Raw genomic sequence first — 57671 nt, 5'->3', positions numbered from 1 at the left:
ATATCCCGCTAGATGACATCATCAAGCAGCTGGGAGCTGATGGTCTACGACTGTATGTTGCTTCAAGCGACTACCGCTATGAAATTGCAGCAAGTAAAGAAGTCTTTAACCGTGTTAGCGACAGTTATCGCCGTATCCGTAATACTCTACGCTTCCTGCTGGCCAATCTAAATGGCTTTAAGCCAAGTACTGATGCACTGCCAGTAGACCAGCTGATTGCATTGGATCAGTATATCTTGCAACGTGCGCATGAGGTTCAGCAGAGCATCCTTACTGCTTATGATGAAATGAGCTTTCATGTCGTCTGTAGCGCACTAACCAATTTCTGTATTAATGATCTGGGCGGTTTTTATCTGGACATTATTAAAGACCGTCAGTACACCACCAAAACCGACTCTCAGGCACGTCGCTCTGCGCAGACTGCGTTATATCATATCGTACAGGCCTTTATCCGCTGGATGAGCCCAATCCTGAGCTTTACTGCACAAGAGGCTTGGCCACTGATTCCTGAGCAGTCAGAAAAATATGTATTTATGAGCGAGTGGTATCAGATTCCGGTGGCCTCAACAGCCAATCTGATTTCTGAAGAAAACTGGCAAACATTAATTACAGTAAAATCTGCAGTAAATAAACAGATTGAAGCAGCACGTAACGCTAAACTGGTCGGCTCTAACCTCTCTGCCAAGGTTGAACTCTGGGCCCAACCAGCGTTAAAAAGTATTCTGGACCAACTGGGCAATGAGCTGCGCTTTGTCCTGATCACCTCTCAGGTTATTGTTCATGACTTTGAGGAAGCAGGTGAAAGTACCGAGCTCGAAGGTCTGCGTGTCAAGGTTTCAGCGGCAGAAGGTGAAAAATGCGCTCGCTGCTGGCATGTACTGCCTGATGTTAATACACATGCAGGTCATCCAAGTATTTGCGGACGCTGCCTAATTAACCTTCCTTCTGGTCAGGGCGAAGAGAGAAAATATGCCTAATACACCGCAAAGAAAAGGCTGGTTCCAGTTCTATCCACATAATCTGGTGTGGATCGGGCTGGCAATTGTTGCCATTATTTTGGATCAATGGACCAAATGGATTGCAACAAACCATCTGAACTATGCCGATCCGGTAGCCGTACTGCCCTTTTTAAACTGGACGCTGCTACATAATTATGGTGCAGCATTCAGTTTTCTGTCTGATGCCGGTGGCTGGCAGCGTTATTTATTTACCGGACTGGCGGCTGGAGTTTCCTTGCTGTTTGTTTTCTGGCTAATGCGTATGCCAAAACATCTGGTCATTTTACCAATGGCTATTGCCCTGATTCTAGGGGGCGCCATCGGTAACCTGATAGACCGGGTCAGTCTGGGGTATGTAGTAGATTTTATTCATGTCTACTATCAGAATAGTCACTTTCCTGCATTTAATATTGCTGATAGTGCCATCACTCTTGGAACAATCCTGTTATTAATCGATACTTTCTTTCTGGAAAAACACCGGATTCAACGTGCAGAGGCAACAAAATGACAGAGTTACTCAACCCGAATGAAGATACCCGAATTGAAGAAGGTTCTCAGGTAGAGCTGCACTTTTCAGTTGCCATTGAAGATGGTGTTGAAATAGATAATACCCGCAGCCGTGAAGAGCCGGTGAGTCTGGTGATTGGTGACGGTAATTTACTGCCAGGCTTTGAACAGGCTCTTTTTGGTTTAAGGGCAGGTGACCGCCGTACTGTACATTTACCGGCAGAAGATGCCTTTGGACCGTGGAATCCGGAAAATATTCAACGCTTTGATACGGTCAAATTTGAACAACGCCCTGTGGTTGGCCAAATGATCGAGTTTGAAGACAAAGCTAAAAGCAGCCTGTACGGTGTGGTCAGATCAGTGAATGATGACATGACCGAGATAGACTTTAACCATCCGCTGGCAGGTAAAAATATCAGTTTTGAGGTTGAAATCTTCAAGGTTACACCAGCAGGTCAGCAAGGTATTAAACTCATCTAGACGCTGCCTAAAATCAATCATTCTAAAGCCGGTCTGTGTATGTCCGGCTTTTTTTATTATAAGTAAAATATAAACTAAATATTTAAATGTCTAGCCAGTTTACTGATCATTTAAATGATCAGCAGATGGTTTTTCTAAAGGTCTATATAATAAAAAGCGATGAATGCAGCTTCACGCTTGGCTATATATTAGGCTAGAATTCAATCAGCCATAAAGACTGGCAGATATCTAAAAATACACTTTATCCCAGTTTTAATTATAAAAATTATTACTCAGCTTAAGTGCTGTATGATTAAAAACAATGAGTTGTTATGCTGACACTAACTGTTTTATTACGTTGTCTTTCTAGCGCAATACGCGAAGCATTATTACAAACCCTGAATGAATGTGCCCAGCACCAGATTACCCAAGTCCAAGTATCTCATCTTTTTTTACAGCTCTTAAAGCAACCCGAACCAAATGAATTAATCTTTTTATTAGACCGTTATGATATTTCTGTCTTGGAGCTCAGGCGGCAGCTGAATATAGCTTTACTTTCAGCACATATTCAAAGCCACAGTACATTGGTGTTAAGTGAGGCTTTAATTATTTTATTGCAACAGGCCTGGCAGTTTTCCCAAACAGAGCAATGTCCGCAGATTAATATATTTCACCTTCTACAGGCATTAATGGATACAGATATTTTATTATGTCAAAAAGCTTGTTCTCCAGTCATAGATCTGGTCGAACGATCTGAAATATTGAATAGCCATCTAACGATTATACCTGCTTAAAAATTAAACTGGTTCATAACTTTTGATGTTTTAAAATAGAGATACAAATTCTGTCTAGGCGCTTTCCAAAAAAATAATTAGTTTAATAAAGATCATGCCCAACCGGAAAATATTATGAAAATCTATATTATTGTAGGCAGCATACGTGAAGGTCGTACTGCTATTAAGGTGGCCAAATGGGTTCTCGAGGCTATTGAGAGTTTTGACTATAACACCCTGGAAACTGAAATCGTTGATTTAAAAGAATGGGATTTGCCTGTTTTTGCCGGAAGCCATCCGCCCATTACAGGTATCTATGACCAGCCAAAACAACAGCAATGGGCAGAAAAAATTTCCGAAGGTGATGGCTTTATTTTTATTAGTCCTGAATATAATCATGGTTATAGTCCAGCCCTGAAAAATGCTCTAGATTACTTAGGTAAAGAATGGCAAGGCAAACCTGCTGCCTATGTGGGTTATGGGGCAACCAATGGTTCACGTTCAATTGACCAGTTACGCCAGGTCGGGACCTATCTGGGTTTAATCGACTCTAACGCTACTCTAGAAATTCGTGATATTTTCAAGCGTAATCAAACTGAGCAGTTTGAAGGTAATGAAGCCGAGATTAAGATCCTAAGATCAGTGATAGAAAAACTGATAAATCACGCTATTTAGCAATATATCCTATAGTTCAGATGATTCTGTCAAATAAAAGTGATAAAAAAGCAGGTCCAGAGACCTGCTTTTTTATTCATCTATTTAGTCAGTAAAGGTAACTTTAGCAATCGCCTTTTTGCCTGCCTGAATAATATAAGTTTTATTTTCTTTTACTGAAAAGTCTGCATCTACTACTTCCCAGTCAACTTTAACGGCGCCCCGCGCTACAGCATCCTTAGCCTGCGCTGCATTTTTAGTTAAACCCGCAGTACGCAAAATGGACGCAATAAAGATTTCACCACCAAATTCGGCACGAGAAATAGTTACTTCAGGTGTGCCTTCTGGCAATTCACCTTCAGTAATAATATTTCCTGCACCTTTATGCGCATTGGCCGCTGCTTCACTGCCATGGAAACGCTCAACCAGTTCCAGTGCCAGAATACGCTTGATTTCCTGCGGATTACGGCCTTCTACCATCTCTTTGAGCAGATCTTGAATTTCAGGCATCGATTTAAAGCTGAGCAGTTCAAAGTAACGTTCGATTAGGCTGTCTGGCATCGACAGTACCTTTTGGTACATTGCACCTGGTGCATCAAATACACCGATGTAATTGCCCAGAGACTTCGACATTTTCTGTACACCATCCAAGCCTTCTAGAATTGGTACGGTAATACAGACTTGAGGCTCTTGATGATAGCGGCCTTGCAAGGTACGGCCCATTAATAGATTAAATGTCTGGTCCGTACCACCAAGCTCAACATCCGCTTCCAGAGCAATTGAGTCATAACCCTGCACCAGCGGGTATAAAAATTCATGAATCGCAATCGGCTGCTGACTGCTATAGCGCTTGGTGAAATCATCACGTTCCAGCATACGTGCAACGGTCTGCTGGGAAGCCAGTTGAATCAGATCAGCCGCAGTCTTGCTGGCAAACCATTCTGAGTTGAACACTACCTTGGTTTTATTCGGGTCAAGAATTTTAAAGACCTGTTCCTGATAGGTTTTGGCATTTTCCAGAACCTGTTCACGCGATAATGGCGGACGTGTTGCACTCTTGCCAGTCGGATCACCGATCATGGCAGTATAGTCACCTATCAGGAAATATACATCGTGGCCTAAATCCTGAAATACTTTAAGCTTATTAATTAAAACCGTATGACCCAGATGCAGGTCAGGTGCAGTTGGATCAAAACCCGCTTTAACTTTAAGGGGACGGTTTTCTTTTAATTTCTTCAGAAGATCTTCTTCAGAGATAATTTCATGAGTGCCTCGTTGAATGAGGGCAAGTTGTTCTTCAGCCGGCAGGAAATTTGACATCACAAAACCCAAACACATCAGTTATACAATTTGTGAGATATACTAACACTTTTTCAGCACATTGCAGGCTTAAGAATCATCATGACAGCGATCTATATCGGGGTAATGACCGGCACCAGCATGGATGGTGTCGATATCGTTGCTGCTTCTTTTGATCCTCTCCGGCTCCACGCTACCCTGACATTACCATTCGATCCGGAATTACGTGACGAGCTGATGGCATTAACCCTGCCAGATGATAATGAAATTGACCGGATGGGAGCTGCTGATGTTGCTCTGGGCCAAATGATCGGTCATGGTATTAACCAGATGATTGAAAAAAATGCTCTGGACCGTAGCCAGATCAGGGCCATCGGTTCACATGGCCAAACTATTCGTCATCGTCCTGAACATCATTTTACCCTACAGATTGGTGACCCTCATATTATTGCCGAACTGACCGGTATTGCAGTGGTATCTGATTTTCGTCGTCGTGATATGGCAGCTGGTGGCCAAGGTGCACCACTCGTTCCGGCTTTTCATCAGGCCCTATTTCAGCATCCTGAAATTCATCGGGTGATTTTAAATCTGGGAGGTATTGCCAATGTCAGTCTGTTACCCGCTGGTCAGCCCGAGAAAGTCTATGGGTTTGATACCGGTCCGGCCAATATCCTGATGGATGGCTGGTGTCAGCGTTATACAGGTCATCCTTATGATGAAAATGGCAGTTGGGCTGCCTATGGCCAGCCAATTCGTGCTTTACTGGAACGCTTACAGGCGCATGAGTATTTTTCAAAAGAATCTCCAAAAAGTACCGGACGTGAAGACTTTAATCTGGACTGGCTGGATGAGCAGATACAGGACTGGCGTAATGACGATCTGGGGTATGATGAGCTGGAAGATACACCCGAAAATGTACAGGCTACTTTATTAAAGCTGACCACAAGGGCAATTAAAAAAGCCATTTACCGTTCAGGACTGGATACAGGTGAAGTATATGTATGTGGCGGCGGTGCTTACAATGCACATTTATTAGACCAGTTACGCTGGCGCCTGCGCAAGCATCAGTGGAGTGTGCAGACTACTGACAGTCTGGGCCTTAGTCCAACCTGGGTAGAAGCAACAGCATTTGCTTGGCTTGCTATGCGGTTTGTACAACAGCAAAGTGGTAACCTGCCTGCTGTTACCGGTGCACAAGGCTTTCGCATTTTAGGCAGTATGACTGCAGCCTGATTAGACGGGCTATAAGTGAGCTACAGCATACTTTCTGGTGAAGATACACCGCAGTAATTTTTACTAAAATATATGACTAAACAAAAATTCAAAGTAACAATAAGAGAAAAAAGATGATTGATTTAAGTAAACAGCGCCTTGAGCGTTATCATCGTGGTGAACTGAGCTTTGACCTGATCGATAGCGGTCCGCTAGAAGGTGAAGCTGTGGTACTACTCCATGGCTTTCCCGAAACGGCACAGTGCTGGGATCAGGTCCGGGTTCAGCTCAATGCAGCAGGTTTTCGTACCTTTGCACCGAACCAGCGTGGCTATAGCCTTGATGCACGCCCTGAAGGACGTCAGGCTTATCGGATGCAGGAGTTACTTCAAGATCTGGATCTGCTGATTGACCAGATTAACCAGCCAGTCCATTTGGTTGGCCATGACTGGGGAGCAATTGTGGCATGGGAATACGCTATGCATTACCCTAAAAAATTAAAAAATCTGGTGGTGTTATCTGTACCTCATCCGGGTGCTTTCCTGCGTGCCCTGCTTGCCTCGAACCAGCTATTTAAATCTTATTATATCGGGTTATTTCAGCTGCCTAAATTGCCAGAACTATTATTTGAAAAATTTCCAAAAATAGGACTGGGTTTACTTAAAAATTCAGGGATGACCAAGCAGCAACTGGAAATTTTCAAAACAGAAATGCTGGAACAGGGCCGTTTAAGTTATAGCCTGAACTGGTATCGGGCACTACCTTTCAATGCCCGTTTCCAGCGATTCGATCCGGTCACTGTCCCTACTCTGTTTATCGGCGGTACCCAGGATGTGGCTATTAGTGATGCTGGCGTTAAACTAAACCAGCGTTATGTACAGGCGCCGTACCGTGAAGTCATGTTAGAGGCCAACCACTGGCTTCCTGTGCAGCAAGCTGCTGTAGTCAGCCAGCTTATCCTGGAGCAGATTCAGGCTTAACTACAATGATAAAAAAACCCATCTCAGGATGGGTTTTTTAAACAGTTATCTTCTAGATTGAAAATGAAGATCCGCAACCGCAGGTCGTAGTAGCATTCGGATTCTCAACGATAAAACGTGATCCTTCCAGTCCCTGAATATAATCAACCACTGAACCTACCAAATACTGGTAACTTAGTGAATCTACCAGCATGGTCACATCGCCATTGGTAAATTCAGCATCATCTTCATTCATGCTTTCAGCAAAGTTAAAACCGTAAGAGAATCCTGAGCAGCCGCCTCCTGTTACATAGACACGTAACATTAAATCCTGATTCCCTTCGCTTTCACGGAGTTGGCGCACTTTATTTGCAGCATTATCTGACAACACAAGAGCTGGGGCATTCATACTGGGCGTTCCTCAACAAATTCATCTGCCTTAAAAGGCAAAGGCCATATATTTAAAGTATAACATACTCAATATATGGCCAGCGCCTGAACTTTAAAGTTTATCCTGAGTTATTTTATCAGGTTTATTTATAGTTCTCATCCTGTAGGCTGCATTCAAAATTACTGCGGTCTTCTTTACAGCGGAATTGCCATAACAGTTTCATCATGCGCCTGTCATAAACACCACGTCTGGTCAGGTCGATCCGTGATTCACGCATCAGTTTCTGGTAACCCGGCTTATCTGCCGCTGGTATATTCATCCAGTATTTCTGTGGAATATCCGCTTTCATTTTTCCAAGAATACCAAACGCACGTGGTAACTGGGTTTTAACCCATTCCCGCGATTTTTGTCCATAGCCTGCAGGGAACTTGTCTGGACGAATAATCAGGTTTCCTGTTACCTGCAGAATCGGATAATTAACAATAGCGCCTTTGGTACCGAGACCTTTATGTAATTCCAGCGGTTTAAACACGGCTGCCGGCGCACCGATAATATCGACCTGGCGGTTATTGAACTTGCTGCCAAAATTAGTTACATCGGCACTAACTGCCTGCGCCCCGATTTGCTGAACCATAATCTTCTGGGCTTCATCATAATCAAGAACTGCAATTTTTTTGCCAGCTGCTTTAGCAACTGTATTAATACTACGGTCATTTACCATCAAGAATGCATCGCCGACCGGAATCACTCCTGCAACTTCATATTTACTATTGGTCATATATTTGCCAAAAGTCGGGCTGGCTAAGCCCTGCATGACCTTAACAGCCAACTTAAGGTCCGGAATAGCTCCAATTGCATCCAGGGAACCGGTAAATTTATTAAACTGTCGGCCACGCATACCGGTGACACTAATACCGTCACATTTCCCGGCTTTAAAATCTTCAGCAATCACTGCCTCATTCTGGCCTACACGCAGTTCGATATCTGCTCCCCAGTTTTTAGCAGCAAGCTGATAGTCTTTCATCAAAGCATATACATCGCCATTTTTACCGACCAGATCAAAAACACAAAAAACCTGTTTTGCCTGAGCTGCTTCTGCTGCCATTAATATTCCTGCACCCAGCACAAGTGCTTTAGTCCATTGCATAATTTTATCCTTTTAATTTTATTTTTTCTTATTTTCTGTTTTCTATCCGGCAGCTGAGTACTGACCTTACATGCCTATAAAAATACAGACAAAAAAGCCCGGTTTATAGCCAGGCTTTTTAACTTCCATAATTTATTCGCCTGCCATAGAGCATTCGAAGTTGGCTTTATCGACTGCACAGCGAGCTTTCTTCAATACTGCCATCATATTTTTGTCATAAATACCCTGTCTGGTTAAATCCATACGGCCATCACGTAACATCTTCTGGTATTTAAGCTTGTCTTCAGCACTTAGATTCATTTTATATTTGCCCGGAATACCGGCTTCTAAACGCTGAATCATTGAAAAGCTTTTTGGCAGCTGTTTGGCAAACCAGGTACGTGATTGCTGACCAAAACCAGCCGGGAATTTATCGGCTCGCAAGACCAAGTCAGCGGTTACCTGTAATACCGGGAAATTCATCATTGCGCCACTACTGCCCAGACCTTTATAAATTTCCAAAGGTTTATAGGCATAAGCCGGCGCACCGACCATATCGACCTGGCCATTATTAAATTTGGCCACAAAGTTAGATACATCAGACAGGACTGCCTGTGCTCCAATACGCTGTACCATAATTTTCTGGGCATTGTCATAGCCCAGTACTGCAAACTTCTTACCTGCTGCTTTCTCAACGGAATTAATATTTTTATCACGTACAAAGATATAAGCTGAACCTAAAGGTGATACACCGGCAACTTCATATTTATTGCCACCCAGAGTTGTAGTCATTTTGCCGGCATTACGGGCATCCAGTACATAAGAGATTGCACGTTGGGCCACAGCATTACTTGGCACAGCACCCAAGGCATCAATAGAACCCACGAATTTGTTATACGGACGGGCGCGCATTGAAGTCATAAAAACTGCATCACATTTACCTGCCTTGAAATCACTGTCCGCTACAGCTTCATCCTGACGTGGAACCAGGTTAATATCTGCTTTCCAGGATTTTGCAGCCAATGCCCACTCTTCCATCATTTTGTAGGATTCACCAGATTTACCCAGTAAATCGAAGACACAAACATCTACTTTAGCCTGAGCAGTGCCTGCCAGACCTAAAAGTGCAGTGGTAACAGCAGTCAGTACTATTCTTTTCATTGTTTTCTTCCTTTTTTGAGATTTTATTCTCGAACTTCCCTTACATTGCAAGATATTACCCAGCTTTATTTAAAAAAAATAGAGTATTTGCTCCATTTTTTTAAATTCTGATCTATCTTTGCATTTTTTAAGTAATTAAAATTTTCTATCTACACTTATATTCAGGAAATCAATAGCTAGAAAACTGTCATTTTGTATTATTCGCCCGAAAGTGAACATTCAAAGTTAGTCCGTTCTACTGTGCAGCGCGCCCTTTTTAACACACGCATCATGGTTTCATCATAAATGCCCTGACGGGTCAAATCGATGCGGCCTTCACGTAATAAACGTTGATAAGCAGTACGGTCTTCACTGGACAGCTGAATTCGTAATTTTGCAGGAATGCCTGCTTCAAGGCGTTGTACCATAGCCATGCTGCGAGGCAACTGTTTTAAGAACCATTGACGTGACTTGGCAGCAAAGTCCTGTGGAAATTTATCTGGCCGGATAATTAGGTCTGCAGTAACATTGACTACCGGGAAATTGATCATGGCGCCATTTGGGCCCATACCTTTATAAATTTCCAGAGGCCGGTAAGCATACGCAGGCGCTGCAACAATATCCGCCTGTCCATTATTGAATTTACTGACAAAATTCGAAATTTCCGAGGCCACGGGCTTGGCATTAATACGCTGTACCATGATCCGTTGAGCAGCATCATGCCCAAGAACTGCAAATTTTTTCTTGGCGATTTTTTCAACTGTATTAATATTACGGTCTTTTACAAAAATATAAGCTGCGCCGAGCTGACCGATTCCAGCAACTTCATATACCTGTCCCTCCAGTCTGCCCACCAGACGTTTACTGTTACGCTGATCTAATGCATAGCTGATGGCCTTTTGGGCTATTGCATTACTAGGTACCCCACCTAGGGCATCAATTGAACCGGCAAATTTGTTGAAAGCACGAGCACGAATAGAAGTCATATACACACCATCACAATTTCCAGCTCGAAACTCACGCTCTGCCTGTGCCTCATCTGCTACAATTTTTAGTCCGACATCAGCATTCCAGTTCTTGGAAGCCAGCAGCCAGTCTTCCATCAATTTATAGGACTCGCCAGCTTTGCCCAGCAAATCAAAAATACAGATATCTACTTTGGCCTGGGCTGAATGAGCAAATAAAAAAAGTGAAGCAGCTAACAGAATTTTTCCCTTATTCATCTTATTCATCTTATTCATCCTGAGTCTTATTGTTTAAATGAGGGCTTTATCACTATAAACAGCTTAACTGTACAAAAATAGAGCATTCACTCTAATTTCCGATAAAGTGTTTTTGTGTGGAGTCAAATTATTGGATGAAATTCATATTCTTTTGCAGAGACAGGTGATTTTTTGTTTTTCTTGGCAGATATCCTTTAAAATGGCCTACCTCTGATAATAGATTTGCGTATTCATGATTCAGCTTGACCAACTTTCGATTCGCCGCGGTGGCCGTATACTCTTTAAAAAAGCGAGCATGCAACTGCATCCAGGCTGGAAGATTGGTCTAACCGGAGTTAACGGCGCCGGTAAATCTACTCTGTTTTCGGCATTGCTTGGCAATATGTCGGCCGATGAAGGTTCTCTAAGCCGTCCTGCGGTATGGACAGTTGCTCATATGGCACAGGAAGTCGAAGCACTGGATATGGCAGCACTGGATTTTGTATTATCAGGTGATGAAGAATATTGGGAAATTCAGGCAAAACTGGAACAGTCCGACCAGCTATCTGATCATGATATTGCCCATTTACATGGCCGCTTTGACGAGATTAATGGTTATTCGGCTCCTGCCAAGGCAGCACAGCTTATGGCAGGTCTGGGCTTTTTCGAATATCAGCTAAAACTGGCAGTATCCAGTTTTTCTGGAGGATGGCGTATGCGTCTGAATCTGGCCCGTACCCTGATGAGTCGCTCAGACCTGCTTTTGCTGGATGAACCGACTAACCACTTGGACCTTGATGCCATTTTATGGCTGGAAGACTGGTTAAATGCCTATGAAGGTACTTTGGTCCTAATCTCACACGACCGTGATTTTCTTGATGCTGTCACTGATCATATCCTGCATATTGAAAATCAGGAGCTTACTTTATATACCGGAAATTATTCCACTTTTGAACGGACCCGTAGTGAACGTCTGGCCCAGCAGCAACAGGCTTATGAAAAACAGCTGGAAACCCGCGCACACCTGCAAAAATATATTGACCGTTTTAAGGCACAGGCCACCAAAGCACGTCAGGCACAGAGTCGAATCAAGCAACTGGAGCGAATGCAGGAACTTTCGGCTGCCCATGTCGATACGCCCTTTACGTTCAGTTTTCGTGAACCTAGCAAAATGAGTTCACCCTTACTGACATTAGAACATGCGGATATTGGTTATGGGGAAAAACTGATTACCACTAATATCCAGATTCAGATTACGCCTTCAAGCCGTATTGGTCTGCTGGGAATGAACGGAGCAGGTAAATCTACTCTGATTAAATCACTCGTAGGTGATCTGCCCCTGCTTAAAGGTTTACGTCATCCTTCAGAACTGCTCAATATTGGCTATTTTGCCCAGCACCAGATGGATGCCCTAGATGGTCAGGCCAGCCCTATGCTGCAACTGGCACGAATTGCCGACAAGAAAATCAGTGAGGCCAGCCTGCGCTCTTTTTTAGGTAGCTTTGGTTTTAGTGGCGAACGTATGGATACACCCAGTGAAAGTTTTTCGGGTGGAGAACGGGCCCGCTTGGCTCTGGCCCTGATTGTCTGGCAGCGTCCAAATGTCCTGATCCTTGACGAACCAACCAACCATCTAGACCTGGATATGCGTCACGCATTAACTATGGCTTTACAGGACTTTCAGGGTGCGGTAGTTCTGGTATCACATGAGCGACAGCTGATTGCCAGTGTTTGTGACGAGTTATTACTGGTACATGACGGTCGTATGACCGAGTTTGAAGGAGACCTTCAGGATTATGCTAACTGGCTACGTCAGGCCCGTACACAAATCATGAAACAGGGCCAGCAGCCTGCTGCGCCAATCCAATCTGTAGTTGTTGATGTACCTGCCATTTCCAAAGTTGATAAAGAAGCACAGCGTAAAGAAGCTGCACGCCGTCGTGATATAACTCGCCCGGTCCGCAAGAAAATCGAACAATGCGAAGCCCGTATTGAAAAATTACAGCCGCGTCTTGAGACACTTGAAACCGAACTAGGTGATTCATCGCTCTATGATAATGACCGCAAGAATGACCTGCTTAAACTGATGAATGAACAGACAGAACTCAAGCTCGCCTTAGCCGAGGCAGAAGAACAGCTTCTGGAATTAATGATGGAGCTTGAAGAGCTGGAACAATCATTTCAGTAATCTAATTCTATATAACCTGATTTTAAATAAAATCAGGTTATATTCTTAAAAAATTAATTTTAAAATCATTTTTGCTACAGTTTTATAATAACTTTATATTTTATTAATAAACCTTACATAAGTATTACCTAAAAAGATTTCTTTATTATTTTTAATCCTGTAAATTATTTAAATTAATTATTCATATTTGAATAATACTAGAGATAGAGATTATTCATAAATGTTTTTTATTTTTGAATAATCTAAATGACTTAAACTATATAAGTAAAGGAGAAAGAAGCATGGCAACAGGTATCGATCTCAGTCAAATTACTCAACATGCAGAAGTTTTAGGTTCAGATAACGAACATGTAGGCCGTGTTGACCACCTAGAAGGTGAAGATCAACTAAAACTTATTAAGAATGATGAAGACAGTGATGGAAAACATCATTTAATTCCTCTGACTTGGGTACAGGAAGTCAGCAATAATCAGGTAATTTTAAACCTGACAGCCAATGAAGCAAAACAGCAATGGCAAGTTGTATAATATAATTTAACATTATATTAATAAAAGGATTACCCTATTTAAAGGTAATCCTTTTATTTTATTTAAAAATAATTAATTTTAAAATGTAAAGAATCATTTCGGTTAATTGCTACTTTAAATCAACATTATTTTACCTAAGCCTTGTATATGTACATTTTTTCAACAGGCTAAATTGTTTTTTTATACATAAGCTTACCTCATGACGCTGCATTATGAATGACAGGTCAGTTTTCTTACTCAACAAAATTTTTACATGATTCTGCTGACTCTAAAAATAAACCAGAGAGGAAATAAGAATGCGCGCTCTTACATATCATGGTGCTCGGGATGTCCGGGTAGAATCTGTTCCTGATCCGATCATTCAAGAACCGGATGACGTTATTTTGCGAGTTACTGCAACTGCAATTTGTGGTTCTGACCTGCATTTATATCGAGGTAAAATTCCGGCCACTAAAGATGGTGACATCTTTGGCCACGAATTTATGGGTGTAGTAGAGGAAGTTGGTCCGGCAGTCACTGAAGTAAAAAAAGGCGACCGGGTAATTATTCCTTTTGTGATTGCCTGTGGTAGCTGCTTCTTTTGTGAACATGATCTGACTGCGGCCTGTGAAAATACAAATACGGGTCGGGGTGCTATCTTAAATAAAAAGCAGATTCCGCCAGGTGCTGCGCTGTTCGGCTATAGCCATTTATATGGTGGAGTTCCAGGTGGGCAAGCTGAATATGTACGTATTCCTAAAGGAAACGTAGGGCCATTTAAAGTACCAGGTTCTTTATCGGATGAAAAAGTTTTATTTTTGACTGATATTTTGCCTACTGCCTGGCAAGCAGTCACCAATGCCAAAATTGGTAAGGGATCAAGTGTTGCAATTTATGGTGCAGGACCGGTAGGCCTGCTCTCGGCCGCCTGTGCACGTATGCTGGGTGCCGAACTTATCTTTATGGTAGACCACCATAATTACCGTCTACAATATGCAAGGGACACCTATGGTGCCATTCCGGTTAATTTTGATGAAGTCGATGCAGCTGAATTTATTATTAGCAATACGCCGGGCTACCGTGGTGTAGATGGGGTAATTGATGCTATCGGTTTTGAAGCCAAGGGCAGCATGCTAGAAACCGTCATGACCAACTTGAAGCTTGAAGGTTCGAGTGGCGCTGCATTACGTCAATGTATTGCAGCTGTACGTCGTGGCGGCGTAGTAAGCGTACCGGGTGTTTATGCAGGACCAATTCATGGCTTCCTGTTCGGTGATGCATTCGATAAAGGCTTAACCTTTAAGATGGGACAAACCCATGTACATAAGTTCCTGCCACAATTACTGGAATTTATTGAAAATGGTGACCTTTCCCCAGAAGTAATTATTACCCACCGTATGAACCTGTCTGAAGCCGCTGAAGGCTATCGTATATTTGATAAACGTGAAGAAGACTGTCGTAAGGTAATCCTTACTCCTTAATAATAAGATATAAAAAAGCGCCTTCTGGCGCTTTTTTATTGAGCAGTGATGAGATTAAGCATCAATATCGGCATTCAATGCATTTTCTTCAATAAATGCACGACGTGGCTCGACATCGTCTCCCATCAGGCAAGAGAACATACGGTCTGCTTCAATTGCATCATCAATAGTCACTTGCAGCATATTACGATTTTCCGGGTCCATCGTGGTTTCCCAGAGCTGCTCGGCATTCATCTCACCCAGACCTTTATAACGCTGAATCATCATGCCACGGCGTGAGTCCTGCAAGATGAACTGCCAGACCTGATGGAAATTACTGACCTGTACACGACGCTCACCTTTTTCAAGATAAGCACCCTCTTCAATCAGGCTGAACCAGCTTCTTGAATTCTTGAGCAGTCGGGCATATTCGGCAGAGCCCAGCAATCCGGCATCAAGCAGATAATGATGTGGCAAGTTATGCACATAAACAGTGATCCGTGGCCAGTAAAGCGCCGAGGACTGACCATCTGCATCAATACGTTCAAATTTTTCAAGACTCAATTCAGGACGTAAGCTAGACTGCATGTCTGCAATACGTGAACGTAACTGTTCACCCCATTGCTGGACATAACTTTCATCATGGTTCTGGTCCATTTTAAAAGCTTCTAGCGCCAAGAGACCATCAAGCAAGGTCGCAGGATAACGCAAGGTTAATCGGTGCAGACTCTTTTGTGAAACCTGGTAATCCTGAATCACCTGAGCCAATGCCTGTCCATTAATTGCTGGCGCATCGACACTGACATGCAGAGACAGATCATCAATTGCATTGGAAATCAGATAGGTTTCCAGAGCATCATTATCTTTAATATACTGTTCCTGCTTGCCTTTTTTCAGTTTATATAAAGGCGGCTGAGCAATATAAATATGACCCCGTTCTACCAGTTCAGGCATTTGACGGAAGAAGAATGTCAACAGTAACGTACGAATATGTGAACCGTCGACATCAGCATCTGTCATGATCACAATCTTATGATAACGCAGCTTGTCCGGATTATATTCCTCACGTCCAATACCACAGCCTAATGCCGTAATCAGTGTACCGACCTCAGCAGAAGAAATCATCCGGTCAAAACGGGCACGCTCTACATTTAGAATTTTACCCTTTAACGGTAAAATCGCCTGCATTTTACGGTTACGGCCCTGCTTGGCAGAACCGCCTGCCGAATCACCCTCGACTAGAAACAGCTCAGACAAGGCGGGATCTTTTTCCTGACAATCAGCCAGTTTTCCAGGTAAGCCGGCAATATCCAGTGCACTTTTACGGCGTGTCATTTCACGGGCTTTACGTGCTGCATCACGGGCACGTGCTGCATCAATAATTTTACCTGCAATAGACTTGGCTGCTGCCGGGTTCTCAAGCAAATATTCAGAGAACGCCTTATTCATCGCCTGTTCGACTGCCGGTTTAACTTCACTGGACACCAATTTTTCTTTGGTTTGCGAAGAAAACTTAGGATCTGGAACTTTAACTGACACAATAGCAGTCAGTCCCTCACGTGCATCATCCCCTGTTACTGCAACTTTTTCTTTCTTAAGAATATTCTCATTCTCAAGATAGCTGTTCAGGCCACGGGTTAGTGCTGCGCGGAAACCAGCCAGATGGGTACCACCATCTTTTTGCGGAATATTATTGGTAAAGCAGCGTACATTTTCCTGATAAGAATCATTCCACTGCAACGCCACTTCAACACCAATTCCATTTTCAGCCTGAGTGGTGAAATGGAAAATTTCATTCAGGTGATTTTTACCTTCATTGATATATTTAACAAATTCGGACAGACCACCTTCATAGTCAAATACATGTTCAAGGTTAATGCGTTCATCGCGCAGAACAATACGGACACCGGCATTTAGAAAGGACAGCTCACGCAGACGGCGTGCCAGAATATCGACATTAAAAATAGTCTGGCTAAAGGTTTCAGCACTCGGCCAGAAACGGACTTTAGTACCTGTACGTTCAGTTTGTCCCACGACACGTAACGGATACTGAGGTACACCGTGCTGGTATTCCTGCTCATGTATCTGTCCTGCACGCTGTACAGTCAGCTCAAGCTTGCTCGACAAAGCATTAACAACCGATACACCTACACCGTGCAGGCCACCAGAGACTTTATAACTGTTATCATCAAACTTGCCGCCCGCATGCAAAATTGTCAGGATTACCTCTGCAGCAGAGACACCCTCTTCCGGATGGATATCGGTTGGAATACCCCGGCCATTGTCAGATACGCTCACAGATTCATCTTCATGAATGGTCACCAGAATTTCATCACAGTGTCCAGCCAGTGCTTCATCAATCGAGTTATCGACCACCTCGAATACCATATGGTGCAGCCCTGTCCCATCGTCTGTATCACCAATATACATACCAGGACGTTTACGCACTGCGTCTAGGCCACGTAATACCTTGATACTAGAGGAATCATAAGCCTTTTCTTGGGTGTGTTCTGTTGGAGAGGCAGATTGAGATTCTGAACTCATGGTTTCTCCCTAGTGTAAAATGGATCAATCCAAAGATGGGTTAAATCGTTGCTGAACGACACTGACTTGACCGTGTTCAACATGGAATAATTGATAGGAAATAGACAGATCATGCAAATGCTGCTGTACCGATTTATGCTCTAGAGTGGTAATAAAAACTTGACTACCAAGTTGGCTCAATCGCTCAATTAAACGTTGTTGTGCGGTTAAATCTAATTCTGCCGTCAGATCATCTAATAATACCACAGTTTCCTTATTGCTCGCATGCAACATTGCAATCTGAGAGAGTTTTAAGGCCATAATTAATAGTTTTTTTTGTCCTCTTGAAAGAATGTTATCCGCATCTCCAAGTGGTGTTTTCAAGCGCAGGTCTGCCCGGTGTGGTCCATACTCGGTATAGCGTCTATCCAGGTCTTTCTGATGATATAACGTCAGGTCCTGATAAAGCCCCTGCTCACTATGAAAACCGGATACATAGTCTAGCTCAATCTCCAGATCAGGTAAAAGCTGGCTTAAATCCTGTTTAAAATAAATCTTCCATTGCTCCATCACCTGTGAACGTTGAGCATGGAGCAATTCACCATAACTGGCCAACATCTTGTTCCATGGATCAAGCTCATCCACACTTAGAGTTTGGCGGGATTTAAGCAGACTGTTACGCTGCTTGAGTGCGCGAGAATAATATTGCCATGTCTGATAAAATTCAGGTTCCACGTGGAACATCAGCCAGTCCAGTAACTGTCGCCGCGGTTTGGCTCCATGGTCAATGATATCCGTACTGAGTGGGTCGATATATTGTAATGCCAGCATTTTAGCAAGCTGACCCTGAGTTGCGACCGTATCGCCATTCACTTTAATTATCTGCTCACCCGAGAGCATTTTTTGCATGCCAATTTTCTCGGTAGCAGACTGTGCAAATACAATCGTGTCTGAAGCACCACTCTGAATGTAGTGTTTGGGAATATAAGTTCGAAAAGAGCGGCCTGTGGCCAGCAAATGAATCGCCTCAAGAATCGAGGTTTTGCCTGAACCATTGGCCCCGTAAAAAACATTAAACGGCTGCAACTCAGAGAGTGCAACCGCTGAAAGGTTCCGGACACGTTCGATATTTAAACGCGTAATATACATAAAATAGCTTTAAGTCTAGACACGCATTGGCATGACAACATAAGTCTGGTCCTGCTGGGCAGGGTCTTGCACCAGCACAGACTGATTGGCTTCAGTCATGGTCATAACAACATCATCGCCATCTAGTACGTTCAGCACTTCAAGCAGATATTGTGCATTAAAAGACATTTCTAGCGGAGAGTTATTATATTGAATAGCCAGATCCTCAATCGCTTCATCCTGCTCCGGGTTGTTGGCTCGAAGCTGTAATGAATCTGCATTAAAATTGAGGAATACACCACGCAATTTTTCATTACTAAGAATCGCCACCCGTTGCAATGACTGTTTAAATACGTCATGCGCGATCTGGACAGTTTTATCACCACCACGTGGAATAACGCGACGATAATCAGGGAATTTCCCGTCAATCAGTTTAGTCGTGAAACGTACTGTAATCTCGCCCTGTTCCTTGTCACGGCTTGGGGTTTGAATTGTAACATTTAACAGTTCACGGCCAATCAGTAACGTAAGCTGTTCATCTTCAATGCTGAGCAGGCGTTGCAGTTCTGCTACTGCCTTACGTGGAACAATTGCCTGCACTGGCTGGGAAGCGGTAGAAGATGCCAAGGTTTCACACAATGCGAGACGGTGACCATCGGTAGTTACAGCACGCAATTGAGTTTCATCAATTTCCAGTAATGTGCCGGTTAGGTAAAAACGGACATCCTGCACTGCCATTGCAAAAGCAGTTTTTTCAAACAGACGCTTGAGTTCACGCTGGGTGACTTGAACCTGAGTACCCTGACTATTGTCATGATTAAGTAAAGGATAATCTTCAGCAGGTAAGGTTCCCAGTACAAAACGGCTATTTCCAGACTTTAAAATGCAGCGCTGGTCTTCAGTAATTTGTAAATCGATTAAAGCAGCACTTGGTAGTGACTTACAGATATCCATGAGTTTACGCGCCGGCACAGTAGTTTCACCCGGCTGTAAACAGGCTCCCTCACTTAAGCCGGTACTGGCCACCAGCTCAACTTCCAGGTCAGACCCGGTGATTGTCAGAGCCTGCGGACTCGCCTGAATTTTAACGTTTGAAAGAATGTTCAGGGTATGACGACGTTCGACCGCCCCTACCACATGTGATAGAACATTGAGTAAGCTCTCTTTAGCGATTTTCAAACGCACGATTCATTCCTCTAACAACTGAAGACAGATAAAAAAATAATTTTTAGCAGTGTACTATGCGGCAGTTTCAAGCACTTTGCAAGAATCCGGATTGATCAACTCTGCAACAGGCGCAGCAGGTTTTTATAATCCTCATTAAAGATCGGATCTTCAGCACGGAGGCTCTGGACTTTTTCGCAGGCATGCATGACTGTACTATGATCTCGCCCGCCAAAAGCCATGCCAATTTCTGGAAAACTGTCACCAGTTAATTCACGTGCCAAACCCATTGCTAATTGACGAGGGCGTGCATAAATTCGGGTTCTTTTAGGCCCGACCAGCTCTTTGAGGGGAATACGAAAATACTCACTCACCACACGCTGAATATTTTCTACACTAATAGTTCGGGCCCGGATCGCCAAAACATCTTTTAAGGATTCTCGTACCACGTCCAGATCAATTGCGGTTCCCTTAAACCGAGAAATAGCGACGACCTTGTTTAAGGCGCCTTCAAGTTCACGAACATTGGCAACCACCTGCTGTGCAATAAATAAAGCACAGTTACGGGGTAAGTCAATCTCATTGCTTTCAGCTTTTTTCAGCAGGATTTCTATCCGTGTTTCAATATCTGGCGGCTCGACTCCAACAGATAAGCCCCAGGAAAAACGGGAAACCAAACGTGGATCCAGTTCAGTCAATTCTTTCGGATAGCGGTCTGAAGTTAAAATAATCTGCTTGGATTCATCCAATAAAGCATTAAAGGTATAGAAAAACTCGACCAGACTTGCCTCTTTACCCGCTAAAAGATGAATGTCATCGACCAATAATAAATCCAAGGAACGACAGTTCTTTTTGAATTCTTCCACCTTGCCACGCTGTAAAGAACTGACAAAATCCTGTACAAAACTTTCTGCAGTCATATACATGACACGTGCATTGGGTTTGGCCTGTAATAGCGCATTACCGACAGCCTGCATCAGGTGTGTTTTACCCAAACCGGTAGGTCCATACAAAAACAAGGGATTATGCTGGGATGCACCAAGCTGTGTTAGTACTTTGCGGCACGTTTCTGCTGCCATCTGGTTAGAGCGCCCTTCTACAAAAAGTGCGAAAGTGAAAAGTGGATTTAAAAGACGCTTCTTATTCTGTTTGGCCGGTTCAGCTTCTTTTTCCTTTTTAGGACGCGATACCGGCATAGAAGCCGGGTGCTCTAATGCAGCCGTAGTGGTGGCTGGCTGCTCTGCTGCTGATAAAATAGCGCCGGGCCGGGAATCTACTAAAATCTCAACCTTACGTACACGGCCTTCCGACATTTGTTCAGCTAGAATTGTGATTAATTCCAGATGATGCTCTTGAATATATCGGGTCCAATAAGGATTAGGCGCATATAAACGTAAAGTATCCTCCAGTTCTTCAGCCACCAGAGGACGAATCCACATCGCAAAGATATTATCAGAGAGCTCTTGTCGCAAGCGAGTTAAGCAGTCCGTCCAAAGCATGTGAATCCCCTATCTTCATGTTTTAAATTTAAATTGAACTACAGCACCCCTTGCGAGGGGTGGCCATTCTAACCAAGTTATCCACATCTGTCATGGGTCATTTCTAAAGTTTTGGCCAAAAAAGAAACTTTCTGTTTTAAATTTGAATTTAAACCACATGTGGATAAAGTTTTCCATAACCTGTGGATAAAATATATCACAAAGTTATCCACAATTCATATAAATTATAAAAACATAGTTATCCACAATATAATCATCTGATATTAGAATATAAAAGTATCATTTCCACAGAAAAAAGCCGCTCTAATAATAATAAATTTAAATTTTAAAATTTGAATTTAATAATAACGATGCAATCTGGTGTGGATAACTTAACTTACAATGAATTTAAATTCAAAACCAGCAGCCTAACTCAGAAATACAAAATATTGTTTATAAAACTGTGGATATTTTTAGTTTTTAAATAAATGTATTTTAAAATAAATGGTTTATATTGTGTATAAGTTTTAAATTTTATCTCTCTCATTTTTATATTTGTATATTTCTCTATTCTTGGAATTACAATCAAAATTGAACAAAAGACGGGTTTTCATTGACAGCGTAAAGATTGCACAATACAATCGCGAACCTTTATAGAAAGATCATTTTGGAGTTTCGACATGAAACGTACATTCCAACCATCTGAATTAAAGCGTAAGCGCGTTCATGGTTTCCGTGCTCGTATGGCTACTAAAGCTGGTCGTCAAGTATTAGCTCGCCGTCGTGCCAAAGGTCGTCACAGCTTAACTGTTTAATTTCAGTTTAAGTTTAAACGACTTGGGTGTCATGACACTTTATAGCTTCAGCACAGCTGTACGTATCCGCTGTGCTGCAGATTACAAAAGTGTGTTTGATGGTGCGCTTTTTAAAGTGCATCAACCCCACTTCTTATTTCTTGCCAGACCGACCGAATTGCATTATAGCCGTTTGGGTATTGTTGTGGCCAAGAAAAAAGTGCGTCGTGCACATGAAAGAAATCGGATAAAACGACTTGCTCGCGAAAGTTTTCGCCTGCATCAGCAGCAACTGGAATTATTAGATATCGTAGTAATGCCTAAATTAGGTATAGAAGATATTTCTAATGCCGAGTTGCACCAGCAATTACAGATAGCTTGGCAAAAGTTACAACGCCAGGTTAAAAAACACCGAAAAATAGCTGTTTCTTCCTCACAAAACTAGAGATACCAATGAGACGTTTATTGCATTGGTTGATACGTTTCTATCAAATTGCGATTAGTCCGCTGCTTGGACCTCGTTGTCGTTATATTCCAACTTGTTCTCAATATTCGTTAGAAGCCATTCATGCGCATGGCGCGATGCGTGGTGTGTGGTTGGCCGGTAAACGTATCTGTCGCTGTCATCCGTGGGGTGGTTCTGGCTATGATCCTGTTCCCCCAAAAGCAATTCGTTTTATTTCATTTCAGCAAATAGATTCTCAAACCTTTCACGTTGCTGTACCCTTTCGTGATCGTTTTTTGAATCAAAATCACTCTAACCACTTGGGGTAATAGATATGCAACAATGGGCCAGGTTTGCAATTCTCGGGGCCATGTTTGTCGTCGCATATTTGCTCATTTTGGCGTGGCAAAAAGATTATGGTCATGCAGAGACAGCGCCGCAGCAACAGGCAGTCGTTTCGCATGAAGTATCTGCAGATTTGCCAAATAGCCAAGCGGCATCAGCTTCTTCTGATGTACCGCAAGCAAATATTGCAACGCCACAAGCAACAGATGTAACTGCACCTGTAAATCAGCAGCTGATTTCAGTACAGACTGACCTCTATCATCTTTTGATCAATCCAAAAGGTGGGGATATTGTACGAATTGAATTACTGAATCATGACAAGAATAAAGACAGCGATCAGCCGTTTGTCATGCTGGAAAGTGATGCCAAGCGTACCTATGTCGCACAATCTGGTCTGATTGGACTCAATGGTCCAGACAGTAACCGTAGCGGCCGCCCGGTATATGAGGTTGAAAAAACTTCTTATGACTTGCTTAAAGATGCTCAGACTGTCAGTAAAGATAATGGTAAAGCAGTAAAAGTACTGACTATACCAATGGTCTACAAGACTGCTGATGGTGTAGAGATCATTAAGACCTTTACCTTTAAGCAGGGCGAGTACCCGATCGTGGTCAACCATAAAGTGGTGAACCGTAGTCAGCAAAACTGGCAGGGTCAGATGTTTGGCCAGATCAAACGTGATAATTCTGAAGATCCTGGTAAGTCTGATCAAGGGATCTTTACGCTTGGTACCTTCCTGGGCGGTGCCTGGGGCACACCAGAAGAGCATTACAACAAGCTCAAGTTTGATAATTTTAATGATGAAAAGCTGAATGTTGATGCAAAGGGTGGCTGGATTGCTGTAGTACAGCATTACTTTGTGAGTGCCTGGATTCCGGGTCAGCTTAAACTGACTCAAGCCAATGGACAGCCATATGCTGCCAAGCTCGAATCACGCAAATCAGCTGATGATATGAATATCATTAGTTTTACTTCGCCAACTATCAATGTGCCAGCCGGTACGGTTGCTGAAGTAGATGCAACCTTCTACTCAGGTCCAAAGATTCAGTCCGAGCTCAAAGATCTGGCAGTAGGTTTGAACCAGACTGTAGATTATGGCTGGTTATGGCCAATTGCTAAATTATTGTTCCTGGGTCTGCAGTTCTTCCATAACATTGTCGGTAACTGGGGTTGGTCAATTATCCTGCTGACTATACTGGTTAAACTTATTCTTTGGCCACTGTCATCCAAGAGCTATCGCTCTATGGCGAAAATGCGGGTAATTGCACCAGAAATGCAGCGCATGAAAGAAGAGTTCGGTGAAGACCGTATGCGTTTCTCTCAGGAAATGATGGCGCTCTACAAGCGCGAGCAGGTTAATCCTCTCTCAGGCTGTTTACCGCTCTTGCTGCAAATGCCGATTTTCCTTGCCCTATACTGGGTATTGATGGAAAGTGTAGAACTGCGTCATGCGCCATGGTTTGGCTGGATTCAGGATTTGTCGGCGATGGATCCGTGGTTTATCTTGCCGTTAGTCATGGGTCTGACCATGTTTACTCAGCAATCACTGAATCCGCAGCCAGCTGATCCAATGCAAGCAAAAGTCTTTAAGATCATGCCGATCATTTTTACTGTATTTATGCTGTTCTTCCCAGCAGGACTAGTACTGTACTGGATTGTCAACAACAGTATCACTATCTTGCAGCAATGGTTTATTAACCGGAGCGTGAAGAAAGAACGCGAAAATGGTGTTGAAGTGATTTAATAATCCATTCAGCTCACTTGATCGATGCTGAATAAATCCGTCCAAGATGATAATCTTGGACGGATTTTCTTTTGCTGTTTTTAAAATTTTTAGGTGATCAATATGCTCAACTCCACCACAATTGCTGCGATAGCGACTCCACCTGGCCGTGGTGGTGTTGGGGTAATTCGCCTCTCAGGTCCGAAAGCCTATATGATTGCCGAACAGTTAACCCAGCGGTCTCTACCAAAAGCCCGCATGGCAGCTTTTCGGCAGTTTTATGATGCAGAGCAGCTGGTAATGGATGAGGGATTGGTGATCTGTTTTCCAAATCCCTATTCATTTACGGGAGAAGATGTTGTTGAGCTACAGGGTCATGGTGGACCGGTAATTCAAAATGCCCTGCTCTCCCGACTATTCGAGCTGGGTGCCATAGCGGCCAAGGCTGGCGAGTTTTCCATGCGTGCCTTTGAAAATGGCAAACTTGATCTGGTACAGGCCGAAGCCATTGCTGATCTGATTGATGCCACGTCACAGGCAGCTGCACGCTCGGCAGTACGTTCTTTACAAGGTGCTTTTTCTGTTAAGGTGAATTCTGTATTAGAGAAGCTTATTCATTTACGTTTACATGTAGAAGCGGCGATTGATTTTCCTGAAGAAGAAATTGATTTTCTCGCTGACGGAAAAATTCTCAAGCTGCTGGATGATGTTGCCAGTTCAGTCACGCTGGTACAGCAATCTGCACGTCAGGGCCAGTTACTGCGAGAAGGATTACAGGTGGTCATTGCCGGAAAACCAAATGCCGGTAAGTCTTCGCTCTTAAATGCATTGGCAGGCAATGACCGCGCTATTGTTACTGATATTGCCGGAACAACCCGTGATGTACTGCATGAAAAGATTAGTCTGAACGGGCTACCCATTACGCTCACAGATACAGCAGGTTTACGTGAAACCGGTGATATTGTAGAACAAGAAGGGATACGTCGCGCAATTAAGGAAATTGAACAGGCTGACTTACTGTTACTGGTCTATGATTTGAGCCAAGGTGAAGATCCTTTAAAATTAGCCCAGAATTATTTTGCTGAACATCTGGAGCCTAAGCGGCTTATACTAATTGGAAATAAGTGTGACCTCATTGGGGTCCAGCCAGAAGCAGGACAATATCAGGGTTTTCGTCATATCAGTGTATCTGCAAAAATGGAAACCGGCGTCCAGACACTCATAGAAGCGATTACAGACCATGCCGGCTTCCAGCCAGAAGAAGATACCTTTATTGCCCGAACACGGCATCTGGACGCAATGAAGCGTACACAGGCATATCTGGCTGAGGCACGTGAGCAGCTTACAGATTTTCATGCAGGTGAGCTGGTAGCCGAATCATTACGGCTGGCCCAAAATGCTTTAAGTGAAATTACTGGTGAATTTAGCGCCGATGACCTGCTTGGGAAAATTTTCGGGTCTTTCTGTATCGGGAAATAGTTCAAAATCAAGTGAACTCATTATCAATAAATTGATAAGTTATTTAAGCCGGTCTTAGGACTCTCTATAGAGAATTAAAACCCTACCTTTATCAGAGTTGGCCGGCTTTTAATTTCTATTAATAATTTGCCAGAATTTTTATAAAAAGCATAAGCAATGAGCTAAATTTTAATATTAGTAACTCCAAGACTTGATAGAAAATTTTACCTGAATCAGGTTTAGATAAAATTTATGGAATTCCAAATATCTAAATAATATTTTCAGTGAAAATGATTAAAATATAATAAATTAAGCTGATTTAGGATTTGATGACTGCTCCATTCTGCTAAGCCATAAAGTTCAGGTAATTATGATGAAACTATTTTTTTAGGCCAGAGTAATAAGGCCAGACAGAGCAGCGCTATGCTCGCACAGAAACTCAGTACCCCGAATGTCAGTCCAAAATGATCAGCCAGATAGCCTACGGCAATAATTGGTACAATTGTGCCCAGATAACCGATAAAAAGATAAGTTGACATAACCGCAGCACGATTACGTTCATGAGTCATGCTGTGAATCAGACCAAATGCACCCATTAACCCTAACCCATGCCCTGCGCCGACCAGAAGGTCACTGATGAAGAATAGCGGGCTCCATTGCGAAATCATACACAAGGCCAGTAAGATCAGACTGAACATTAATGTACCCACACCCAGATTCAGGCTTTTAATGGGTGACAGTGAGCGTGCAAAAAACTGTACAACAGCAGAGGTAAGTAAAATACTGGCAATTGCACTGCCACTTACCAGCGGGCCATGCCATGGAATTAAATCTTTCACAAAAGAAGGTGACAGTGAAGCAAACAGACTGAAAGCACCAAAAGCACTAAAGGCAGTCAGACCGGCAATAAAAAACAGGGTCTTGTAATGTGACTCAGGAATTTCCAGATGTGGCGCTATAGAAAAATTTTGCCGTTCGAATTGAGGTGATTCAAGGCGGGCCAAACCTAACAGGCAAAGGAAAGCTACCACAATCACCGGCAAATAAGGACTTATAAGAGGCTGATCAGAAAACTGGGCAATCAGTCCTCCAATAAAGGGTCCAAGCCCGAAACCAATCACAGTAATCACTGAACTGAGTTGCGGTGCATAAAGTTTATGTTGATCAGGAATCGTCGTAATCAGGCCAAGCATGGCTGAGGTACTAATCAGTCCAGAAGCAATCCCGATCACAAATCGTCCTGCCATCAACCAGTAAATATCAATGGCAACTGCAGAAAGTGTCAATCCACAAATCACGATGACTAAACCGATTTGCAGTGTACGGAGAAAACCCAAACTATTACTGGTACGACCAAAGAACAGTAAAGTGGCAAGACAGCCAAACATATAGGCGACGAAAATATAAGTAATGTGACTTGGCAGTAAATGCCATAATTGCTGGTAAATCGGATAGAGCGGGCTAGCGAGCGCTGTTCCGATGGTACCAGTACATAAGGCAAGGCTTACCATAAGAAATGGATGCCAAGATTGTTGTTTCATAAATGAAAAGATCAGGTCGTAAATAGGAATGAACCTAATAGTAGTCTGAAGCCTTTGAAAAATCGAAAGTAAATAAGTAACCTGGATTAGTGCCTGTCATAAATCTGGAACCTTACTATTTAGATAACCAGGATCTATGGCCAGATCAGGTATAACGCTTAAGCAACCTGAGAAACTCGGCCAGTTCCTTTTCATTATCATCATTTTGTTTGATTACGTGTTCACGCAGATGAGATTCAATCAGCTCGTTCATCAGGCCATTTACTGCACCTTTTATAGCTGCCACCTGCTGTAATACTTCAATGCAGCTTTTATCTTCTTGCTGCAACGCAGTTTCTACAGCTTGAAGCTGCCCTTGAAGCCGCTTGACCCGATTTAAAATTTTCTTGTCCTGATGTAAATGACCCATGCATGACCTCTAAAAATAATTATACTAGGGGGGAGTATATAGAATAAACTGTTATGCAAAATTTTAACCTATCCCGACACCATAAACACCAGTTTGATCAGGGGAATCCGCTCGCCCAGAAACGAATCCTGTGGGCTACACTGTTAACCGGTTTCATGATGCTACTCGAAATAAGTGGTGGCTGGCTATTTAACTCTATGGCTTTACTGGCTGATGGCTGGCATATGAGTTCACATATGTTGGCTTTGGGGCTCGCTTATCTGGCTTACCGCGCGGCGCGCCACTATGCAAATGACCAGCGTTTCAGTTTTGGAACCTGGAAAATCGAAATTCTGGCAGGCTACAGTAGCGCCATTTTATTGATTGTTGTAGCTTTATATATGGCGGTTCATTCAGTTGAACGTCTGATTTTTCCGGTTGCTATTCACTATAATGAAGCAATTCCGATCGCAGTACTCGGCCTATTGGTAAATCTGCTTTGTGCCTGGCTCTTGCATGATCATACTGACCATCACCATCACCATCACCATCACCATCACCATCACCATCACCATCACCATCATGAACATGAACATGAACATGAACATGAACATCGTAAGCATAGTCATGATTTAAATCAAAAAGCTGCTTTCTTGCATGTGGTTGCTGATGCGGTGACATCGGTTTTCGCTATTATTGCGCTTCTGGCTGGAAAATATTTCGGCTGGGCCTTTCTGGATGCCGTCTTGGGAGTTGCTGGTGCTGTATTGGTAGCGCGCTGGGCCTGGGGACTTATAAGAGATACAGGCCGAACCTTGCTGGATGCAGAAATGGATCATCCGGTAGTCGCTGAGATTCGTGAGGTTATTGTCGGTTTACCAGTACAAGTAGAAATTACTGATCTGCATGTGTGGAAAGTAGGCCGTGGAAAATTTGCCTGTATTTTGGCTTTGGAAACCCAAGATGACTTGAATGCTGATCAGGTTCGTGATGCATTAAGTATTCATGAGGAAGTGGTGCATATTTCGGTTGAAATCAATATGCCATTGTAGATGTTCCACGTGAAACCTTCCTTAGTTAGTTAAAATATTTTGTTAAAAATATGTTTAAAAAGAGCCAAAAGATTAGAATCAGGCAGGATTAACCTAAAATGAGCCATCCACGCATGAAAAAATTATTAATGCTAGCGCTAGCTGGAATACTCAGTAGTAGCTGCTTTGCCAATGTAGAGTCAGTACAGAATAATTTAAAGCAGCATTATCCTAACCTGAAATTTGAGCAGATTCAGTCTACTGAGATGAATGGAATCTATAGTGCAGTGCTAGATGGCCAAGTAGTTTACGTGGGTGAAGAAGCCAATCATATTCTGGTTGGTTCCATGATACGTCTTAAGGATCAGCAGAATCTAACCAAAGATCTGGTGCTTAAGCAAAATAGTATTGACTGGAAACAGCTGCCTTTACAGGATGCGATTAAAATAGTGCGAGGCAGCGGCAAGCGTCAACTTGCTGTTTTTTCTGACCCAAATTGTCCATATTGCAAAAAGCTTGAGACTGAGCTTGCCAAACTTAATAATGTGACGATTTATAGTTTTATTTATCCGATCAAACCACAGTCGGTAAAACCGGCTAAACAGGTATGGTGTTCGGATAGCCGTACAGTGGCTTGGCAAAACCTGTTAGTTAAAGGAATACAGCCCACTGCCAATACCAATTGCACTAATCCGATTGAGCGGAATTTGAGTCTGGGAAAATCACTGGGCTTGCAAGGTACTCCGGCAATCATTTTCTCAAACGGTTTTAAACTGATGGGGGCTTATCCGGCGGAACAGATTGAACAGGCTTGGCAGGAATTTGGCTTATAAGCTATAGCCATAAAAAAGCACCGGAAACGGTGCTTTTTTATTTTAATTTTTAAATTATTTAAGGATGATGATTTACACGTGAACGCTTGGTAATCATGTTATAAATAAACAGGATGATCAATGCACCCACGACTGATGCAATAAAGCCTGCAGCCGAGTTTTCATCATAAAGGCCGAGCATACGGCCACCATAGGTAGCCACCAGTGCACCAGCGATCCCTAATAAAGTGGTAACGATAAAGCCTGCCTTGTCATTACCTGGGTGAATTGCCCGTGCAATTAGCCCTGCAATGAAACCGACGATAATAGCAACAATAAGTGACCACATACGCGTTCTCCTTCTTATCTTTTCTGATGTGATGTCTGGAACATGTACGCTTATTATCATTGAGCACGTATCAAATTTTAAAAAGTGCCATAATGCTACTTCCTGTTGAGTTTTTGTGCCGCTAGGGCATCAATACGATAAAACTGCTAAAGAACGTATAAAAAAAGTGGCCATAGGCCACTTTTAAGTATCAGGAATTTAGAAAACTAAAGACCAATTTCCCCAATAAAAGGAATGTGTCGATACTTCTGGTCATAATCCAGACCATAGCCAACAATAAATTTATCTTCTACTTCAAAGCCTAAAAATTTGACTTCAAGTTCAATTTCACGGCGTGACGGTTTGCTTACCAAGGTGCAGAGTTCGATTGAATTAGGATTACGGGTTTGCAGAATTTCCAGAACTTTACTCAGGGTATTGCCTGAGTCGATGATATCCTCGACTACCAGAACATCTTTACCCCGGATTTCCCCGTCCAGATCTTTCAGGATTTTTACATCACGACTTGAAGTAGTGCCTCCCCCATAACTGGAGACGGTCATAAAGTCCAGTTCATGTGGTTTATGAATGGCACGGCATAAATCTGCCATGAAAATGACCGAGCCACGTAACAGTCCGATCAGAACCAGTTCCCGGTCACTTTGTGCATAGTGAGCATCAATTTTTGCACCAAGCTCTTTGACTTTTGCCTGAATCTCTTCAGCAGAAATCAATACGCTCATTTCAATGGTCATGGGCAGATCCCTAAAAACGAGTAAAATGGAAAAATAAAAAAGGTGTTGACCTGCAACACCTCGAATAGGGAAATTTTAATGCAATTTTTCATTCTGTGCATCCTTTTCAGAAGCCAGAATGTGAATTATCTGTTAGTTGAGGGCTGATCAGACTTGAGCAGAACTGCACAGGCTAAAGCCAATACTCCCCATTTAAAAAGACTACTACCAGGAACTCTAGACTGGTTCTGCTTTGCTGTAGGCCTTTTGTCCATAGATATAGGTTGCTTCAACATTACGATCATCTCCTAATGTAAACAGGGCAAATAGGCTGTCTTCTAGTCCCTTGCTATGTTCCTGACGCAGTTTCTGTAAAGCTGTTGCCTTCAGGTCGAGTACTATAAAGTCAGCTTCTTTACCTAAATCGAAATTGCCCAGCTTGTCCTCTAGGTTCAATGCACGTGCGCCCCCCAGTGTAGCGTGGTAGAAAGCTTCAAGCGCAGAGAGCTTGTTGCCCTGTAACTGCTGGACTTTATATGCTTCATTGGCTGTCTGTAACAGGCTGAATGATGTACCTGCACCAATATCAGTCCCGAGGCCAACCTTTACCTGTTTTTGCCAGGTTTTAGACAATGGAAACAGCCCGCTTCCTAAAAACAGGTTTGATGTTGGGCAGAATGCGATTGCAGATTTACTCTGGTGCAGACAGTCCCATTCCTGCTCCTGCAGATGAACACAATGTGCAAATACACTGCGTTCTCCAGTCAGGCCGTAATGGTGATAAACCCCCAGGTAACCCTGCTGCTCAGGGAACAATTCTTTTACCCAAGCAATTTCATCCAGATTTTCACTCAAATGGGTATGTATATAGACATCCGGAAATTCTGTTTTTAATTTTCCCGCCAGCTGCAATTGTTCCGGTGTAGAGGTAGGCGCAAAACGTGGTGTAATAGCATAGAGTGCCCGGCCCTTGCCATGCCATTTTTCAATCAGTGCCCTGCTATCTTCATAGCTGCTCTGGGCCGTGTCACAAAGTGCCTCGGGCGCATTACGGTCCATCATGACCTTACCTGCAATGAGCCGCATCTGGTACTGTGCTGCCTGCTCAAATAATGCATCTACTGATTGTGGATGCACCGTACAGAAAACCAATGCAGTGGTGGTTCCATTTCTAAGCAGTTCTTCTACAAAAAAATGGGCAATCTTGCTGGCATGTTCAGGATTTTCAAACTGCATTTCAGCCGGAAACGTATAAGTATTAAGCCAGCTCAGCAGTTGCTCGCCATATGCACCAACCATTTCACTTTGCGGATAATGTATATGCGTGTCAATAAAGCCAGGAACAATCAACTGTTCAGGATAATGTTCTACCAGAATACCGGCAGGTAATTGGGTCTGGCCCTCCTGCCACGGGCCAAACCAGACTATTTTCCCCTGTTCTGTAATCAGCAGGCCATCTTCTAAATAGCGGACCTGATGAGCCAGATCGGTAGGCTGGGCTACAATCTGCCGAATATCTAGAAAACGCCCGCGAATGGCTGTGGAAATGGGAAGTGAAGACATGGTTAAAACCTGCAAGTTATACTTTTTTCAACCGATTTTAACCGTAACTCTCAGCGACTGTATACCGTTATAATGCGTAAAACGGTTAAGTCAGAGTCTTAACCGTTTAAGCTATCTGTGGACTATTGTGGTAGCTGCTTTTGGTTATAACGGTATGACATCCAGCCGGTAATGGTGAGCACAACTGCAATAAAGCCTAGAGAAATCCAGATTGGCATATGGAATACGTCAAGCAGAAGCATTTTTGCGCCAATAAACAGCAGGATTACACCTAAACCATAAGGAAGGTAATGCATTTTTACTGCAGCACCAGATAGCAGAAAGAACATGGCACGTAAACCGAGAATCGCCATCAGGTTTGCTGTAAGAACAATAAACGGATCACTGGTGACTGCGAAGATTGCCGGAATAGAATCTACTGCAAAAATTACATCAGAGAATTCAACCAGAATCAGTACTACAAAGAGCGGCGTCAACCATAACTGGCCCTGTTTACGTACCCAGAATTTATGACCTTCGAGCTGCGGGGTAATACGAAAATGCTTACGCAGCCATTTCAGTAAGGCCATCTCTTCAATATTGGGGTCATCATCTTGCCCTTTCAGGAATTTATAGCCGGTATATACCAGGAAGGCACCGAAGATATAAAGTACCCAGGAAAACTCCTGTACCATCCATGCGCCAATAAAGATAAAAATGGTCCGCAGGATAATTGCACCCAGAACCCCGTAAAGCAGAACCTGTTTCTGCAAAGCAGGTGGAATGGCAAATGCCGAGAAAATCATCAGCCAGACAAACACATTATCAATAGCCAGCGATTTTTCCAGTAGATAACCGGTAAAGTATTCCATGGTTTTCTGGTTGGCAATTTCAATTCCGCTGTTCTGTTGCAGATAAAACCAGAGACCTGCACCAAAAATCACTGAAACGGTTACCCAGGCTGCACTCCACCACGCAGCCTGCTTCATAGGAACAGGCTGATCCTGATGCTGTCTGAAACCTAAAAAATCTACCAAAAGCATGACTGCAATTATGGCAAAAAATACCAGATACAATCCCATACTGCCGATTGATTCCATCACTATCTCCTCATCCGGCATACGGGCACAAAAAAACCTTGACCTGCTGCCAGATGTTTTTATTCATCTGTGTCAACATGATCAAGGTCTTGCCTACACCAGGGTTAGAACATCCTGATGCTCAGATACCGACTTTTTGCAAAGTGTATTGACGATATCTGACACGCAACCGAACGTTATAAAAAACTATCGGCTACGCTTGGAGGAGGCTACTCCCCTTGTCAAACTAAAATTCTGTCTCAAATAGAATGCTCTATTTGAATATGTGTAGAGTTGCACATTTTTTAACAAAGTGCAATTTAAAAAAATAACTCAAATCAACGGTAATTGTTGTCTGGATGTGGCATGTTAAAACAAATTGACAAGATTCATGAAGGAGAAAAGTATGGAAGTTCAGCATCATGAAAATGACCAGCGCGGTGCCTTTATTATTCCTGAAAATGGCGAACGCTTGGGCGAGCTGACTTATGTGTGGCAGGGTGAGGACAAATTTGCTATTGATCATACCTGGGTCAGTCCGGCAGCACGTGGCCGAGGCGTGGCACGCGAACTGCTTGATGCTGCAGTTGCTTATGCACGTGAGAAACAGGTCAAGATTATTCCAGTCTGCTCTTACGTAGCTACCATGTTTCAGCGTGAGAAAAGTTTTGCTGATGTAGCTGTCTGAGTCTTGTATCTGAACAGGTACTGCTGCTACAAGCAGTACCTGAGAGACTTTAAAGGATTATACAGTCGTGACCAATGGCAGTTTTAACTGAACACGACGGCGTAACCATGCACTCGGACGATAACGTGGATCACGGCTAATTGCAGACATACGGTCCAGAATAAGCAGAATTTTATCTGCTCCCAACTTGTCACCCCATTCAATCGGGCCATAAGGATAGCCCAGACCCAGACGTACTGCAGCGTTAATATCCTCAACACTGGCCACACCCTGCTGGGCAATGTCACAGCCCAGATTAACGATCATGGCCAGTACACGCTGTGCTACGAAGCCGGTACTTTCCTGAATCATGCTAAGTGAAGTGCCATCCAGATTAAAAATGGAATGTGCTGCTGTCTTATGTTTTGAGTCAGTGATGAGGGTTGGCATAAGAGTACGATGTTTATTAAAACCGTATAGCAGGTCAATACACACTACCTGTTTCGGATTTACCTGATAGCGTAAGGCCGCAGTCGTTGCGTCTTCACCATAGCTGGCAATGAGCACTAAAGCCTGTTCAGAAGGCTCTGGATCTGTTTCTAGCGTTATGCCTTGCTGTTCCAGATAATCTTCTAAAATACTCTGGTCTTTTTCAAGGTCTGCTGCAATCCAAACGGTTGGATAATGATCCAGCTTTTCTACAAAAACTGCCGGGTCTTCACCCTGCTTTTCACCAGTCGTATAGTCATAAAAACCTTTACCGGTCTTTCTGCCCAGCTGTTTGGCTATATATCGCTGCCGGGTAATAACACTTGGACGATAACGGGCTTCTTCATAGTACTGATGATAAATTGATTCGCTCACCGGATGGGAGACATCCATCCCGGTCAGGTCTACCAGTTCAAATGGACCCATTTTAAAACCGATACCATCACGGTAAATCCGGTCAAGCTCAGACACTGAAGCCACATTTTCAATCAGCATGGCATAGGCTTCACTGCCAAAAGCTCGGCCCGCATGATTAATGATAAAACCCGGGGTATCCTGTGCTTTAACCGGATGATGACCCATTTTGACAGAAAGCTGCATGAGTGCATCTACAATATCCTCACGGGTATTGAAGCCCTGAATGACTTCGACAACTTTCATCAGCGGTACAGGGTTGAAGAAATGGTAACCCACGATCTGTTCAGGACGCTTGCAGCCAGCAGCAATTGCAGTAATAGATAAAGAAGAGGTGTTAGAAGCCAGAATGGTTTGTGTACCCACCAGGCTTTCTAGCTGCTGCATGAGCTGCTGCTTGACCTCAAGATTTTCAACAATTGCTTCAACAATCAGGTCACAGTTTTTGAGCTGTTCCAATTCGGTCGCTATACTAAGATGGCTCAAATCCTGATTGGCTTTTTCCTGACTGAATTTTCCTTTACTGGCCAGCGTATTTAAAGTCTTGCCGAGTTTTTCTCTGGCTTGCTCTGCAGCCCCTGCCTTGGCATCAAACAGTATTACATCGTGGCCAGATTGGATTGCAATCTGGGCAATACCTGCGCCCATAGTACCTGTGCCAATAATTCCGATCTGCTGAATTTGAATACTCATGTTTCTATCCCTGAATTATTTACCCTGATAATTTGGTTTTCGTTTTTCAATAAAAGCCTGCATGCCTTCTTTCTGGTCTTCGGTATCAAAGAGTAACTGGAAGGATTTACGCTCTAGCGCCAGGCCCGCATGAAGAGGTACATCTTCGGCCATCAGCGCAACTTCTTTAATCTGTTCCAGCGCGACAGGAGGCAATTTAGCTATGGATTCAGCCATTTTGAGGGCAGCTGGAATCGCATTGTCTTCTTCAACTAACTGGGACACTAAGCCCATTTGTAAGGCTTCTTGAGCTGGAACCAGACAGCCAGTCAATATCATGCGCATGGCCTGGAATTTGCCTACCGCACGGAACAGACGCTGGGTACCACCTGCCCCTGGCATTACACCAACTTTTACCTCTGGTTGTCCAAATACCGCTGTCTGGCTGGCAATAATAATATCTGCATGCATGGCCAGCTCACAGCCTCCACCCAAGGCATAGCCATTGACTGCAGCAATGACCGGTTTTGGACAGCTGGCAATTGCCTGCCAGTAACGCTCACTGCGACGTTGCATCATCTGAACTGCATGAGCATTTGCCAACTCTTTTAAATCTGCGCCTGCTGCAAAGTCCTGTTCTCCGCCTGTCAATACAATGGCACGAATTTCCGGGTCATCGCTGAGTTGATTAAAGATTTGTGCCAGCTGAATCCTCACTTGGGTATTTAAGGCATTTTTTGCTTCTGGACGGTGAATTTTAACTACAGCTACATAGGATTTTAAATATTCAACCTGAACGACCTGTTCCATTTTATCTCCATTGTTTCGTTATGCGGAAATATGTTTTATTAAAAATAAGTTTATTCTATAGCCAATGCAATGCTTTTTTAATAAAAACTTAGCTTAATAGGCATTCTTGGCTTCTTTGTAGTGTTTTAGGAAAAACACTTGAGCAGTTTATGGGAATATGATTTTATATTTCGTATTATGAAATAAAATTTTGGATTCATCTGAAGCTGGTTTATTTCATTAATATCCGACTCATATAAAAACTTAATTCAAGACAAAAGCTGCTGCAGTGACGCAATAGCAGAAACCATAAAGATAAGCCTCTACAGCCCAGGAGGAAAACTAGAAAAAATATTAGGAATTTGATGAGCCTGTTCTATCACCGGTATATCTAACTATATGACATCACTTCTAATCGCTGTTTAATAACCAAAACAATAATTTGCTGTAAGCAATAAAGATAATAAGGAAAATTTAATATGGAAAAGGTTTCACCTTTAATAATAGAAGAGGTTTCAGTACCACCTGCTAAAAAGGTCTGGATGACCGCATTTATATTTTCATTTCTGGTTTTACTGGTCGATGGCGCTGATATTGCATTTTTAGCCTATAGCCTGACCAGTCTTAAAGCCGAATTCGGATTGACCTCGATTCAGGTAGGTGCCTTGGGCAGCTGGTCATTGATTGGCAGTGCAGTAGGTGGCCTGATTGGCGGCTGGGCCTGTGACCGTTTTGGCCGGGTACGTATTATTGTGATTTATCTGGTAATTTCATCTGTTCTATCCTGTGCATTAGGTTTTGCAGACTCCTATTATCAGTTTGTTATTTTAAGAACGCTGGCTGCGGTCGGACTGGGTTCATTATACATTGCCTGTAATACCTTAATGTCAGAATATGTGCCTACCAAATACCGGACTACGGTACTTGCGGCGCTAATGACCGGTTTCACTATGGGATCTCTGGTGGCCACACTGTTAGCCGGCTGGATTATTCCGGCTTATGGCTGGCGAATGCTGTACTGGATTACTATCGTTCCCATCTTTCTCTCGGTTCTGATTCATTTTATGGTACCAGAGCCGGAATCCTGGAAAAAATCCATTGCCTTAAAGCTGAAGAAAGCCGAACAGCTGGCACAAACTATAAAAACCACCAATCCATATAAAGATATATTTAAAGAGAGAAAACACCGCAAGATGTTTTTACTCTGGTCATTAAGCGCGGGTGCATTACAGTTTGGTTATTACGGTATGAGTAACTGGTTACCATCTTATCTTGAGGCCGAAGTCGGCATCAAGTTTAAAGAGATGACCATGTATATGATCGGTACATTCCTGATCATGATCTTTGCCAAGGTTGTAGCAGGGATGGTCGCCGACCGTTGGGGACGCCGTGTAGTTTTTGCTTTTGGAACCATGGGTACGGCGCTGTTTATTCCTGTTCTGGTCTACCTTAATACACCTGCCAATATTTTATGGCTGATGTTGCTGTTCGGTTTTCTGTACGGTATGCCATTTGCTATTAATGCTACTTACATGACCGAAAGTTTTCCAACATCTATTCGTGGAACAGCGGTTGGCGGTGCATTTAATGTCGGGCGAATTGGAGCAATTTTTGCGCCTGTTACAATTGGTATTTTTGCTCAGAATGGCTCTATTGGAACCGGCCTTCTGGTAATGGGGGCTGCTTATTTACTATGTGGCCTGATTCCGTTGTTATTTATTAAAGACCGCTTATATGATCCGCAAAAAGCTGATTAAAAAAGAATTCACAAAGCAAAAATCTACTTTTAATTAGATTTTTTATTAAAAATGCAAGACAAATTAACAGATTAAGAAGAATTTTTATAAATAAAAAACCATGATCAATAACCGATCAGATTCCATATAAGAAAAGGATCACAAGAATGAGAAAGACAGTAATCGCTACAGTAATTGGAACATTATTTAGCCCAACACTTCATGCGGCAGCATTTGACCGTACTGGCCAATCAATCTCCAGTTTTTTACAGCCGGGCAATTACTTTGAAGCCACTTTAACGGTCAGTGATACTACACTCAAGGGCCAAGAGGCTGGCACGACAAATACTGACCGTATGATTGATGATATTGCCAATACTGATTATCGACCGGCGGCTGCATTCAAATTGCAGCTTGCACCACAATTTTCATTTGGCCTGATTTATGATCAGCCTTTTGCTTCAGACAGTGAATACTCAGGAAATAACAGTTTCACTGCTACTCCGCAGGATCAGGTGGTACTGCCAGGAATTACAACTGGCAGTCTGGCTGAGGCTACAGATGGTCAGATACCTGAGGGACAAACCCTGTCACAGGTAAATACACAAAATTTGAGCTGGATCATGGGCTATCAGCCCAATAAAAACTGGAATATTTATGCAGGGCCGGTTTATCAGACCTTCAAAAGTGATATTCAACTGCGGGGGGCCACTTACAGCTTATATAACGGTTATAACTTTCAAGCCGAGGAAACAGGAGATTGGGGCTGGATTGCCGGCTTCGCCTACCAGATTCCTGAAAAGGCTATCAGGACTTCCTTAACTTACCGCTCTGCAATCACCCACAAGATTAATGCCATCGAAGAAGCACCACTGATTGATATGCTGAGTACCCGGTCCGGACGAGATTATGTGGGCAATTATCTGCAACAGCTGGTAGCTCTTGGCCAGATTTCTCCGGAGCAGCAGGCTGCCATTAATAGTATCGTTGCCCGTTTACCTTCTGCAGGGGAGTCTGGAACCACCAAATTTGAATCACCGGCTTCGCTTAATTTTGAGTTCCAGACTGGTTTACGGCCGGGCACTCTTCTGTTTGGTAATGTGCGCTGGGTAAACTGGGATGACTTCGCATTTCAACCTTACCGCTTTGGCGCAATATCTGAAATAGTCGGTGTGCTTTCTACGCCCAGCCGGCCGGAGGGATTTAATCTGGTGCGCTATTTTCATGACCAGTGGTCAGCGAATTTAGGTATTGGACAGCGTTTTAGCTCCAAATGGAATGGTTCTGCTTCTATAGGATGGGATTCCGGTGCTGGAGAATATGTATCTACGGGCGGTCCAATAAAAGGTTATTACAATATTGGACTGGGCTTTCAATATAGCCCTGTCACGTCATATTTTATTTCTGGAGGAATGAAATATACCTGGCTTGGAGACGCCAAGGGGCAAGTCGGTGCACAGGCAGGAAGTCAATACTATGTCAGCGAATTTAAAGATAACCATTCTATCGGCTATGGATTAAAGATTGGTTATCGTTTCTAGTCAGCTAATGGCACAGCCTGTCTCATCCAATAGAACCAATAAGAAGTGCAGCTTATTTAAAGTAAATCCTAAGCCACTTGATTAGTAAAAATAAGATGACTGCTTTTCTGAGTATATTTAAAAATTTTAGCTAAAATTTAATTTCTTGATATGAAATTTTTTGTAATAGCTATTCTTATGCTTCACTGGATTTTCAAGATTTCTTAAATTATGATGGAATAAAACATAACTGAATTTCACAGTGCGAAATATTATTTACAAATAGCTTGAGCCGTACAGATAGAAATTCAGACTACAAACCCGATAAGGATATGGCCGATGCCGAATTATATTGCACCGCTACGCGACATGAAATTTGTTCTCAATGATTTTTTAAACTTTGAACAGAGCTATCAACAATATCCGGCTGCCCAAGATAACTTTAGTGCAGAGATATTAGAGCAGTACTTGGAAGCTGCAGCAGATTTTTGCCAGAACGAACTTTTACCACTTAACCGTATTGGTGACCAGCAGGGCTGCAAGCTGGAAAATGGTGTAGTAACCACGCCAGACGGTTTTAAAGATGCCTATAAAAAATATGTCGAGCTGGGTTTTACTTCACTCACTGGCGATGAGCAGTATGGTGGGCAGGGCTTTCCTACCCTATTCCGTATTGCAATTTCAGAAATCATTACTTCAACCAACTGGGCTTGGGGCATGTACCCTGGACTCTCCCATGGAGCCATGCGAACTATTGAACATCATGGTTCCGAACAGCAGAAGCAGCACTACCTTACCCGGCTGATTTCGGGGGAATGGACAGGTACTATGTGCCTGACCGAATCCCATGCGGGCTCTGATCTGGGTCTGATCCGGACCAAAGCAGTGCCCAATGCGGATGGCAGTTATGCTATCAGTGGTGAAAAAATCTTTATTTCTGCTGGGGAACATGACCTGGCTGAAAATATTATTCATATTGTACTGGCACGTTTACCAGATGCTCCTGCGGGTACCAAAGGAATCTCCCTGTTTATCGTACCTAAGTTTAATTTGGATTCGGACGGGAATATTGCCGAACGTAATGGCGTGGTGTGTAGTGCACTTGAACATAAAATGGGTATTCATGGAAATGCGACTTGTGTACTGAATTTTGATCAGGCTAAAGGCTTTCTGATTGGGCCGGAAAACCGGGGCCTAAACTGCATGTTTACCTTTATGAATTCGGCACGGATCGGCACTGCAATTCAGGGACTGGCTGCTTCTGAAGCTTCTTATCAGGGCGCACTGGCATATGCCAGAGAACGCCTGGCAATGCGCTCTCTGGCTGGACCCCAGCACCCAGAACTGCCGGCTGACCCGATAATTGTGCACCCGGCAGTACGCCAAATGCTATTAACTCAAAAAGTCTTTGCAGAAGGCTCGCGTGCCCTTGCCTATTACTTATCTACTTATGTCGATATGGCCGAGTTTTCAAATGATGAAGATGAAAAGAAACAGGCAGAAAACAAACTTGCCCTTTTAACCCCAATCGCCAAAGCATTCATGACCGAAACGGGGGTAGAGTCGGCCAAGCATGGGATGCAGATTTTTGGCGGACATGGTTATATCGCTGAACATGGAATGGAACAAATTGCTCGTGATGCACGGATCGCCTGTCTTTATGAAGGAACAACCGAAATTCAGGCAATTGACCTGCTGGCACGTAAGGTAATTGGTTCTAAAGGTAACTTGCTCAAAGCCCTGACCGATGAAATTCAGGAGTTTACTGCGCAGCATCAGCAGCACGATAAGTTCTCTGCTCAGGTGCAGCAGCTTGAGCAGCTAGTCAAGGAATGGTTAGAACTGACCAGAGACGTGGTGGATAAAATGCAGCAGAGACCAGAAGAAATTGGTGCCGCAGCAGTCGATTATCTTTATTTCTCCGGATACACCGTATTTGCCTATTTGTGGGCAAAAATGGCAATTGTAGCGGAAGATAAAATTGCTCAGGGCGATACAGATCCTTACTATCCGGCCAAGGTAGCTACGGCGCAGTTTTATTATAGCCGCATTCTAAACCGTACCTTAACCCATGCGGCAATGATCCGTTCTGGAATGGATACCCTATTTGAACTTAATCCGGAACAGTTCAAGTTTGATTAATGACTTTGACTCGACAGGTGTGTAATTCACACCTGTTTTTTAAAATTCAAATATAAAGATCATTTTGAAGCTGCTCGCAATGAGCAGTAACTAGCTCCATGATAAGAGACTGATTTAAAAATAATAATTCTGAATAGAAAACTGCTTTGATCTAAAGCGCACAATAAAGGATAGAGCAATGACAGAGAATGTCTGGTCAAATGAATACAAACAATGGAATATTGCCCCAACTATTCAACTACCTGCACGACATGTGACTTTACTGGATTTCTGGGAACATAGTTTTCAGAAATTTAGCTCGCGTACTGCATTTATTTTTAAAGATAAAAAATTCTCTTTCGACGAGATTGAGCAATATAGCCGTAAATTTGCCAGCTTTTTACAACATCTTCAACTACCTCAAGGTAGCCGCATAGCAGTGATGATGCCGAATATCATTCAGTATCCGATTGTGTCACTGGCTGTCATCCGGGCCGGTTATATACTGGTCAATATCAATCCACTTTATACCGCACGTGAATTACAGCATCAGCTTCATGACGCAGGTGCCTCTGTACTGGTACTGCTCGACCAGTTTATGCCTGTCTACCAGCAGGTCAAAGATCAGCTTGCTATACAGTATGTGGTGATTACAGCTGCGCCAGATTTGCTGGTTGATCCTGCTGAAAAACCTGAAAGCCAGCAGGAAGCACAAATATTCAGTTTAAAAGATATTCTCTCTGAAACTTTACCGGAGACCTATCTTCGTCCCAAGCTTGATCAAGAGGATACTGTAGTACTGCAATATACAGGTGGAACGACTGGAGTTTCTAAAGGTGCAGAGCTGACACATCGTAATATTATTGCCAATCTGCTGCAAAATAATGCAGTATTTTGCAGTTATTTCGGTGACCGGGATGCCTATGCAGATGAAGTCACGATCTGTGCCCTTCCGCTGTATCATATTTTTGCCTTTACCGTGTGTTTATTGCACAGTACATTAAATAAAGGCTATGCCACGGTGCTGGTAGCCAATCCGCGCGATCTGTCTGATCTGGTGCATTGTTTTAAAACATATCAGCCTGCAGTTTTTCCAGCAGTAAATACCCTGTTCAATGCGCTTATTAATCATCAGGAGTTTAAAACACTCGACCATAGCCAGCTGCGCATCACTACAGGCGGCGGCATGACTGTACTCAAATCTACTGCGGATGCCTGGCAGAGAATTACCGGCTGCATGATCCGTGAAGGCTATGGTCTGTCTGAAACATCACCAGTGGCTACATTTAACCCTCCAGCATCCACTACATTCAGTGGTTCAATTGGCATTCCACTCCCGGCAACAGAAATCAAAATTCTGGATGATACAGGCCAAGAAGTGGTACAAGGTGAAAAAGGCGAGATCGCTATACGGGGACCGCAAGTAATGAAAGGTTACTGGAATCTACCTGAAGAAACAGCAAAAGTTATGACAGTAGACGGGTTTTTCCGCAGTGGCGATATTGGCGTCATGGATGCAAAAGGCTATGTACGAATTATTGACCGTAAAAAAGATATGATTCTGGTTTCAGGTTTTAATGTCTTTCCCAATGAAATCGAGGCTGTATTATCACAGCATCCCAAAGTGCTGGAAGTTGCAGTGATTGGGGTAGCAGATGAAAAATCTGGGGAAGTACCAAAAGCTTTTATTGTCAAAAAAGAACAGTCTTTAACAGCAGAGGAAATCCAGTCTTATGCCCGAGAAAATTTAACCGGCTACAAACAGCCACGCTATATCGAATTTCTGCATGAACTGCCTAAATCAACGGTGGGCAAAATTCTGCGTAAGGCACTCAGGCAGGATACATCACTACAGTAAAGAGTCATAAAAAAGCGGGTGTTAACCCGCTCTTTCAGTTTAGCTTTGTAATGCTGCCAGCAGTTTTTGATGCAGTCCGCCAAACCCGCCATTTGACATAATCACCACAGCATCACCCTCACCTGCTTCCTGAACTATACGCTGGATAATTTCATCCAAAGAACGGCTCACCTGTGACTTATTCGGAGCGGCCTCGACTACAGGTTGCAGATCCCAGTCCAGGCCTTCTGGCTGATACCAGATTACCTCATCTGCCAGGCGGGTCGAGTGGGCCAGTCCGTCTTTATGGCTACCCATACGCATAGTATTTGAACGCGGTTCAATAACTGCCCAAAGGCGCCGTTCACCCAGACGTTTACGGGCACCATCCAGTGTCGTTTCAATTGCAGTGGGATGATGTGCAAAGTCATCATAAACTTCGATACCCCTGAGCGTACCCAGCAGTTCCATACGGCGTTTGACACCCCCAAAACTGGACAGTGCTTCACATGCCTGAACAATACTGACACCCACATGCTGTGCAGCAGCAATGGTAGCCAAAGCATTGGCAACACTATGCTGGCCTGTCATGGACCATTGAACTTCAGCAATAACCTTACCCTGCTCCAGCACCTTAAAATGGCTGCCATCTGCTTGAATTAGTTCTGCATAGAGTTCGGCTTGGGTATCGGTATCCAAACCGGTACGTATAACAGGTGTCCAGCAGCCCATTTCCAGTACTTCATCAATATGGGTTTCAGTAATAGGCGCAATAATCCGGCCAGTGCTTGGAATGGTGCGCACCAGATGATGAAACTGTTTTTGAATGGCAGCCAGATCATCAAAAATATCGGCATGGTCAAATTCGAGGTTATTCAGGATTGCTGTTTTAGGATGATAATGAACGAACTTGGAGCGTTTATCGAAGAAAGCTGAATCATATTCATCTGCCTCGACTACAAAGTACTTGCCCCCGCCCAGCCGTGCGCTCTGGCTAAACCCAAGGGGCACACCACCAATTAGAAAACCGGGATTTAAACCGGCCTGATCCAGTACCCAGGCCAGCATGGTGGTGGTGGTGGTTTTACCATGAGTACCCGCGACACCGAGTACATGTTTACCCTGTAATACATGATCAGCCAGAAACTGTGGTCCCGAAATATAAGGCAGACCGGCATCTAGCATATATTCAATGGCATCAATTCCACGCTTCATGGCGTTGCCCACAATGACCAGATCAGGATGTGGCTGTAAATGGTTGCGATCATAGCCCTGCATTAAGGTAATGCCCGCATTCTCAAGCTGGGTAGACATTGGCGGGTAGACACTCTGGTCTGAACCGGTCACAGTATGCCCAAGATCACGTGCCAGAAGTGCCAGTGATCCCATAAATGTGCCGCAAATACCTAAAATATGCAGATGCATAACTCACCCTCTCTACTACTTTTGACACATCACTTGATCTTATCGTGTTGTTGTCGTGATCGATTAAAATTGTCAGCAACGATAGCAAGGCTATTCATGAAAAGATAGTTGTTCTTGTAGTCGTTATAAGGCTTTCAGGGATTTTTTATCAGATCTGATTACTGTTGCCCCGCTATTAAATTATTACAATAAAAAATCTGGTTAAAATATTTGTCGAATTTTTCAAATAGATTAAAGTCTTTACTCTCCTGTACCGTCTTGTATAAATACCCATGAATCCAAACCTGTACCTGCCCTTGCTGTTATTGATTATTTCGAACTGCTTTATGACTCTGGCCTGGTATGGGCATTTAAAATTTTTACATGGTGTACCGTTATGGCAGGCTATTTTATTTGGCTGGCTGATTGCACTGCTTGAATACAGTTTTATGATTCCGGCAACCCGTCTTTTATCCCAGTATGGATGGAGCCTGGGCCAAATGAAGATTACCCAAGAAGTAGTCACCTTACTGGTATTTGTTCCTTTCATGATTTTTCTGTTTAAGCAGCCGTTTAAGTTGGACTATTTATGGGCAGGTTTATGTCTGTTAGGCTGTGTTTATTTTATCTTTCGCAGCCAGTAAGAATTTTTTAACTATTTTAATAAAGTTTCTCGGCTGCTTCCTGAAAAATCATAAAAAACAGCCAGCAGCTATAAGGTTAAATGGTCGTGAGCGCAAAAATCAGTCTATAATAGAGGGCTACTTATTCATTTAAAGCTTGGCTCTGGTCGAGATCTCTTTTTACCTAGTCTCTGGAACATTAGCAATGAATGCGGTCGCAACTGACGCTCAACCCCTAGTCGGAATTATCATGGGCTCCCAATCGGATTGGGCTACCCTCGAACATACTGCCAATATGCTCAAGCAGCTTGGTGTCCCTTTTGAAGCTGAAGTCGTCTCTGCACACCGTACTCCAGACCGTCTGTTTGAATACGCTGAAACAGCTCGCGATCGTGGGATTCAGGTCATTATTGCAGGAGCTGGTGGAGCTGCACATTTACCTGGAATGTGTGCAGCCAAAACCGATCTACCTGTACTGGGTGTTCCGGTTAAGTCCTCAATTCTAAATGGTGTAGATTCCCTGTTGTCTATTGTACAAATGCCGGCAGGTATTGCAGTCGGTACCTTGGCCATTGGCCCTGCAGGTGCTGCCAATGCCGCTATTATGGCCGCCCAGATTCTGGGTTTGACCCGTCCCGAAATTGCAAAAAATGTAGCAGGCTTCCGTGAAGCGCAAACTGCAAAAGTTGCGGGTAATAATATTCCAGGTCAGGGTTAAGACAGGATCGATATCATGAATAAGACTATCGGTATTTTTGGTGGCGGCCAGCTCGGCCGCATGATGGCCCAAGCTGCCTTACCACTCAACATTCAATGTACGTTTTTTGAAGCCAACCATAACTGCCCTTCAGCAATATTGGGTCAGGTCTTTTCTGAGCATGACGTGCAGGGTCTGGAAAAATTTATTGAAAGTGCAGATGTATTTTCCCTCGAATTTGAAAATACGCCTCTCGCGGATGTTGATACTCTCTTGCAGAGCAAACAGCTTTATCCACCACGTCAAGCATTGGCTACTGCTCAGAACCGTCTGCTAGAGAAGGCACTGTTTGACCAGCTGGATATACCAGTAGCGCCGTATCGTGCAGTAGATTCTTTGTCGAGCCTACAGCAGGCTGTAACCGAGTTGGGTCTACCGATTGTACTGAAAACGGCAACTGGAGGTTATGATGGTAAAGGGCAATTTGTACTGCGCGAGCAAGAGCAGATTGAACAGGCTTGGGCTGAACTGGGTCCGGCCAAATCTTTAATTGCAGAAAGCTTTGTAAAATTTTCCCGTGAAGTTTCAATTATTGCGGTACGTGGACAGAATGGTGAAGTTAAGAGCTGGCCATTAGCTGAAAATCATCATCATCATGGTATTTTGTCACATTCGATTATACCTGCACCGAATAGTGAGCAGTTACAGCCGGTTGCTCAGGATTATATTACCCGGCTGCTGAATCATCTGAACTATGTAGGTGTACTGACACTTGAGTTATTTGTGACAGAAGCCGGTCTGTATGCCAATGAAATGGCGCCAAGGGTACATAACTCGGGGCATTGGTCAATTGAAGGTGCAGTCTGTTCACAGTTTGAAAACCATATACGTGCTGTTGCAGGCCTACCGCTCGGTTCTACAGAAGTGCTTCGCCCTACGGTGATGGTCAATATTATTGGGCGATATCCTGATGCCGCACAGGTACTGGCTTTAAATGGTGCGCATCTGCATATGTATAACAAGGAAGAACGGCCGGGGCGTAAACTCGGTCATATTACCTTAATGCCAGTTAATCATGCAGAGCTGACAGAGCTATGCCGTCAGCTGGCGAAAATATTGCCAGAGCCATTAGCCTTGACTCAAGATATGAACATTTAAACCTTAAACTGTTGCTAAAAAAAGCGGTCATTTTAGTGACCGCTTTTTTTATAGCTGTCATTACGGCATGATTGCGCCTCTTTTTTATTAGCTATGAATATCTTTAATTTTTTAAGTTTTATTTAATATCTGAATCGCGTCAGATTCTTCAATAGTTACTGAATTTATCAACTCAATATTCAACTGAAAAAAGTAGCTTCACATATAGAGTTTATGAAATTGGGAAATAATATTTAAATTTAGATTTATGAATTCATTTTATTGAATTTAAATTTTCTATTTTAAGTTTGAATTCAAAGTTTCATGCCGGTTGGCTTGTGGACAAACTTTAAATTTAAAATTAGAAAATAAATTTTGAATTTAAAACTAAAAAAATAAATTCAAAATTCATCTTGTTGAGCGTAACCATTCTTTAGCCAGTGCATTCGTATTGATAATTATCTATAAATTTAAAAGAGATTATTTGAATTCAAATTAATTTAAGATGGATTTTTAATTTGAATTTAAAACTATCTTTATAAATTTAAATGCTGAAGGGTTGTGGATAAAATTTTTAAATTTAAAATGAATTTAAAACAGGAAATTTTGACTTTAAATTTACGTTTCAAAACTTCCATTTTGACTTCAGAATGCTATGGTAAAAACAATAATTTAAATTCAAAGTGATAAGGATCTTATGCGCCACTTTGCTCTAATTTTTTCTACCGCTTTTTTGAGCGTGTCTCAGGTTAATGCTGAATTAATTATTAATGGTCAATCGAGTTCTACTTCGGTAACAGCAACATCTGCTATTTCAAATGCCTATAGTCCACAAAATAATTTTCAGGCATGTCTGGGCAACTTGCGTTCACAGGCTATATCTGCTGGAGTAAACGGAAGTACTTATGACCGTTATACCCAATCTTTAACACCTGATTATTCAGTAATCGACAAGCTAAATTATCAGCCAGAGTTTTCTACACCAATCTGGGATTATCTGTCGGGTCTGGTGGATGAAGAGCGAGTACAGGCAGGCCGAACAAAACTGGCACAGCATGCAGAGGTACTCAAGCGTGTTGAGGCAGCTTATGGTGTACCAGCCGAAACAGTAGTGGCAGTATGGGGGGTAGAGAGCAACTTCGGTGATATTTCAGGAAGTTATCCCTTGTTACAAGCGCTTGGAACATTAAGCTGTGAAGGCCGGCGCCAAAGTTATTTTCGTGGCGAGTTTTTTGCAGCCATGCGAATTTTACAACGTGGAGATTTACGTGAAGAGCAATTAAAAGGTTCATGGGCAGGCGCTTTTGGCCATACCCAATTTATGCCTTCGACCTATGAGGAACTGGCGGTCGATTTCGATGGAGATGGCCGGCGTGATTTAGTCTCAAGTACTATAGATGCCTTGGCTTCTACAGCAAACTTTCTAAAAAAACGCGGCTGGCAAACCGGTATGCCTTGGGGATTTGAAGTCAAACTTCCTTCAGGTTTTTCTGCACAGGGAGAAGGGCGGCGTAATAAAAAAGCTTTAAACAGCTGGGTAAATCGCGGATTAACTCGTACTGATGGTACTGCACTGGTTCAGGGAAACCTTTCAGGTTCTACACCAGCAGGTTTGATGATGCCGGCAGGTGAAAATGGACCGGCTTTTCTAGTATTTAAAAATTTTGATGCAATTTATAGTTATAACGCGGCAGAAAGTTATGGGTTGGCGATTGCCCATTTGTCTGACCGTTTACAAGGACAGGGACCTTTTTTGACGGCTTGGCCAACCGATGATGCCGGAACATCACGTGCGGAGCGGCGTGAAATTCAACAGTTTTTATTAAGAAAGGGTTATGACATCGGGGCAGTAGATGGACTGATCGGTGATAAAACCCGGCAGGCCATTCGTCAGGAACAGCAACGTTTAGGATTAAATCCAACCGGACGGGCGGGGCAGCAAATTCTGCGTGCTCTGCGTGCTGAATATATTATGCAGTAAAATCTAAAATTAAAGCAGCGAAATATTTCGCTGCTTTTCATGAATATAAAAGTCGGAAAATAATTTAAATTATTTCATCATCTTCGTCTGGTGTAATCATCGCCTCTAGCAAGTCCATAATAACGGCGGTAACATCTTGGCAAACTTCATGGTCATTTAAAATTTCAGATGCAGTGATGGTAATTTCAGTATCACTTGGCAAAAGTTTTTGTTCTTCTTCAATGAGCTGTTCAATAGGTAACAAGGTCTGCTTGATAGAGAAATGTAAAATATCATTAAATTCAATATTTTCATCTTCAAGTTCAATCGCACAATCATTTAAGTAGGGGAGCAGTACTGAATAAAGATAGGGCTTTAAGTCTGTAATATTAAATAACTCAATATCACGCGATTGCTCAATAGTGCTGATATGATCATTTGCTTCAATCAGAATATGATAGTAACTCACCTGAATATCCATCTTTGTTCCCCTCTAGCTGTCTTAACCATATCATGAAAATGATCTGTAACTAGACAGGGTAATATCCATACATAATATTGCAAGGCTTTTTACCGGAAAACCCTAAAACTATAAACAAGAAAAAACCGCGCCTGAGCGCGGTTTTTTTGAAAGTTAAAGTGAAAAATTATTTTTTATCATCTTTAACTTCAGTAAATTCAGCATCAACGACACCGTCATCAGCTTTTTGTTGCTGACCAGCATCACCACCCTGGAAAGCATTCGGATCAAAGCCTTGCGCACCACCCTGAGCACCTTGAGCGGCTTCATAAGCACGCTGGGTGATTGGCATAATGATGTTTTGTAATGCTTCAGTTTTTGCCTTAATAGCGTCAACATCATTTTCTTTAGTTGCAGCTTCAAGTTCAGAAACTGCTGTTTCAACGGCAGTTTTCTCATCAGCAGTTACTTGCTCGCCCAGATCTTTTACTGCTTTTTGTGCAGAAGAGATCAGTGCATCCGCTTCATTACGTGCTTTCGCCAGTTCTTCAAACTTGCGATCTTCTTCCGCATTCGCTTCCGCATCTTTAATCATTGCTTCAATTTCAGCATCAGACAAACCTGAGTTTGCTTTAATCTGGATCGATTGCTCTTTACCAGTACTCTTGTCTTTTGCAGAAACTTTCAGGATACCGTCAGCGTTAATGTCAAATGACACTTCAATTTGCGGTACGCCACGTGGAGCAGGTGGGATATCGCCTAACTGGAAGTTACCCAACAATTTATTTTGTTGAGCCATTTTTCGTTCACCTTGGTAAACCGAAATATCTACTGCAGGCTGGTTATCTGCCGCTGTAGAGAACACTTGTGATTTCTTCGCAGGAATCGTCGTGTTTTTCTCGATAATTGGAGTCAACACGCCGCCCATAGTTTCAATACCCAGTGTTAACGGGGTTACATCTAACAATAGTACGTCGTTCTTGTCACCAGACAATACAGCACCTTGAATCGCAGCACCAATTGCAACTGCTTCATCCGGGTTTACGTCTTTACGTGGCTCTTTACCAAAGAATTCTTGTACTTTTTGTTGTACAAGCGGCATACGAGATTGACCACCAACCAAAATGACGTCAGAGATGTCAGAAGTTGAAAGCCCAGCATCTTTAAGCGCAATACGGCAAGGCTCAATGGTACGCGCCACTAAATCAGCAACCAAACCTTCAAGTTTCGCACGTGTTACATTGATCACTAAGTGTTTAGGACCAGTTGCATCAGCGGTGATATATGGAAGATTGATTTCAGTTGCATTTGATGAAGAAAGCTCGATTTTTGCTTTTTCAGCAGCTTCTTTCAAACGTTGTAACGCAAGTGGATCATTTTTCAAGTTCACACTTTGTTCTTTCTTGAATTCTTCAACCAGAAATTCAATTAACGCGTTATCAAAGTCTTCACCACCAAGGAAAGTATCACCATTGGTTGATAACACTTCGATTTGCTGGTCGCCATCAAGGTCTGCGATTTCAATGATTGATACGTCAAAAGTACCACCACCTAAGTCATAAACTGCAACTTTACGGTCGCCTTCTTTTTTATCCATACCGAACGCAAGTGCAGCAGCAGTAGGTTCGTTAATGATACGTTTAACGTCTAGACCAGCGATTTTACCCGCATCTTTAGTTGCCTGACGCTGTGCATCGTTAAAATAAGCAGGCACAGTAATAACCGCTTCAGTTACGGTTTCACCTAAATAGTCTTCTGCAGTTTTCTTCATCTTTTTCAAGATTTCAGCAGAGATCTGTTGAGGTGCCAATTTTTTATCGTTAACTTCAACCCAAGCATCACCATTGTCTGCTTTGATGATTTTATAAGGTACAAGACCGATGTCTTTCTGTACCGCTTGATCTTCATAACGACGACCGATCAAACGCTTGATTGCGAATAATGTATTTTTCGGGTTGGTTACTGCTTGGCGTTTCGCGCTTTGACCAACCAGAATTTCGCCATCTTTATAGGCAATAATGGATGGGGTAGTGCGTGCGCCTTCCGCATTTTCGATTACTTTAACTTTATCGCCTTCAAGTACAGCAACACATGAGTTGGTTGTACCCAAGTCAATACCAATAATTTTAGCCATCTGACATATTCCTCAGTAATTTTTACAATCTTATGTTTGTTATCCGATATGAGAGTCTTTCAAAAATTTTCAAGTAAATTAGCTAAAAATTTTTAAAAACTCCCGCATTTAGAAGGCTTATTGCCCTACCATGACCATTGCAGGCCGTAACAGACGACCGGATAGGGTATAGCCTTTTTGCAAAACTGTACCTATTTCACCAGACTTGGCATTTGGATCAATACCCACCGCCTGATGCAGATCGGCATTAAAACCATTTGCCGTGTCTACAACTACCACGCCCGCTTTTTCAAGCGTAGTCAGTAACCCTTTTAATGTGAGTTCTACACCTTCCGATAAAGGAGTTTGTTCTTCACCAGTGGCTTGCAGCGCACGTTCAAGGTTATCTACTGTCTCAAGCAGGTTTTTCGCAAATTTCTCTAGAGCAAATTTTTTCGCAGTCTCAGCTTCACGCTCAAGACGCTCTTTTACTTTTTCACTCTCATAAATCGCATTCGCCGTACGAGCTTTTTCAAGTTTCAGGCTTTCTTCAAGCTTGATAATTTGTGCTTTTAAATCTTCAGCATCTGTTTCTAAATGCCCTGAACCGCTTTCAGCCTGAGTCTGTTGGTCATGTGCTTCTAATTGCTCTTCTTGAGGGTTTTGAGCCTGCTCATTTTGCTCATTCGCCATTGCTGATCTCCGTTTAAATGGGTTTTTAAACATGTACAGTCCTTATTTGGCCTCAGTACTAACTGCGTTACTTCTGAACTGCCATGATTGCTCATTCATTAATACTGTTGAAGTCGGGGCTAGATGAAAAAAATCAAGCAGAAACCCATATAAATATAAGGTTTTTTATTTCTTCTATATATAAAAGGTCATTTTTCTAAAAATTATCAGAAAATAAAATCGCTAAACCCCCTATAACAGGACGCTATAGAGGTATTTTTTCTTAAAATGGGTATAATTTTTAAATCATCTTCTTAAATTACAATGTAAAGCTTTTATAACGGTGTATAAGAGTTGTATAGCTGAATTATTATTAAAAATGAAAATTCCATCCTTTATGTAAATTAAAATCTTTATAAACTGAATAATTTAAATAATTCTCATTTGCTAATCCTAAAGATGTGCTTATTCATTTTACTCTGTAACAGTTTAATAAAAGATTTCAGAAGCTGTACCTGTCTTATTCAAAACACCAACCAATTGTATGCAGGACAATGAAAAGCTTTTGTTCATTATGATTTTCGCAAAGCAGTGTCTAGGCTTTGTGTATTTGATGTTTTTTTAAGGAAGGAAATGATGAAAAAATTAGGTTTAATTTCACTGGTGCTGGCAGGTGTTTCTTTTGCAGCTGTAGGCTGTGCGACCAATGATGGTATGACTCATCCTGAAACTGCACAAAGCCAGTCTGCTGTACAGTCTGAGACTGACACTTCATTAGTAAGTGCTCAAGCGTCTACAGATATTAGCGCACAAGGTGAAGTTGCGGCTCAAGCTGATCCTGCAGCTCAACAAATCGAAGCAGCACAGGCAGCTCCTGCTGAGCAGCCAGCAGCTATGACTGATGCTACAGCACAGTAAGAACTAATCCTCCAGGAAAGGATACAATGAAGAGAAGCCATCTCTTGATTGTTTAATTGTTGAGGAAACAATTGGAAATAGATAATAGACCTGAGATCTGTTATCTATTTTTGTCTAAACAGTCGTTATTAATAAAAATATAAAAACTCAATAAGAAAGATGAACTGTTGATTTAGAATTATAGATAAGAAAGTAATCCAGGTGTTTAGCTTAATATTTTAAGTTAACCATAGAGATATTGTTGTTAAGCTGACGGCTGACTTGTTTGGTAGAAATATCTGGCATGATATAAATAGAAAAGACAGTTAAAGTTTTAGTCTGCTCTATAATTTTGAGTTTATTTTAAAGAATAACTGCTATGTCAAACTATGCATAGGTTATAGCTAGAGTAAAAGATAAAAGAAAGCCCGGTTAAAACCAGGCTTAGTCTAGAGGAGGTAAGAAAAAGAGATTTAGTCTCTATCCCATTTCCGATATTCACGCTCGCGTTCACGCTGACGCTTTTCCCATTCCTTGTGATCTTTCTTCCATTCTTTACTATTTTCTCTACGCTGTTCATACAGCTTTTTACGCTGCTCCATACGCTTACGTTCCCATTCACGCTGATCATAACGCTGCTGGTCATAGCGTTGATCTCGGTCATACCGATGATCACGATCATAACGCCGGTCCTGATCATAACGGCCATCATATTGATAGTCATCCGGATAAACCGCACAACCACTTGCTAATACTGCTGTTGCAAGCGAAAGTCCTAATAATTTATTTAACATGCTGCTGTTCCTTTCTACTCTTGCCGTCCAGTGGCAAAAAACATCCTGAAAACCATTGCTTAATGTCAATGACAGTTTATAGAAATAAGAATAGCGTATTCAGCTTGTTGGATTTGTATACACACTAGTTGTTTTATATACCAGTATAGTCAAATGACAGTTAATCATGTAGAAAGTATGAAGAAATAAATAAGGAGAAAATGGCATGGCAGTTTCTAACTTGGCAATACAACAATTATTAAAAAAAACTCAAGGTCCCGCAGCACGTGCACTCGATAAATTGCCTGATCTTGCCAAAGAATCAATTGCCAAGGCATTGGGCTATAGCTATATCTATCCGCAGCTCGACCCTCTGGTCAAATGTTTAATGGCCATACAGCATAAGCAGGGTAAGTTTGGTTTAATTACAGATCAGCCCTTAAAAGATCGAGAAGGCTTTGAAAAACAGATTGCAGAGCTAACCGCAAAGAAAACTCCTATCAAACATGTAGAGGACATCCGGCTACCTTTACAAAGTGGCACGATTACAGCCCGGCATTATCATCCTGATCCACAGAAAAAATTACCTTTAATCATGTTTTATCATGGAGGAGGGTTTGTGATTGGTAGCTTGAATACACATGATGAAGTTTGTCGTCTGATTGCCAAATATGCCAATACTCAGGTGATCAGTATAGATTATCCACTTGCACCTGAGGTTGGTCCAAAACAGATAATTCAGTGCTGTGAGGATGCGCTCGCATGGGCCTATCAGAACCGTAAGCAGCTTAAGATTTATAAAAACCGTATTGCAGTCGCAGGGGACAGTGCCGGTGCCAATATCAGTGCAGTAGTTGCACAGCGTACAGTGAATAAGGCTTATAAACCTTCTGCGCAGTTATTAATTTACCCGGTAGTAGACTTCAAGAGCCGTCACCCTTCTTTTTATAACTATAATGAAGGATTAGTACTGACCAAAGATGACGTGGACCGCGTTACAGAGTTTTATGCTATTCGTCATCATATCGAATTGGATGACCCGATGATTTCGCCTACTTATGGTGAGTTAAAACATCTGCCGCCAACTTTTATTTTAACTGCCGGGCATGATGTTCTACACGATGAAGGAAAGATTTATAGCCATAAGCTGCGTCAGCAGGGCGTAAAGGTCCGCTATCAGGAATTTGAAGACCAGGCTCATGGTTTTGTTAATCTGACTTTGGTATCTGGAAAAGCCAAAAAATATACAATTCAAATTGCCAAGGATTTCCGTAAATTCTGGAATAAAGCAGCATAACTGCTATCAAGGTTTCTTATATTTCTAAAGCTCATTTAGATGAAGTATTTTAGGTTCCACGTGAAACAAAAAATATCAAGTGATCTGAGCTTTAGGAAATATTAAGTCAAACGCAGGTACGTATAGACCTTTTAGAAAAATTGCCTGGGAAAAGTCCGGAAACAGGCAGCCAGTATTTTTCCAGTGTGCCTGATATATTACATTTAAGGAACCTTTAAATTCAGGACGGAAACGGTAATGCCGTTGTCCATCAAACTGATCAATCTGCATCAACTGTTTAGGTAGATATTTAGAGTTGACTGGTACACTTTTAAAGTAAGGTGAAAAACCAATATGCAGAGACATTTCATGTTCAGAAGATGCAATATGGCAAAAGAGTTGATTCTGCTGTCGTCGCCATTCAAAACGTGCCAGTTCTTTAGGAATGCCCCATAACTTACGGCCGTGTATTACAGACTCTGTAGTTGAGACATAAATTTTTGGAATAGTAGAAAGTATACGTTGTGTCATTAAAGGATGATCAAGAATCAATAATTCATCATAAGGTTGTATAGGAGTATCCTGATAGCGTACCAATATGACTTGGACGAAGCGCCCTGTAGAAGAGTAGGACAAACCAAAATGGCGAAATTTTTTCAGAAACTGCGGAGTAAGCCAGTAATTTAAAATAAAGCCTTCTCCTTGCAAGTTCCAAGGCGGTAACTGTAAGTTATGCGGATCAGTATGATTTATTCTTGTCATAACACATACTCAAAATAATTACTTTTCTGCTGATTAATAAATTATGAAAGCTTAATATAGCTAAATCTAAAAGCTCTAGAAAATAGTGTGGGTAAATAAATGTTAAAACAGATAATCGTGGGTATGAGCGCAGGTTTTTTGAGTATCTCGGTATGGGCTGCCAACAGTGCCATGCAAATAAAAACATCTTTGGGTAATATCGAAATAGAATTATTTAACGATAAAGCGCCTGTGTCAGTTAAAAATTTTGAAAGCTATGTAAAGAGTAATTTCTACAATGGTACCATTTTCCATCGGGTCATTCCTGGCTTCATGATTCAGGGTGGAGGGTTTGATGCACATATGAAACAGAAACCTACAAATGCCCCTATACGTAATGAAGCAGGTAATGGTTTAAAAAATACCCGGGGTACTTTAGCAATGGCACGTACCAATGATCCAAACTCAGCTACCAGTCAATTTTTTATAAATATTGCTAATAATGACTTTTTAAATAGAAATATAATGAATGACGGATACGCAGTATTTGGCCGGGTTACTCAAGGAATGGAAATAGTCGATAAAATCGGTGCTGTACCGACAGGTAACAATGGCCCATACCAAAATGTTCCAGTTCAACCAGTTAAAATTTTAGAGATAAAAACAAAAGTAAACAAAACTGATAAATAAATACTCATTTAAGTGGGAATATTTAACTTATATTTCTATTTTAAAATTAATAAGTTATAGGGTAGCTATACTAATAAAAAGTTAAATAAAATGTATGTTTTTAGAACACTTGTAAAAACAGCAGCTTAAAAGTGCTTGCCACAGCTCATTTTTGCCCTATAATGAGCTCATCCCGACGCGATTAAGACAAAGATCTTCACTAAAGGGTGAAGGTAGTGGTTCTTATTTGCGTTAATTCTGTCTCTGACGAAGAGCAGAAAGATCATTAAGAGAGTATGAAGAACAACTTGTGTGGATTTTTACTGGTTGATCGATCGAAATAATTTTCATTGATTGAATGGTAGAAATTTCTCGAAGTTTATTTGAGTAAATTTTTAGTCAGAAGATTAATGAGCCAGAATTGGTACCTTGTCTATAAATAAGGTACAAATGATTTTAACTGAAGAGTTTGATCATGGCTCAGATTGAACGCTGGCGGCAGGCTTAACACATGCAAGTCGAGCGGATGAAGGTAGCTTGCTACTGGATTCAGCGGCGGACGGGTGAGTAATGCTTAGGAATCTGCCTATTAGTGGGGGACAACGTTCCGAAAGGAG

Annotated in this window: 52 protein-coding genes and 1 rRNA gene (1 of these 53 running past the window's edge); 30 read left to right on the top strand and 23 right to left on the bottom strand. The window is 42.5% G+C overall.

Annotated elements, in window-relative coordinates; translation table 11 throughout:
• The 5 genes from ileS to N518_RS0108125 form a co-directional block, all read left to right on the top strand.
• On the top strand, positions 1 to 977 hold the final stretch of the coding sequence (ileS, locus tag N518_RS0108145; RefSeq protein WP_026444124.1) for an isoleucine--tRNA ligase. Its footprint begins 1864 nt before the window's first position; 977 of the gene's 2841 nt are visible here — the last part of the coding sequence; its start codon lies beyond the left edge, outside the window; the stop codon is at positions 975 to 977.
• Entirely contained in the window at positions 970 to 1506 is a 537-nt protein-coding gene (lspA, locus tag N518_RS0108140; protein WP_005017478.1) for a signal peptidase II, read from the top strand. Before ileS ends, lspA begins: the two co-directional genes overlap by 8 nt.
• Entirely contained in the window at positions 1503 to 1985 is a 483-nt protein-coding gene (locus N518_RS0108135) for an FKBP-type peptidyl-prolyl cis-trans isomerase (RefSeq protein WP_005017480.1), read from the top strand. The genes lspA and N518_RS0108135 overlap by 4 nt, the downstream gene beginning before the upstream one ends.
• Positions 1986 to 2296: 311 nt before the next feature.
• The gene (locus tag N518_RS0108130; RefSeq protein ID WP_005023806.1) at positions 2297 to 2758 is read left to right on the top strand and encodes a hypothetical protein; all 462 of its coding nucleotides are present in this window, start codon (positions 2297 to 2299) and stop codon (positions 2756 to 2758) included.
• A 114-nt stretch (positions 2759 to 2872) separates the two neighbouring features.
• A complete protein-coding gene (locus tag N518_RS0108125; RefSeq protein WP_005017485.1) occupies positions 2873 to 3412 on the top strand; it encodes an NADPH-dependent FMN reductase in 540 nt (179 codons plus the stop codon).
• 84 nt (positions 3413 to 3496) lie between these two features.
• On the opposite strand, the gene tyrS is transcribed toward N518_RS0108125, so the two are convergent.
• The gene (tyrS, locus tag N518_RS0108120) at positions 3497 to 4729 is read right to left on the bottom strand and encodes a tyrosine--tRNA ligase (RefSeq protein ID WP_005023807.1); all 1233 of its coding nucleotides are present in this window, start codon (positions 4727 to 4729) and stop codon (positions 3497 to 3499) included.
• A 63-nt stretch (positions 4730 to 4792) separates the two neighbouring features.
• On the opposite strand from tyrS, the gene N518_RS0108115 reads away from it, so the two are divergent.
• Both N518_RS0108115 and N518_RS0108110 read left to right on the top strand, forming a co-directional pair.
• The gene (locus N518_RS0108115) at positions 4793 to 5923 is read left to right on the top strand and encodes an anhydro-N-acetylmuramic acid kinase (protein WP_026444123.1); all 1131 of its coding nucleotides are present in this window, start codon (positions 4793 to 4795) and stop codon (positions 5921 to 5923) included.
• 113 nt (positions 5924 to 6036) lie between these two features.
• Positions 6037 to 6882 carry an alpha/beta fold hydrolase gene (locus tag N518_RS0108110; protein WP_005023808.1) on the top strand — a complete coding sequence of 282 codons (846 nt, stop codon included), beginning with the start codon at positions 6037 to 6039 and terminating at the stop codon, positions 6880 to 6882.
• Between the two features lie 52 nt (positions 6883 to 6934).
• Here N518_RS0108110 and erpA read toward each other — a convergent pair whose 3' ends face one another.
• From erpA to N518_RS0108090, 4 genes are all read right to left on the bottom strand, one after another.
• Complete coding sequence (gene erpA / locus N518_RS0108105) at positions 6935 to 7270, bottom strand: iron-sulfur cluster insertion protein ErpA (protein ID WP_005017496.1); 336 nt, start codon at positions 7268 to 7270, stop codon at positions 6935 to 6937.
• 124 nt (positions 7271 to 7394) lie between these two features.
• Positions 7395 to 8399: a putative solute-binding protein gene (locus tag N518_RS0108100; protein ID WP_005023811.1), complete on the bottom strand. Its 1005-nt coding sequence runs from the start codon at positions 8397 to 8399 to the stop codon at positions 7395 to 7397.
• 132 nt (positions 8400 to 8531) lie between these two features.
• Entirely contained in the window at positions 8532 to 9539 is a 1008-nt protein-coding gene (locus N518_RS0108095; RefSeq protein ID WP_005023813.1) for a putative solute-binding protein, read from the bottom strand.
• A gap of 197 nt (positions 9540 to 9736) precedes the next feature.
• Positions 9737 to 10741 (bottom strand): putative solute-binding protein, encoded by a 1005-nt coding sequence (locus N518_RS0108090; RefSeq protein ID WP_026055428.1) that lies wholly within the window; start codon positions 10739 to 10741, stop codon positions 9737 to 9739.
• A 232-nt stretch (positions 10742 to 10973) separates the two neighbouring features.
• On the opposite strand from N518_RS0108090, the gene N518_RS0108085 reads away from it, so the two are divergent.
• The 3 genes from N518_RS0108085 to N518_RS0108075 all read left to right on the top strand — a co-directional run bounded on the left by N518_RS0108085 (position 10974) and on the right by N518_RS0108075 (position 14895).
• Positions 10974 to 12908 carry an ATP-binding cassette domain-containing protein gene (locus tag N518_RS0108085; RefSeq protein ID WP_005017509.1) on the top strand — a complete coding sequence of 645 codons (1935 nt, stop codon included), beginning with the start codon at positions 10974 to 10976 and terminating at the stop codon, positions 12906 to 12908.
• A 281-nt stretch (positions 12909 to 13189) separates the two neighbouring features.
• Positions 13190 to 13435 (top strand): DUF2171 domain-containing protein, encoded by a 246-nt coding sequence (locus N518_RS0108080; protein WP_026444122.1) that lies wholly within the window; start codon positions 13190 to 13192, stop codon positions 13433 to 13435.
• 296 nt (positions 13436 to 13731) lie between these two features.
• Complete coding sequence (locus tag N518_RS0108075; protein ID WP_005017515.1) at positions 13732 to 14895, top strand: zinc-dependent alcohol dehydrogenase; 1164 nt, start codon at positions 13732 to 13734, stop codon at positions 14893 to 14895.
• Between the two features lie 54 nt (positions 14896 to 14949).
• Here the strand turns inward: N518_RS0108075 and gyrB are convergent, their stop codons facing one another.
• The 4 genes from gyrB to dnaA all read right to left on the bottom strand — a co-directional run bounded on the left by gyrB (position 14950) and on the right by dnaA (position 21188).
• Complete coding sequence (gyrB, locus tag N518_RS0108070) at positions 14950 to 17418, bottom strand: DNA topoisomerase (ATP-hydrolyzing) subunit B (protein ID WP_005023820.1); 2469 nt, start codon at positions 17416 to 17418, stop codon at positions 14950 to 14952.
• Between the two features lie 24 nt (positions 17419 to 17442).
• Positions 17443 to 18546, bottom strand: coding sequence for a DNA replication/repair protein RecF (gene recF, locus N518_RS0108065; RefSeq protein ID WP_005023823.1), 1104 nt, complete (start codon positions 18544 to 18546; stop codon positions 17443 to 17445).
• Positions 18547 to 18561: 15 nt separating this feature from the next.
• Complete coding sequence (gene dnaN / locus N518_RS0108060; protein ID WP_005017521.1) at positions 18562 to 19710, bottom strand: DNA polymerase III subunit beta; 1149 nt, start codon at positions 19708 to 19710, stop codon at positions 18562 to 18564.
• Positions 19711 to 19805: 95 nt separating this feature from the next.
• Positions 19806 to 21188 (bottom strand): chromosomal replication initiator protein DnaA, encoded by a 1383-nt coding sequence (gene dnaA / locus N518_RS0108055; RefSeq protein ID WP_005017523.1) that lies wholly within the window; start codon positions 21186 to 21188, stop codon positions 19806 to 19808.
• A gap of 659 nt (positions 21189 to 21847) precedes the next feature.
• On the opposite strand from dnaA, the gene rpmH reads away from it, so the two are divergent.
• The 5 genes from rpmH to mnmE all read left to right on the top strand — a co-directional run bounded on the left by rpmH (position 21848) and on the right by mnmE (position 25953).
• Entirely contained in the window at positions 21848 to 21982 is a 135-nt protein-coding gene (gene rpmH, locus N518_RS0108050) for a 50S ribosomal protein L34 (protein WP_000831329.1), read from the top strand.
• Positions 21983 to 22013: 31 nt separating this feature from the next.
• Positions 22014 to 22406, top strand: a complete 393-nt coding sequence (gene rnpA / locus N518_RS0108045) for a ribonuclease P protein component (protein WP_017401113.1) — start codon at positions 22014 to 22016, stop codon at positions 22404 to 22406.
• 8 nt (positions 22407 to 22414) lie between these two features.
• On the top strand, positions 22415 to 22735 hold the full coding sequence (gene yidD / locus N518_RS0108040; protein WP_017401114.1) for a membrane protein insertion efficiency factor YidD: 321 nt from the start codon (positions 22415 to 22417) through the stop codon (positions 22733 to 22735).
• A gap of 5 nt (positions 22736 to 22740) precedes the next feature.
• Entirely contained in the window at positions 22741 to 24495 is a 1755-nt protein-coding gene (yidC, locus tag N518_RS0108035) for a membrane protein insertase YidC (protein WP_005023828.1), read from the top strand.
• Positions 24496 to 24597: 102 nt separating this feature from the next.
• Positions 24598 to 25953, top strand: coding sequence for a tRNA uridine-5-carboxymethylaminomethyl(34) synthesis GTPase MnmE (mnmE, locus tag N518_RS0108030; protein ID WP_017401115.1), 1356 nt, complete (start codon positions 24598 to 24600; stop codon positions 25951 to 25953).
• Between the two features lie 347 nt (positions 25954 to 26300).
• Here mnmE and N518_RS0108025 read toward each other — a convergent pair whose 3' ends face one another.
• Together N518_RS0108025 and N518_RS0108020 are read right to left on the bottom strand one after the other, a co-directional pair.
• A complete protein-coding gene (locus N518_RS0108025; protein WP_010700176.1) occupies positions 26301 to 27473 on the bottom strand; it encodes an MFS transporter in 1173 nt (390 codons plus the stop codon).
• Between the two features lie 145 nt (positions 27474 to 27618).
• Positions 27619 to 27882 carry a metal/formaldehyde-sensitive transcriptional repressor gene (locus N518_RS0108020; RefSeq protein WP_005023836.1) on the bottom strand — a complete coding sequence of 88 codons (264 nt, stop codon included), beginning with the start codon at positions 27880 to 27882 and terminating at the stop codon, positions 27619 to 27621.
• Between the two features lie 53 nt (positions 27883 to 27935).
• On the opposite strand from N518_RS0108020, the gene dmeF reads away from it, so the two are divergent.
• The gene (gene dmeF, locus N518_RS0108015) at positions 27936 to 28913 is read left to right on the top strand and encodes a CDF family Co(II)/Ni(II) efflux transporter DmeF (RefSeq protein ID WP_026444121.1); all 978 of its coding nucleotides are present in this window, start codon (positions 27936 to 27938) and stop codon (positions 28911 to 28913) included.
• 98 nt (positions 28914 to 29011) lie between these two features.
• Complete coding sequence (locus tag N518_RS0108010; RefSeq protein ID WP_017401117.1) at positions 29012 to 29725, top strand: DsbC family protein; 714 nt, start codon at positions 29012 to 29014, stop codon at positions 29723 to 29725.
• 58 nt (positions 29726 to 29783) lie between these two features.
• Here N518_RS0108010 and N518_RS0108005 read toward each other — a convergent pair whose 3' ends face one another.
• The 4 genes from N518_RS0108005 to N518_RS0107990 all read right to left on the bottom strand — a co-directional run bounded on the left by N518_RS0108005 (position 29784) and on the right by N518_RS0107990 (position 33408).
• The gene (locus tag N518_RS0108005; protein ID WP_005017546.1) at positions 29784 to 30053 is read right to left on the bottom strand and encodes a GlsB/YeaQ/YmgE family stress response membrane protein; all 270 of its coding nucleotides are present in this window, start codon (positions 30051 to 30053) and stop codon (positions 29784 to 29786) included.
• A 206-nt stretch (positions 30054 to 30259) separates the two neighbouring features.
• Positions 30260 to 30787, bottom strand: a complete 528-nt coding sequence (hpt, locus tag N518_RS0108000; RefSeq protein ID WP_005017552.1) for a hypoxanthine phosphoribosyltransferase — start codon at positions 30785 to 30787, stop codon at positions 30260 to 30262.
• A gap of 216 nt (positions 30788 to 31003) precedes the next feature.
• Positions 31004 to 32329, bottom strand: a complete 1326-nt coding sequence (gene guaD / locus N518_RS0107995) for a guanine deaminase (RefSeq protein ID WP_017401118.1) — start codon at positions 32327 to 32329, stop codon at positions 31004 to 31006.
• A gap of 122 nt (positions 32330 to 32451) precedes the next feature.
• Entirely contained in the window at positions 32452 to 33408 is a 957-nt protein-coding gene (locus N518_RS0107990; protein ID WP_005017558.1) for a TerC family protein, read from the bottom strand.
• Positions 33409 to 33778: 370 nt separating this feature from the next.
• Between N518_RS0107990 and N518_RS0107985 the strand changes: the two genes are divergently transcribed.
• Positions 33779 to 34075: a GNAT family N-acetyltransferase gene (locus N518_RS0107985; RefSeq protein ID WP_005404701.1), complete on the top strand. Its 297-nt coding sequence runs from the start codon at positions 33779 to 33781 to the stop codon at positions 34073 to 34075.
• Positions 34076 to 34132: 57 nt separating this feature from the next.
• Here N518_RS0107985 and N518_RS0107980 read toward each other — a convergent pair whose 3' ends face one another.
• Together N518_RS0107980 and N518_RS0107975 are read right to left on the bottom strand one after the other, a co-directional pair.
• Positions 34133 to 35650, bottom strand: a complete 1518-nt coding sequence (locus N518_RS0107980; protein ID WP_017401119.1) for a 3-hydroxyacyl-CoA dehydrogenase — start codon at positions 35648 to 35650, stop codon at positions 34133 to 34135.
• A 15-nt stretch (positions 35651 to 35665) separates the two neighbouring features.
• Positions 35666 to 36439 (bottom strand): enoyl-CoA hydratase, encoded by a 774-nt coding sequence (locus N518_RS0107975; RefSeq protein WP_005023853.1) that lies wholly within the window; start codon positions 36437 to 36439, stop codon positions 35666 to 35668.
• Positions 36440 to 36897: 458 nt separating this feature from the next.
• Between N518_RS0107975 and N518_RS0107970 the strand changes: the two genes are divergently transcribed.
• The 4 genes from N518_RS0107970 (at position 36898) to N518_RS0107955 (ending at position 43653) form a co-directional block, all read left to right on the top strand.
• Positions 36898 to 38175, top strand: a complete 1278-nt coding sequence (locus tag N518_RS0107970; RefSeq protein WP_034593807.1) for an MFS transporter — start codon at positions 36898 to 36900, stop codon at positions 38173 to 38175.
• Between the two features lie 146 nt (positions 38176 to 38321).
• Positions 38322 to 39695 carry a long-chain fatty acid transporter gene (locus N518_RS0107965; RefSeq protein WP_026444119.1) on the top strand — a complete coding sequence of 458 codons (1374 nt, stop codon included), beginning with the start codon at positions 38322 to 38324 and terminating at the stop codon, positions 39693 to 39695.
• A gap of 318 nt (positions 39696 to 40013) precedes the next feature.
• Entirely contained in the window at positions 40014 to 41816 is a 1803-nt protein-coding gene (locus tag N518_RS0107960) for an acyl-CoA dehydrogenase C-terminal domain-containing protein (protein WP_026444118.1), read from the top strand.
• Positions 41817 to 41994: 178 nt separating this feature from the next.
• Positions 41995 to 43653: an AMP-binding protein gene (locus tag N518_RS0107955; protein ID WP_026444117.1), complete on the top strand. Its 1659-nt coding sequence runs from the start codon at positions 41995 to 41997 to the stop codon at positions 43651 to 43653.
• Positions 43654 to 43692: 39 nt separating this feature from the next.
• Here N518_RS0107955 and mpl read toward each other — a convergent pair whose 3' ends face one another.
• The gene (mpl, locus tag N518_RS0107950; RefSeq protein WP_026444116.1) at positions 43693 to 45057 is read right to left on the bottom strand and encodes a UDP-N-acetylmuramate:L-alanyl-gamma-D-glutamyl-meso-diaminopimelate ligase; all 1365 of its coding nucleotides are present in this window, start codon (positions 45055 to 45057) and stop codon (positions 43693 to 43695) included.
• Between the two features lie 272 nt (positions 45058 to 45329).
• On the opposite strand from mpl, the gene N518_RS0107945 reads away from it, so the two are divergent.
• The 4 genes from N518_RS0107945 (at position 45330) to N518_RS0107925 (ending at position 49474) form a co-directional block, all read left to right on the top strand.
• Entirely contained in the window at positions 45330 to 45680 is a 351-nt protein-coding gene (locus tag N518_RS0107945) for a DMT family protein (RefSeq protein ID WP_016801137.1), read from the top strand.
• A 184-nt stretch (positions 45681 to 45864) separates the two neighbouring features.
• Positions 45865 to 46377 carry a 5-(carboxyamino)imidazole ribonucleotide mutase gene (purE, locus tag N518_RS0107940; RefSeq protein WP_005017582.1) on the top strand — a complete coding sequence of 171 codons (513 nt, stop codon included), beginning with the start codon at positions 45865 to 45867 and terminating at the stop codon, positions 46375 to 46377.
• Positions 46378 to 46392: 15 nt separating this feature from the next.
• Entirely contained in the window at positions 46393 to 47514 is a 1122-nt protein-coding gene (locus tag N518_RS0107935) for a 5-(carboxyamino)imidazole ribonucleotide synthase (RefSeq protein WP_005023868.1), read from the top strand.
• Between the two features lie 676 nt (positions 47515 to 48190).
• The gene (locus N518_RS0107925; protein WP_005023869.1) at positions 48191 to 49474 is read left to right on the top strand and encodes a lytic murein transglycosylase; all 1284 of its coding nucleotides are present in this window, start codon (positions 48191 to 48193) and stop codon (positions 49472 to 49474) included.
• Between the two features lie 64 nt (positions 49475 to 49538).
• Here N518_RS0107925 and N518_RS0107920 read toward each other — a convergent pair whose 3' ends face one another.
• From N518_RS0107920 to grpE, 3 genes are all read right to left on the bottom strand, one after another.
• Positions 49539 to 49934: a hypothetical protein gene (locus N518_RS0107920; protein WP_005023870.1), complete on the bottom strand. Its 396-nt coding sequence runs from the start codon at positions 49932 to 49934 to the stop codon at positions 49539 to 49541.
• 166 nt (positions 49935 to 50100) lie between these two features.
• Entirely contained in the window at positions 50101 to 52047 is a 1947-nt protein-coding gene (gene dnaK, locus N518_RS0107915; protein WP_005023873.1) for a molecular chaperone DnaK, read from the bottom strand.
• A gap of 117 nt (positions 52048 to 52164) precedes the next feature.
• Positions 52165 to 52719 (bottom strand): nucleotide exchange factor GrpE, encoded by a 555-nt coding sequence (gene grpE / locus N518_RS0107910; protein WP_005023875.1) that lies wholly within the window; start codon positions 52717 to 52719, stop codon positions 52165 to 52167.
• 612 nt (positions 52720 to 53331) lie between these two features.
• Between grpE and N518_RS0107905 the strand changes: the two genes are divergently transcribed.
• Complete coding sequence (locus N518_RS0107905) at positions 53332 to 53616, top strand: hypothetical protein (RefSeq protein ID WP_005017595.1); 285 nt, start codon at positions 53332 to 53334, stop codon at positions 53614 to 53616.
• Positions 53617 to 54068: 452 nt separating this feature from the next.
• Here N518_RS0107905 and N518_RS0107900 read toward each other — a convergent pair whose 3' ends face one another.
• Complete coding sequence (locus N518_RS0107900) at positions 54069 to 54389, bottom strand: hypothetical protein (protein ID WP_005017598.1); 321 nt, start codon at positions 54387 to 54389, stop codon at positions 54069 to 54071.
• 205 nt (positions 54390 to 54594) lie between these two features.
• On the opposite strand from N518_RS0107900, the gene N518_RS0107895 reads away from it, so the two are divergent.
• Positions 54595 to 55665 carry an alpha/beta hydrolase gene (locus tag N518_RS0107895; protein WP_005017599.1) on the top strand — a complete coding sequence of 357 codons (1071 nt, stop codon included), beginning with the start codon at positions 54595 to 54597 and terminating at the stop codon, positions 55663 to 55665.
• Positions 55666 to 55740: 75 nt separating this feature from the next.
• Here the strand turns inward: N518_RS0107895 and N518_RS0107890 are convergent, their stop codons facing one another.
• Positions 55741 to 56406, bottom strand: a complete 666-nt coding sequence (locus tag N518_RS0107890) for an acetoacetate decarboxylase family protein (protein ID WP_005017601.1) — start codon at positions 56404 to 56406, stop codon at positions 55741 to 55743.
• Positions 56407 to 56505: 99 nt separating this feature from the next.
• Here N518_RS0107890 and N518_RS0107885 point away from each other — a divergent pair, with 99 nt between their 5' ends.
• Together N518_RS0107885 and N518_RS0107880 are read left to right on the top strand one after the other, a co-directional pair.
• A complete protein-coding gene (locus tag N518_RS0107885; protein WP_005023877.1) occupies positions 56506 to 57075 on the top strand; it encodes a peptidylprolyl isomerase A in 570 nt (189 codons plus the stop codon).
• 436 nt (positions 57076 to 57511) lie between these two features.
• A 16S ribosomal RNA gene (locus N518_RS0107880) occupies positions 57512 to 57671 on the top strand; the annotation flags it as partial.

Origin of the sequence: Acinetobacter sp. UNC436CL71CviS28, assembly GCF_000620525.1 — a bacterium.
Classification (GTDB): Bacteria; Pseudomonadota; Gammaproteobacteria; order Pseudomonadales; family Moraxellaceae; genus Acinetobacter; species Acinetobacter radioresistens.
Note: the sequence above shows the minus strand (reverse complement) of the source record. Positions and strands in the feature narration are given on the sequence as shown.

Coding starts and splice junctions, on each gene's coding strand:
- lspA (WP_005017478.1), top strand. CDS start 970: ATGCCTAATACACCGCAAAGAAAAGGCTGGTTCCAGTTCTATCCACAT.
- N518_RS0108135 (WP_005017480.1), top strand. CDS start 1,503: ATGACAGAGTTACTCAACCCGAATGAAGATACCCGAATTGAAGAAGGT.
- N518_RS0108130 (WP_005023806.1), top strand. CDS start 2,297: ATGCTGACACTAACTGTTTTATTACGTTGTCTTTCTAGCGCAATACGC.
- N518_RS0108125 (WP_005017485.1), top strand. CDS start 2,873: ATGAAAATCTATATTATTGTAGGCAGCATACGTGAAGGTCGTACTGCT.
- tyrS (WP_005023807.1), bottom strand. CDS start 4,729: ATGTGTTTGGGTTTTGTGATGTCAAATTTCCTGCCGGCTGAAGAACAA.
- N518_RS0108115 (WP_026444123.1), top strand. CDS start 4,793: ATGACAGCGATCTATATCGGGGTAATGACCGGCACCAGCATGGATGGT.
- N518_RS0108110 (WP_005023808.1), top strand. CDS start 6,037: ATGATTGATTTAAGTAAACAGCGCCTTGAGCGTTATCATCGTGGTGAA.
- erpA (WP_005017496.1), bottom strand. CDS start 7,270: ATGAATGCCCCAGCTCTTGTGTTGTCAGATAATGCTGCAAATAAAGTG.
- N518_RS0108100 (WP_005023811.1), bottom strand. CDS start 8,399: ATGCAATGGACTAAAGCACTTGTGCTGGGTGCAGGAATATTAATGGCA.
- N518_RS0108095 (WP_005023813.1), bottom strand. CDS start 9,539: ATGAAAAGAATAGTACTGACTGCTGTTACCACTGCACTTTTAGGTCTG.
- N518_RS0108090 (WP_026055428.1), bottom strand. CDS start 10,741: ATGAATAAGGGAAAAATTCTGTTAGCTGCTTCACTTTTTTTATTTGCT.
- N518_RS0108085 (WP_005017509.1), top strand. CDS start 10,974: ATGATTCAGCTTGACCAACTTTCGATTCGCCGCGGTGGCCGTATACTC.
- N518_RS0108080 (WP_026444122.1), top strand. CDS start 13,190: ATGGCAACAGGTATCGATCTCAGTCAAATTACTCAACATGCAGAAGTT.
- N518_RS0108075 (WP_005017515.1), top strand. CDS start 13,732: ATGCGCGCTCTTACATATCATGGTGCTCGGGATGTCCGGGTAGAATCT.
- gyrB (WP_005023820.1), bottom strand. CDS start 17,418: ATGAGTTCAGAATCTCAATCTGCCTCTCCAACAGAACACACCCAAGAA.
- recF (WP_005023823.1), bottom strand. CDS start 18,546: ATGTATATTACGCGTTTAAATATCGAACGTGTCCGGAACCTTTCAGCG.
- dnaA (WP_005017523.1), bottom strand. CDS start 21,188: ATGCTTTGGACGGACTGCTTAACTCGCTTGCGACAAGAGCTCTCTGAT.
- rpmH (WP_000831329.1), top strand. CDS start 21,848: ATGAAACGTACATTCCAACCATCTGAATTAAAGCGTAAGCGCGTTCAT.
- rnpA (WP_017401113.1), top strand. CDS start 22,014: ATGACACTTTATAGCTTCAGCACAGCTGTACGTATCCGCTGTGCTGCA.
- yidD (WP_017401114.1), top strand. CDS start 22,415: ATGAGACGTTTATTGCATTGGTTGATACGTTTCTATCAAATTGCGATT.
- yidC (WP_005023828.1), top strand. CDS start 22,741: ATGCAACAATGGGCCAGGTTTGCAATTCTCGGGGCCATGTTTGTCGTC.
- mnmE (WP_017401115.1), top strand. CDS start 24,598: ATGCTCAACTCCACCACAATTGCTGCGATAGCGACTCCACCTGGCCGT.
- N518_RS0108025 (WP_010700176.1), bottom strand. CDS start 27,473: ATGAAACAACAATCTTGGCATCCATTTCTTATGGTAAGCCTTGCCTTA.
- N518_RS0108020 (WP_005023836.1), bottom strand. CDS start 27,882: ATGGGTCATTTACATCAGGACAAGAAAATTTTAAATCGGGTCAAGCGG.
- dmeF (WP_026444121.1), top strand. CDS start 27,936: ATGCAAAATTTTAACCTATCCCGACACCATAAACACCAGTTTGATCAG.
- N518_RS0108010 (WP_017401117.1), top strand. CDS start 29,012: ATGAGCCATCCACGCATGAAAAAATTATTAATGCTAGCGCTAGCTGGA.
- N518_RS0108005 (WP_005017546.1), bottom strand. CDS start 30,053: ATGTGGTCACTTATTGTTGCTATTATCGTCGGTTTCATTGCAGGGCTA.
- hpt (WP_005017552.1), bottom strand. CDS start 30,787: ATGACCATTGAAATGAGCGTATTGATTTCTGCTGAAGAGATTCAGGCA.
- guaD (WP_017401118.1), bottom strand. CDS start 32,329: ATGTCTTCACTTCCCATTTCCACAGCCATTCGCGGGCGTTTTCTAGAT.
- N518_RS0107990 (WP_005017558.1), bottom strand. CDS start 33,408: ATGGAATCAATCGGCAGTATGGGATTGTATCTGGTATTTTTTGCCATA.
- N518_RS0107985 (WP_005404701.1), top strand. CDS start 33,779: ATGAAGGAGAAAAGTATGGAAGTTCAGCATCATGAAAATGACCAGCGC.
- N518_RS0107980 (WP_017401119.1), bottom strand. CDS start 35,650: ATGAGTATTCAAATTCAGCAGATCGGAATTATTGGCACAGGTACTATG.
- N518_RS0107975 (WP_005023853.1), bottom strand. CDS start 36,439: ATGGAACAGGTCGTTCAGGTTGAATATTTAAAATCCTATGTAGCTGTA.
- N518_RS0107970 (WP_034593807.1), top strand. CDS start 36,898: ATGGAAAAGGTTTCACCTTTAATAATAGAAGAGGTTTCAGTACCACCT.
- N518_RS0107965 (WP_026444119.1), top strand. CDS start 38,322: ATGAGAAAGACAGTAATCGCTACAGTAATTGGAACATTATTTAGCCCA.
- N518_RS0107960 (WP_026444118.1), top strand. CDS start 40,014: ATGCCGAATTATATTGCACCGCTACGCGACATGAAATTTGTTCTCAAT.
- N518_RS0107955 (WP_026444117.1), top strand. CDS start 41,995: ATGACAGAGAATGTCTGGTCAAATGAATACAAACAATGGAATATTGCC.
- mpl (WP_026444116.1), bottom strand. CDS start 45,057: ATGCATCTGCATATTTTAGGTATTTGCGGCACATTTATGGGATCACTG.
- N518_RS0107945 (WP_016801137.1), top strand. CDS start 45,330: ATGAATCCAAACCTGTACCTGCCCTTGCTGTTATTGATTATTTCGAAC.
- purE (WP_005017582.1), top strand. CDS start 45,865: ATGAATGCGGTCGCAACTGACGCTCAACCCCTAGTCGGAATTATCATG.
- N518_RS0107935 (WP_005023868.1), top strand. CDS start 46,393: ATGAATAAGACTATCGGTATTTTTGGTGGCGGCCAGCTCGGCCGCATG.
- N518_RS0107925 (WP_005023869.1), top strand. CDS start 48,191: ATGCGCCACTTTGCTCTAATTTTTTCTACCGCTTTTTTGAGCGTGTCT.
- N518_RS0107920 (WP_005023870.1), bottom strand. CDS start 49,934: ATGGATATTCAGGTGAGTTACTATCATATTCTGATTGAAGCAAATGAT.
- dnaK (WP_005023873.1), bottom strand. CDS start 52,047: ATGGCTAAAATTATTGGTATTGACTTGGGTACAACCAACTCATGTGTT.
- grpE (WP_005023875.1), bottom strand. CDS start 52,719: ATGGCGAATGAGCAAAATGAGCAGGCTCAAAACCCTCAAGAAGAGCAA.
- N518_RS0107905 (WP_005017595.1), top strand. CDS start 53,332: ATGATGAAAAAATTAGGTTTAATTTCACTGGTGCTGGCAGGTGTTTCT.
- N518_RS0107900 (WP_005017598.1), bottom strand. CDS start 54,389: ATGTTAAATAAATTATTAGGACTTTCGCTTGCAACAGCAGTATTAGCA.
- N518_RS0107895 (WP_005017599.1), top strand. CDS start 54,595: ATGGCAGTTTCTAACTTGGCAATACAACAATTATTAAAAAAAACTCAA.
- N518_RS0107890 (WP_005017601.1), bottom strand. CDS start 56,406: ATGACAAGAATAAATCATACTGATCCGCATAACTTACAGTTACCGCCT.
- N518_RS0107885 (WP_005023877.1), top strand. CDS start 56,506: ATGTTAAAACAGATAATCGTGGGTATGAGCGCAGGTTTTTTGAGTATC.